Source organism: Lysobacter sp. ESA13C (assembly GCF_019970005.1).
Lineage (GTDB): Bacteria > Pseudomonadota > Gammaproteobacteria > Xanthomonadales > Xanthomonadaceae > Lysobacter > Lysobacter antibioticus_B.
This window is the reverse complement of sequence record NZ_JAHXYK010000007.1, coordinates 115,344-173,014: the sequence shown is the minus strand read 5'-3', so window position 1 is coordinate 173,014 and position 57,671 is coordinate 115,344. Positions and strand designations below refer to the sequence as shown.

Annotated in this window: 47 protein-coding genes (2 of these 47 cut by a window edge); 29 read left to right on the top strand and 18 right to left on the bottom strand. The window is 67.3% G+C overall.

Annotated elements, in window-relative coordinates; all coding sequences use genetic code 11:
* Both LC490_RS15685 and LC490_RS15680 read right to left on the bottom strand, forming a co-directional pair.
* Positions 1-105 carry the 5' portion of a methionine ABC transporter permease gene (locus tag LC490_RS15685; RefSeq protein WP_031370084.1) on the bottom strand. 579 nt of this gene lie to the left of the window's left edge, so only the first 105 of its 684 coding nucleotides appear in the window; the start codon lies at positions 103-105; its stop codon lies beyond the left edge, outside the window.
* Positions 102-1,109, bottom strand: a complete 1,008-nt coding sequence (locus tag LC490_RS15680) for a methionine ABC transporter ATP-binding protein (protein WP_223620773.1) — start codon at positions 1,107-1,109, stop codon at positions 102-104. Before LC490_RS15680 ends, LC490_RS15685 begins: the two co-directional genes overlap by 4 nt.
* A gap of 391 nt (positions 1,110-1,500) precedes the next feature.
* On the opposite strand from LC490_RS15680, the gene LC490_RS15675 reads away from it, so the two are divergent.
* The 3 genes from LC490_RS15675 (at position 1,501) to LC490_RS15665 (ending at position 2,767) form a co-directional block, all read left to right on the top strand.
* Positions 1,501-1,638: a hypothetical protein gene (locus LC490_RS15675; protein ID WP_161786051.1), complete on the top strand. Its 138-nt coding sequence runs from the start codon at positions 1,501-1,503 to the stop codon at positions 1,636-1,638.
* 80 nt (positions 1,639-1,718) lie between these two features.
* Positions 1,719-1,889: a hypothetical protein gene (locus LC490_RS15670; RefSeq protein WP_161786050.1), complete on the top strand. Its 171-nt coding sequence runs from the start codon at positions 1,719-1,721 to the stop codon at positions 1,887-1,889.
* 170 nt (positions 1,890-2,059) lie between these two features.
* Positions 2,060-2,767 (top strand): hydrolase, encoded by a 708-nt coding sequence (locus LC490_RS15665; protein ID WP_051884263.1) that lies wholly within the window; start codon positions 2,060-2,062, stop codon positions 2,765-2,767.
* A gap of 35 nt (positions 2,768-2,802) precedes the next feature.
* On the opposite strand, the gene LC490_RS15660 is transcribed toward LC490_RS15665, so the two are convergent.
* Positions 2,803-3,225, bottom strand: a complete 423-nt coding sequence (locus tag LC490_RS15660) for a GFA family protein (protein ID WP_036147740.1) — start codon at positions 3,223-3,225, stop codon at positions 2,803-2,805.
* A 129-nt stretch (positions 3,226-3,354) separates the two neighbouring features.
* On the opposite strand from LC490_RS15660, the gene LC490_RS15655 reads away from it, so the two are divergent.
* The 3 genes from LC490_RS15655 to LC490_RS15645 all read left to right on the top strand — a co-directional run bounded on the left by LC490_RS15655 (position 3,355) and on the right by LC490_RS15645 (position 5,807).
* Complete coding sequence (locus LC490_RS15655; RefSeq protein ID WP_223620772.1) at positions 3,355-4,593, top strand: GPI inositol-deacylase; 1,239 nt, start codon at positions 3,355-3,357, stop codon at positions 4,591-4,593.
* Positions 4,594-4,660: 67 nt separating this feature from the next.
* Positions 4,661-5,113 (top strand): DUF6196 family protein, encoded by a 453-nt coding sequence (locus LC490_RS15650; protein ID WP_031370079.1) that lies wholly within the window; start codon positions 4,661-4,663, stop codon positions 5,111-5,113.
* A gap of 130 nt (positions 5,114-5,243) precedes the next feature.
* Positions 5,244-5,807 carry a DUF2846 domain-containing protein gene (locus LC490_RS15645; protein WP_031370078.1) on the top strand — a complete coding sequence of 188 codons (564 nt, stop codon included), beginning with the start codon at positions 5,244-5,246 and terminating at the stop codon, positions 5,805-5,807.
* A 271-nt stretch (positions 5,808-6,078) separates the two neighbouring features.
* Here the strand turns inward: LC490_RS15645 and LC490_RS15640 are convergent, their stop codons facing one another.
* From LC490_RS15640 to LC490_RS15630, 3 genes are all read right to left on the bottom strand, one after another.
* Positions 6,079-7,083, bottom strand: coding sequence for an alpha/beta hydrolase (locus LC490_RS15640; RefSeq protein WP_223620771.1), 1,005 nt, complete (start codon positions 7,081-7,083; stop codon positions 6,079-6,081).
* Positions 7,084-7,167: 84 nt separating this feature from the next.
* The gene (locus LC490_RS15635) at positions 7,168-8,730 is read right to left on the bottom strand and encodes a pyridoxamine 5'-phosphate oxidase family protein (protein ID WP_223620770.1); all 1,563 of its coding nucleotides are present in this window, start codon (positions 8,728-8,730) and stop codon (positions 7,168-7,170) included.
* A gap of 82 nt (positions 8,731-8,812) precedes the next feature.
* Positions 8,813-9,352: a peroxidase-related enzyme gene (locus LC490_RS15630; RefSeq protein WP_031370075.1), complete on the bottom strand. Its 540-nt coding sequence runs from the start codon at positions 9,350-9,352 to the stop codon at positions 8,813-8,815.
* A gap of 160 nt (positions 9,353-9,512) precedes the next feature.
* On the opposite strand from LC490_RS15630, the gene LC490_RS15625 reads away from it, so the two are divergent.
* A complete protein-coding gene (locus LC490_RS15625; protein WP_031370074.1) occupies positions 9,513-10,412 on the top strand; it encodes a LysR family transcriptional regulator in 900 nt (299 codons plus the stop codon).
* Positions 10,413-10,613: 201 nt separating this feature from the next.
* Here LC490_RS15625 and LC490_RS15620 read toward each other — a convergent pair whose 3' ends face one another.
* From LC490_RS15620 to LC490_RS15610, 3 genes are all read right to left on the bottom strand, one after another.
* Positions 10,614-11,714, bottom strand: coding sequence for a ricin-type beta-trefoil lectin domain protein (locus tag LC490_RS15620; RefSeq protein ID WP_051884261.1), 1,101 nt, complete (start codon positions 11,712-11,714; stop codon positions 10,614-10,616).
* A 177-nt stretch (positions 11,715-11,891) separates the two neighbouring features.
* Positions 11,892-13,010 carry a ricin-type beta-trefoil lectin domain protein gene (locus LC490_RS15615; protein WP_223620769.1) on the bottom strand — a complete coding sequence of 373 codons (1,119 nt, stop codon included), beginning with the start codon at positions 13,008-13,010 and terminating at the stop codon, positions 11,892-11,894.
* A 1,032-nt stretch (positions 13,011-14,042) separates the two neighbouring features.
* Positions 14,043-14,753, bottom strand: a complete 711-nt coding sequence (locus LC490_RS15610; protein WP_223620768.1) for an rRNA pseudouridine synthase — start codon at positions 14,751-14,753, stop codon at positions 14,043-14,045.
* A 95-nt stretch (positions 14,754-14,848) separates the two neighbouring features.
* Between LC490_RS15610 and LC490_RS15605 the strand changes: the two genes are divergently transcribed.
* The 11 genes from LC490_RS15605 (at position 14,849) to LC490_RS15555 (ending at position 32,716) form a co-directional block, all read left to right on the top strand.
* Entirely contained in the window at positions 14,849-15,706 is an 858-nt protein-coding gene (locus tag LC490_RS15605; RefSeq protein ID WP_031370070.1) for a PA4780 family RIO1-like protein kinase, read from the top strand.
* A 394-nt stretch (positions 15,707-16,100) separates the two neighbouring features.
* Complete coding sequence (locus LC490_RS15600; RefSeq protein ID WP_031370069.1) at positions 16,101-17,720, top strand: methyl-accepting chemotaxis protein; 1,620 nt, start codon at positions 16,101-16,103, stop codon at positions 17,718-17,720.
* 45 nt (positions 17,721-17,765) lie between these two features.
* Complete coding sequence (locus LC490_RS15595) at positions 17,766-18,230, top strand: chemotaxis protein CheW (RefSeq protein ID WP_223620767.1); 465 nt, start codon at positions 17,766-17,768, stop codon at positions 18,228-18,230.
* Positions 18,227-19,498 carry a protein-glutamate O-methyltransferase CheR gene (locus tag LC490_RS15590; RefSeq protein WP_031370067.1) on the top strand — a complete coding sequence of 424 codons (1,272 nt, stop codon included), beginning with the start codon at positions 18,227-18,229 and terminating at the stop codon, positions 19,496-19,498. The genes LC490_RS15595 and LC490_RS15590 overlap by 4 nt, the downstream gene beginning before the upstream one ends.
* 25 nt (positions 19,499-19,523) lie before the next feature.
* Entirely contained in the window at positions 19,524-20,108 is a 585-nt protein-coding gene (locus tag LC490_RS15585) for a chemotaxis protein CheW (RefSeq protein ID WP_051884259.1), read from the top strand.
* Positions 20,105-22,363 (top strand): hybrid sensor histidine kinase/response regulator, encoded by a 2,259-nt coding sequence (locus LC490_RS15580; protein WP_223620766.1) that lies wholly within the window; start codon positions 20,105-20,107, stop codon positions 22,361-22,363. The genes LC490_RS15585 and LC490_RS15580 overlap by 4 nt, the downstream gene beginning before the upstream one ends.
* Positions 22,360-23,379 (top strand): chemotaxis response regulator protein-glutamate methylesterase, encoded by a 1,020-nt coding sequence (locus LC490_RS15575; protein WP_223620765.1) that lies wholly within the window; start codon positions 22,360-22,362, stop codon positions 23,377-23,379. The genes LC490_RS15580 and LC490_RS15575 overlap by 4 nt, the downstream gene beginning before the upstream one ends.
* Positions 23,376-24,389 (top strand): diguanylate cyclase, encoded by a 1,014-nt coding sequence (locus LC490_RS15570; protein ID WP_051884258.1) that lies wholly within the window; start codon positions 23,376-23,378, stop codon positions 24,387-24,389. Before LC490_RS15575 ends, LC490_RS15570 begins: the two co-directional genes overlap by 4 nt.
* Before the next feature lie 455 nt (positions 24,390-24,844).
* Positions 24,845-28,276 (top strand): hypothetical protein, encoded by a 3,432-nt coding sequence (locus tag LC490_RS15565; protein WP_223620764.1) that lies wholly within the window; start codon positions 24,845-24,847, stop codon positions 28,274-28,276.
* Positions 28,277-28,289: 13 nt separating this feature from the next.
* Positions 28,290-29,309, top strand: a complete 1,020-nt coding sequence (locus LC490_RS15560; RefSeq protein WP_223620763.1) for an OmpA family protein — start codon at positions 28,290-28,292, stop codon at positions 29,307-29,309.
* An 8-nt stretch (positions 29,310-29,317) separates the two neighbouring features.
* Positions 29,318-32,716 (top strand): DUF11 domain-containing protein, encoded by a 3,399-nt coding sequence (locus tag LC490_RS15555; RefSeq protein ID WP_223620762.1) that lies wholly within the window; start codon positions 29,318-29,320, stop codon positions 32,714-32,716.
* A gap of 323 nt (positions 32,717-33,039) precedes the next feature.
* On the opposite strand, the gene LC490_RS15550 is transcribed toward LC490_RS15555, so the two are convergent.
* The 4 genes from LC490_RS15550 to LC490_RS15535 form a co-directional block, all read right to left on the bottom strand.
* Positions 33,040-33,903 carry a plasmid replication/partition related protein gene (locus LC490_RS15550; protein WP_223620761.1) on the bottom strand — a complete coding sequence of 288 codons (864 nt, stop codon included), beginning with the start codon at positions 33,901-33,903 and terminating at the stop codon, positions 33,040-33,042.
* A 145-nt stretch (positions 33,904-34,048) separates the two neighbouring features.
* Positions 34,049-35,416, bottom strand: coding sequence for an XVIPCD domain-containing protein (locus tag LC490_RS15545; protein ID WP_051884255.1), 1,368 nt, complete (start codon positions 35,414-35,416; stop codon positions 34,049-34,051).
* A complete protein-coding gene (locus LC490_RS15540; RefSeq protein WP_223620760.1) occupies positions 35,413-36,033 on the bottom strand; it encodes a hypothetical protein in 621 nt (206 codons plus the stop codon). Before LC490_RS15540 ends, LC490_RS15545 begins: the two co-directional genes overlap by 4 nt.
* 100 nt (positions 36,034-36,133) lie before the next feature.
* Complete coding sequence (locus tag LC490_RS15535; RefSeq protein WP_223620887.1) at positions 36,134-36,730, bottom strand: response regulator transcription factor; 597 nt, start codon at positions 36,728-36,730, stop codon at positions 36,134-36,136.
* A gap of 787 nt (positions 36,731-37,517) precedes the next feature.
* Between LC490_RS15535 and LC490_RS15530 the strand changes: the two genes are divergently transcribed.
* Positions 37,518-38,645, top strand: a complete 1,128-nt coding sequence (locus tag LC490_RS15530) for a type IV secretion system protein (protein ID WP_223620759.1) — start codon at positions 37,518-37,520, stop codon at positions 38,643-38,645.
* Positions 38,645-39,166, top strand: a complete 522-nt coding sequence (locus LC490_RS15525; RefSeq protein ID WP_223620758.1) for a DUF4189 domain-containing protein — start codon at positions 38,645-38,647, stop codon at positions 39,164-39,166. Before LC490_RS15530 ends, LC490_RS15525 begins: the two co-directional genes overlap by 1 nt.
* 915 nt (positions 39,167-40,081) lie before the next feature.
* Here the strand turns inward: LC490_RS15525 and LC490_RS15520 are convergent.
* The gene (locus LC490_RS15520; RefSeq protein WP_223620757.1) at positions 40,082-40,321 is read right to left on the bottom strand and encodes a hypothetical protein; all 240 of its coding nucleotides are present in this window, start codon (positions 40,319-40,321) and stop codon (positions 40,082-40,084) included.
* Between the two features lie 368 nt (positions 40,322-40,689).
* Here LC490_RS15520 and LC490_RS15515 point away from each other — a divergent pair, with 368 nt between their 5' ends.
* A complete protein-coding gene (locus LC490_RS15515; RefSeq protein ID WP_031371969.1) occupies positions 40,690-41,004 on the top strand; it encodes a hypothetical protein in 315 nt (104 codons plus the stop codon).
* A gap of 285 nt (positions 41,005-41,289) precedes the next feature.
* On the top strand, positions 41,290-41,832 hold the full coding sequence (locus LC490_RS15510; RefSeq protein ID WP_223620756.1) for a nuclear transport factor 2 family protein: 543 nt from the start codon (positions 41,290-41,292) through the stop codon (positions 41,830-41,832).
* 291 nt (positions 41,833-42,123) lie between these two features.
* On the opposite strand, the gene LC490_RS15505 is transcribed toward LC490_RS15510, so the two are convergent.
* Both LC490_RS15505 and LC490_RS15500 read right to left on the bottom strand, forming a co-directional pair.
* Entirely contained in the window at positions 42,124-43,251 is a 1,128-nt protein-coding gene (locus LC490_RS15505; RefSeq protein WP_223620755.1) for an efflux RND transporter periplasmic adaptor subunit, read from the bottom strand.
* Positions 43,248-46,442, bottom strand: coding sequence for an efflux RND transporter permease subunit (locus LC490_RS15500; protein WP_223620754.1), 3,195 nt, complete (start codon positions 46,440-46,442; stop codon positions 43,248-43,250). The genes LC490_RS15505 and LC490_RS15500 overlap by 4 nt, the downstream gene beginning before the upstream one ends.
* Positions 46,443-46,905: 463 nt before the next feature.
* Here LC490_RS15500 and LC490_RS15495 point away from each other — a divergent pair, with 463 nt between their 5' ends.
* The 5 genes from LC490_RS15495 to LC490_RS15475 all read left to right on the top strand — a co-directional run bounded on the left by LC490_RS15495 (position 46,906) and on the right by LC490_RS15475 (position 55,031).
* Positions 46,906-47,859: an AraC family transcriptional regulator gene (locus LC490_RS15495; RefSeq protein ID WP_223620753.1), complete on the top strand. Its 954-nt coding sequence runs from the start codon at positions 46,906-46,908 to the stop codon at positions 47,857-47,859.
* A 431-nt stretch (positions 47,860-48,290) separates the two neighbouring features.
* A complete protein-coding gene (locus tag LC490_RS15490) occupies positions 48,291-49,628 on the top strand; it encodes a hypothetical protein (protein ID WP_223620752.1) in 1,338 nt (445 codons plus the stop codon).
* A gap of 11 nt (positions 49,629-49,639) precedes the next feature.
* A complete protein-coding gene (locus tag LC490_RS15485) occupies positions 49,640-50,131 on the top strand; it encodes a hypothetical protein (protein ID WP_031371963.1) in 492 nt (163 codons plus the stop codon).
* Complete coding sequence (locus tag LC490_RS15480) at positions 50,128-52,104, top strand: GMC family oxidoreductase (protein WP_223620751.1); 1,977 nt, start codon at positions 50,128-50,130, stop codon at positions 52,102-52,104. The genes LC490_RS15485 and LC490_RS15480 overlap by 4 nt, the downstream gene beginning before the upstream one ends.
* A 512-nt stretch (positions 52,105-52,616) precedes the next feature.
* Positions 52,617-55,031, top strand: a complete 2,415-nt coding sequence (locus LC490_RS15475) for a S8 family serine peptidase (RefSeq protein ID WP_223620750.1) — start codon at positions 52,617-52,619, stop codon at positions 55,029-55,031.
* A 211-nt stretch (positions 55,032-55,242) separates the two neighbouring features.
* Here LC490_RS15475 and LC490_RS15470 read toward each other — a convergent pair whose 3' ends face one another.
* Positions 55,243-56,190 carry a YafY family protein gene (locus LC490_RS15470; protein ID WP_223620749.1) on the bottom strand — a complete coding sequence of 316 codons (948 nt, stop codon included), beginning with the start codon at positions 56,188-56,190 and terminating at the stop codon, positions 55,243-55,245.
* A gap of 100 nt (positions 56,191-56,290) precedes the next feature.
* On the opposite strand from LC490_RS15470, the gene LC490_RS15465 reads away from it, so the two are divergent.
* Together LC490_RS15465 and LC490_RS15460 are read left to right on the top strand one after the other, a co-directional pair.
* On the top strand, positions 56,291-56,698 hold the full coding sequence (locus LC490_RS15465) for a GFA family protein (RefSeq protein WP_223620748.1): 408 nt from the start codon (positions 56,291-56,293) through the stop codon (positions 56,696-56,698).
* A gap of 70 nt (positions 56,699-56,768) precedes the next feature.
* Positions 56,769-57,233 (top strand): MmcQ/YjbR family DNA-binding protein, encoded by a 465-nt coding sequence (locus LC490_RS15460; RefSeq protein WP_081930861.1) that lies wholly within the window; start codon positions 56,769-56,771, stop codon positions 57,231-57,233.
* Here the strand turns inward: LC490_RS15460 and LC490_RS15455 are convergent.
* Positions 57,145-57,671: the end of a PLP-dependent aminotransferase family protein gene (locus LC490_RS15455; RefSeq protein ID WP_031371957.1), read on the bottom strand. 898 nt of this gene lie beyond the right edge of the window; 527 of the gene's 1,425 nt are visible here — the last part of the coding sequence; its start codon lies beyond the right edge, outside the window; it ends in the stop codon at positions 57,145-57,147. The genes LC490_RS15460 and LC490_RS15455 overlap by 89 nt on opposite strands.

The following is a 57,671-nucleotide window of genomic DNA, read 5'->3' as shown; positions in this document are numbered from 1 at the left end:
CGGCAGGGCGCCGGCGAGCATCAGCAAGGTGTCGAGCGTGGCCTGGCCGATCTCGGCCCACTTGCCGGCGTCGAGGTGTTGCAACCAACCGGGGTTCGGGCTCATCGCGCGATCTCCTCGACGTGCACACCGGCCGCGCCGAGCGCGGCGATGGCGGCATGGCTGTCGCCGCCGACCAGGGCGATGGTGAGCTGGCCGTACGGCGTGTCCTTGATGCGGTCGATGCGGCCGGCGAGGATGTTGTAGTCGACCCCGGTCTCGCGCGCGACCCGGCCGAGCAGGGGTTCGTAGGTGTGCTCGCCGATGAAGGTCAGGCGCAGCAAACGCCCGGACACGGCGGCGAAATCGCGATGCAGGCCGCCTTCGTCGACATGCTCGGCCTCGGAGACGAAGCGGCGCGTGGTCGGATGGCGCGGGTGCAGGAATACGTCGGCGACCGAGCCGCTTTCGACCAGACGGCCGGCGTCGAGCACGGCGACGCGGTCGCAGACGCGGCGGATCACTTCCATCTCGTGGGTGATCAGGACGATGGTCAGGCCGAGTTCGCGGTTGATCTCGGCCAGCAACGCCAGCACCGAGGCGGTGGTTTGCGGGTCGAGCGCGCTGGTGGCTTCGTCGCAGAGCAGGATGCGCGGGCGGCAGGCGAGGGCGCGGGCGATGCCGACGCGCTGTTTCTGCCCGCCCGACAGCTGCGCCGGGTACTTGTCGGCGTGCGCGCTCAGGCCGACGCGGGCGAGCAACTCGGCGACGCGGGCGGCGATCTCGGCGCGCGGGGTGCCGGCCAGTTCCAACGGAAAGGCGACGTTGGCCGCTACCGTGCGCGAGGACAGCAGGTTGAAGTGCTGGAAGATCATGCCGATGCGTTGGCGCAGGGCACGCAGGCCGGCGCCGTCGAGCGCGCTGGCGTCTTCGCCGTCGACCAGCACGCGGCCGCCGCTGGGGCGCTCGAGGCCGTTGATCAGCCGGATCAGGGTCGATTTGCCGGCGCCGGAGTGGCCGATGATGCCGAACACCTCGCCTTCGACGATGTCGAGATCGAGCGGCAGCAAGGCCGGCACCTCGTGACCGCCGACGCGGAACGATTTATGGACCTGCTGGAATTGGATCATGGACCGTCGTGGGCGTGGCTGTGCGGGAGAGGCGAGGCCGTGCGGCGCGGCACGGCGCCACTCCGAAGCCGGGCGTCGGACCGCCACACTATCACCCGGCAAACCGTGAGGCGGTCGGCATTGTAAGGCGGCCGCGAGGGCGCGACCCGCCGTTGCGGTTATGTGCTTATGCCACCGAGTCGAGAACCGACGGCGAATCCGGCTGTGACAGCGTCTGTGATTGCGGACGGCGCAGGTCAAAATGTGACGTGATAAGCGGTTTTGACGCCTCCGCCGACTAGTGTGCTTTGTGTCGCTGAGCACGCCGTTGGTGGCTCTCGCGCGTCTGCGCCGTTGGCACGATTCGTGTGCATTCCCTCATGCAGGTATCGGCATGGCAGGAGCCAACGGCATGAGTGGCAAATCGGACAAGCAAACTCCGCAAGACGATCACGGGCGTGCGCCGTCGGCCTCGCTGGTGGCCGCCTTGACGGTTGCGTCGATCTTGGCCGTGATCGCCGCCCTCATCGCCAGCCTCGCCCGGGCCTAGCGCAAGCCAGCCCAAAGCCAGCGAGAACCAGCGCAAAACTGGCGCGCACCTGCATCCGTCTTCCGTCATTGAGGTTCCCTATGCGTCTGACCCCGCCCAGCTTTCCCATCTTCTTCATTGCCCTGCTGGCCGGCGGCGCCGGCATCGCCGCGCGTCTGGGCTATCTGCCGTTCCTCGCGGGCTTCGCGTTCTGGCTGGCGGCGTTGGGCTTCGTCCTGCTGCTGATCGGGTCTTTGTTCCGCAGTCTTTGATCGACTCGAGGACAGGGGCGGCAAGCCGCTCCTGTCCTTGAATGCCTTCGCTGGCATCGCGCCACTGGCTCCAGCGAAATCGCGGGAACTGGCGCCGTCGTCATCGGCGCGCATGCGTACCGTATCCGGCACCGGCCAATTGGCCTCCAGTGCTGCGATGGGAATTCGTCATGTCTTTGTCCACGGCTTTCATGCGGCGGTCGATCGCCGCGAGCTTGCTCTTCGCCGCTGCGTTCCTGCCGGCCCATGCCGACATCCGCACCCCGCTGACCCCGGAAAACAGCGTCGTGCTGATGGTCGACTACCAGCCGCAGTTCGTGTTCTCGGTGCAGTCGATCGAGGTCGGCAAGCTGATCAACAACGCCGAGGGCTTGAGCAAGGCGGCCAAGGCCTTCGAGGTGCCGACCCTGTACGCGACGATCAGCGCCGAGAAATTCGGCGGCCCGTTCTTCAAACAACTGACCCAGGCGCGTCCGGAGCTGGTGCCCTACGACCGCACCGCGATCGACCCCTGGCAGGACCCGCGCATCCGCGAGGCGGTGCGCAAGACCGGCCGCAAGAAGCTGCTGGTCAGCGGTTTGTGGACCGACAGCTGCGTGACCTTGCCGGTGTTGTCGGCGCTGCGCGACGGCTACGAGGTCTACGTGGTCGTCGACGCCAGCGGCGATGTCTCGCACGAATCGCACGACATGGCGGTGCAGCGCATGATCCAGGCCGGCGCGGTGCCGGTGACCTGGCTGGCGGTGATGCTGGAATGGCAGGGCGACTGGAGCAAGGGCGCCACCGGCGCGCAGGTGCAGAAGATCGCCCAGCAACACGGCGGCGCCTGGGGTCAGGGGATCGATTATTTCCAGAGCATGATCGCGCCGAAGCCCTGAGCGGGTGATGCGGGCCTGGCGTCGCGCGACGGCGCCTAGGCCTTGGACGGTACCGCCGAACTGCTCTTGCTGAAACGGGGCAGTGAGTCGGCGGTATCGAACCAAGGCAACTGCGAACGGGTCCAGACGTGGTCGTCGACGCCTACCCGCTCCGGCTCGTCGAGGCTGCCGATGCAGACTTGCACGCGATCGGCCAACACGCTTTCGCGCATGCCGAGGGTGCTGCCGCAGTTCGCGCAGAAGCCGCGTTCGGCGTATTCGGAAGAGCGGTACCAGGTTGGCGGCGAAGCGAGCCAGGCGAAGGCCTCGGCCGGAAAATGCACGAAAGCGAGCGCCGGCGCGCCGGAATGGCGGCGGCACAGGCCGCAGTGGCAGATCACCCCGCGCAACGGCGCGGCGGTCGCGCGATAGCGGATCGCGCCGCACAGGCAGCCGCCTTCGAAGTGGGTGTCGTTCATCGTTTGTCGTCTCCTCGCGGGGCGGGCCGACGCAGGCCGGGTCGATTCGCGTCGTCACCGTACGCCAGAATGCGCCGTCGGCATCGACTGCGCTAGGCTGGCGGTCCCGTTGCCGCGCGTTGGATGCTCATGCCGAAACGCTCGTCCCCGGCCGACACCGGCAACGGCCCTGGTGCGGACCTGCGCGGTATCGGCCGCCTGACCATCGACGCGATCACCGGGGTGGTCGACCTGGTCGAATCCGTCCACGCCACCATCGTCGCTTTGCCGGGCCCGTTCGGCGCGCCGGTGCGCGATCCGACCCGTGGCATCAGCGGATTGGTTTATCGCAGCGTGCGCGGCATCGCCCGTTTCGTCGGCGACGGCCTCGACCTGGCACTCGCGCAGTTCGCGCCGTTGCTGGACCGGATCGACTCGCTACCGCAGCGCGACGGCGTGATCTCCGCGCTCAACGGCGTGCTCGGCGATCATCTGGCCGCGACCGCCAACCCGCTGGCGATCCGCATGCGTGTGCGCTGCGACGGCACGCCCTTGCGGCTGGGGCGCAAGGCCTTGGCCGCAGCCTGTCCGCAGGCCACCGGAAAACTGTTGGTGATGGTGCACGGCCTGTGCATGAACGACCTGCAATGGCGTTGGAACGGCCACGACCATGCCGCGGCATTGGCGCGCGATGCCGGTTGGACGCCGGTCTATCTGCATTACAACAGCGGCCGCCACATCTCCAGCAACGGCCGCGAGTTCGCTGCGCGCCTGGAGCGCCTGTTGCGCGAGTGGCCGGTGCCGGTGGAGCGCTTGTCCATCGTCGGCCACAGCATGGGCGGCCTGGTCGCGCGCAGCGCCTGCCATGCCGCCGCCGGCGCCGGGCTGCGCTGGCCGGAGCGGCTCGACAGCCTGATTTTTCTCGGCACGCCGCATCACGGTGCGCCGCTCGAACGCGCCGGCAGTTGGTTCGACATGCTGATCGGACGCAGCCCCTACACCGCGCCGTTCGCACGGCTCGGCAAGATCCGCAGCGCCGGCATCCAGGACCTGCGCCACGGCAACCTGCTCGACGCGGATTGGGGCAAGCCCAGGCACGAGGGCGACGGACGCCGCGATGCGCGCACGCCGGTGCCGCTACCCGCGCACGTGCGCAGTTACGCGGTGGCGGTTTCGACCGACAAGAACGCTGCGGCGAAGGACGCGGGCATCGACAGGCTCAGCGGCGACGGCCTGGTGCCGGTCGCCAGCGCGCTGGGGCATCATCCCGACCCGGCCTTCGACCTGCGCATTCCCAAGTCGCGGCAATGGGTCGGCCATGGCCTGCATCATCTCGACCTGCTCGGCGACCCGCAGGTCTACGAGCGCATCCGGCGCTGGCTGGAGTGAGGCGGTCGAGGCCGGAGCGGGGCAGACGAATCCATCATCGGGCCGGCAGCGGCCGCCGGAGGTTGCAGTGGTAGACATATCGCGGGAAACGATCGAACAGACCAACACGCGCTTGCTGGTCGTGACCAAGCAGGCGCGTCTGCAGGTCTACCCGGGCACCTACGCTTTTTTAGAGTTCCCATTGGCCGACTTCCCGGGCGCGGTGCGTGCCGATGCCTTGGCCCTGGTGCGCGACGATGAAGTCTGGAGTCAGCTGGTGCCCTGCACAGACCCCGCCGAGGATCTGTTCGCCTTGTTCCGCTTTCATTTTCCGAGCCGCGTCGACAACAGCGGTTTCGTCGGCTGGCTGGCTTCGCGGCTCAAGCGCAAATTCGGCACCGGCGTGTTCGTGACCTGCGGGCAGAACCGCCGCGACGGCGGCATCTTCGATTACTGGGGTGTGCCGGTGGCGGTCGCGGCGGAGATCGCGGCCGAACTCGATGCCCTGGTGTCGCCGGAGAAGATGGCCCTGGCGCCGTGACGGCGACGGCCGCGGACGTCATCGCCCGGGCCGCCCCGACATGCTGCCGACGGCAGCCGCCCGATCGCGTGCCTGTGGCCGCGGCGGCGGTTGGCTATGCTGTCGGCCCACATAACGCTTCAGGATCGTCATGGCACAAGGTCGTGCAAGTTTTCTCAAAATCCTTCCGCTGATCATCGTCGGCGCCATCGTCGGCCGGGTTATGGCTTCGATGGCGAGCGGCTCGAACTTCTTCAATTGGCTGATCGGCCTGCTGGTCCTCGGCTTCGTGGTCTATCTGATCTGGTTGTTCGCGTTCAAGAACCAGGCCACCCGCAAGGCGACGCCGGCGGAAACCGCGGCGGCACTGAATTTCCAGCCCGAGCCCGGCAAGGGCGTGATCTATCTCTACCGCAAGCAGTTCGTCGCGGTGTTGGTTGGCATGGACGTGGTGCTCGACGGCCAGCCGATCGGCCAGACCCGCGGTTACTGCTTCTATCGACTGGTGCTCGAGCCGGGCCAGCACGTGCTCAGCGGCGACGGCAAATGCAAGGAACCGCTGAGCTTCGAGGTAGCGGCCGGCGAGGTGGCCTACATCGAGAAGGAAATCCTCATGGGTGCGTTCAAGGGCGGCTATCACTACCGCCGCAACGCCGACGTGGCGGCGGCGCAGACCGCGATCCGCAGCTGCAAGCTGCTGTTGCCCAAGGGCTGATCTGTCGTCCGCGATCCGGCGATTCGCACGGATCGGACGGCGCAGCGATCAAGCCGGCGCCGCCGCGGACGCCGCAGCGGCGCCGGTTCCGAATCCGGTTCCGAATCCGGTTCCGTATCCGTATCCGTATCCGAATCCGGTTCCGTATCCGTATCCGAATCCGAATCCGAATCCGAATCCGAATCCGAATCCGAATCCGTATCCGTATCCGTATCCGTATCCGAATCCGTATCCGTATCCGTATCCGAATCCGAATCCGTATCCGTATCCGTCAGTCTTGGCTGGCCTGCGACTCGCCTAGGTGGCGGCCCAGGAAGCTGCGGATGCGCAGGGCGATCGGCTGCGCGTCTTCTTCGAGGGCGAAATGCCCGGTATCGAACAGATGCACCTCGGCCTTCGGCAAGTCGCGCTGGTAGGCGTGGGCGCCGGCGCTGAGGAAGATCGGATCGTTCTTGCCCCACAGCACCAGCATCGGCGGCTGACGCTCGCGGAAATAGGCCTGCCATTGCGGGTACTTGCCGGGATTGGAGCCGTAGTCGTAGAGCAGACGCAGCTGTATGTCCTGCACGCCCGGCCGGTCGAGCAAGGCCTGGTCGAGCAGCCAGTTCTCCGGTGCGATCGCCGACGGGTCGCGCACGCCTTCGAGGTAATGCCATTTCGTCGAGGCCAGGCTCAGCAGTTTTTCCGCGAGCAAGTTCGAGCGCTGTGGGGTGGGCTCCTTCCAATAAGCGCGCAACGGATCCCACAACGTACCCATGCCTTCGTCATAGGCATTGCCGTTCTGCACGATCAGCGTCTGGATACGTTCCGGATGCTCGACGGCTAGGCGAAAGCCGACCGGCGCGCCGTAGTCGAAGAGGTAGAGGCTGTAGCGCTGGATCTTGAGTGCCTGCAGCAAGCGGTCGACGCTCTGCGCCAGCCGATCGAAGCTGTAGTCGTACTCGGCCGGCGAGGGCGTGGCGCTGGCGCCGAAGCCGGGGTAGTCCGGCGCGATGACCCGATAGCGATCGGCGAGCAGCGGCATCAGCTCGCGGAACATGTGCGAGGAACTCGGCAGGCCGTGCAGCAGCACGATGACCGGTGCGTCCTTGGGGCCGGCCTCGCGATAGAACAGTTCGGTGCCGTCGACGGCGATATGGTGATGGGTGGTCATTGGACGCTCGGCGATGGGCGGCAGAGTCTCCGCAATGGCGGAAGCCTCGGCCGAGAGGGGGAGGAACGAAAGTGCGGCGCCCGCGAGGGCGGCGCTCAGCAGGGCGACGGACAATCGAAGCATGACGGTTCTCGGTAGAGTGGGGGAGATCGTTGCGATCGCAAGGACCGGCGGATCCAAACGAGGGTGGGGTGCCGCGGCGACGCGCTAGAGATCCAGCGCCAGATGTTCGGAATGCGCCCGCGAGACACAAATGCACATCAAGGAGGCACGCTCTTTTTCGGCGGCGCTGAGGGCGTTGTCGCGATGCTCGGGTACTCCGTCGAGCACCTTGATCGCGCAAGTGCCGCAATTGCCCACCCTGCAGTCCGATGGCGTGCTCACCCCGGCCTGCAACAGCGCATCGAGGATGGTTTGTGTGCCGGCGACGCGGATCCGCCGCTCGGAACGGCGTAACTCGACCTCGATGGCGCGGTCGTCGGGCCGGGCGGCCGCATCGAAACGTTCGATCCGCACCTGGTCGCTCATTCCGAGCGTAGCCGCGGTCGCGTTGAGCTCATCGATCAGGCGTGCGGGGCCGCAGGCATAGACGAGCGTATCCGCTGCCGCAGCCGACAACAGCCGGTGCAGGTCGAGACGCCGCCCTTGATCGGCCGGATACAAAGTGAGCCGTTCGCCGAACTCGGCCTGCAAGGCCTCCAGGAACGGCAGTTCGCGCAGGCCGCGGCCGGCATAGTGGATCTGAAACGGCTGTCCGCGCCGCGCCAGCGTGTGCGCCATGGCCTTGATCGGGGTGATGCCGATGCCGCCGGCGATCAGGACCACGGGGCGCGCGTCTTCGCTCAGCGCGAAATCGTTGCGCGCGGGCTCGCAACGCAGGCGCAGCCCCAGCTCGAATCCCGCGTGCAGGGCTTTCGACGCGCCGCGCCCGGCGTCTTCGCGCAGCACCGCGATCTCGTAGGCATCGCGCCGCGAAGGGTCGGAACTGATCGAGTAATGGCGCAGCTCGGTCTTGCCGTCCAACTGCACCGGCACGCGCAGATGCGCGCCGGCGGCGACCGCCGGCAAGGCATCGCCTTGCGGATGGCGCAGTTCGTAGGCCCGCACCCGTGCGGTGAGTTGCCTGACGCCGGCGACGACCAGTTCCAGCGGGCCCTCGCCCCAGACTGCGGCCTCGGCGGCGCGCGGTTTTTCCTCCGGCGGCGGCGCCGGCCGTGTCGGCGCGATGCGTTCGATCTCGGCCTCGGTGTAGCGCGGGGTGATGTGTTGCGGGCAATTCCAGTCGCAGGCTTCGACCTCGATGACGATGCCGCGTTCGACCCGGGCGCGGTATGCGGGCACTTCCAGCCGTGCGATCAGGGCGGCGTCGCTGCTTTCGTCGACGATGCGCGCGCGGCCCCAGATCTTGAGCCGGCGCCGATTCGGGTAGTCCATCAGGATCAGCGAAATGCGGCCGTCGGCGGCGAGGTTGCCGACGCTGAGGTATTGGCGGTTGCCGCGGAAATCGGCGAAGCCGATCGTCTTGGCATCGAGCACCTTGAGGAAGCCCGCCGGGCCGCCGCGATGCTGAACATAGGGCCAGCCGGTTTCGGACACGGTCGCCTGATAGAAGCTGTCGCGTTCGGCGATGAATTCGGCCTCGCGCTCGCCGATCGAGTCGCGCGCATCCTCGGCCAGCTCGAAGGCGCGATTGGCCTCGCGGCTGCCGTGGCGTTGCTGCGCTTCTTTGACGCTGGGGGTGAAGGTTATATCGGCGAATGCGCGGCTCATGGCGTGCTCCAGCCGGCGGCGACGCTGCGCCGCCGGCCCTGGTTCTGGTGATCGTGGTGGCGCGCGGCCTGGGGGCCGCCGCTCAGGCGGCCAAGGCTACCTTGGGGAAGTCGATTTCGACCCGGCTGGCCTTGCCGAGGATGTTGGTCAGCAGGTTCATGCCGACGTGGGTGATGATCTCGACGATGTCGGCATCGCTGAAGCCGGCCTCGCGCACTTCGACGATCTCGGCGCTGGTGACTTCGCCCTGGTGCTCCACCAGCGAGCGGGCGAACTTCACCGCGATCGCGGCCTTGGCGTCCTGGCTGCCGCCGGCGCGGTTGGCGGCGATCTCGTCGCCGTTCAAACCGGCGTTGCGGCCCAGGGCGGTGTGGGCGGACAGGCAGTACTCGCAGGCGTTCTGCTGGGCCAGGGCCAGGGCGATGCGTTCGCGGGTCTGGAGGTCGAGGCTGCCCTCCTTGGCGATGCCGTGCAGGCCGAGGAAGGCGCGCAGGGCGGCCGGCGAGTTGGCGAATACCTTGAGGAAATTCGGCACCGTGCCGAGTTCGCGTTGGATGGCGTCCAGCAACTGCTGTTGTTCGGTGTCGGCGGTGTTGCGGTCGATGACGGCGATGCGGCTCATGGGGGTGTCCAGTGTCGATAAGGAAGGGGAGTGATCCGGTCCGGCGAGGCCTGGTATCGGTTGCTGTGGGCTTCGGCGTGGCGACACTGTCCGCCATTTCGCTTGCCATAAGAATCACCGGGTCGCAAAATTCATTATTGCGATTACAGGAATAATCCAGATGGATCGACTGCACCTGATGACGGTGTTCGTCGCGGTCGCCGAAGAGGAAAGCTTCGCCCGCGCCGCCCGCAAGCTAGGCCTGTCGCCGCCGGCGGTGACGCGGGCGATCGCCGGCCTGGAAGAACGGCTTGCGGTGAAGTTGCTCGATCGCACCACCCGCTTCGTCCGCGCCACCGAAGCGGGGCAGCGCTATCTCGACGATGCGCGCCGGATCCTGGCCGAGGTCGACGAAGCCGATGAAGCCGCCGCCGGCATCAACGCCGAACCGCGCGGGCATCTGGCCGTTACCGCGCCGGTCCAATTCGGCAAGTTGTTCGTGCTGCCGATCGTGGTCGAGTACCTGCAGCGCTATCCCGCGACCCAGGTGTCGGCGCTGTTTCTCGATCGCGTGGCCAATCTGATCGAAGAGGGGCTGGACGTCGGCGTGCGCATCGGCGCGCTGCCCGATTCGAGCCTGCAGGCCATCCAGGTGGCGCAGGTGCGCAGGCTGTTGTGCGCATCGCCGGAGTATCTGCGCCGTCAAGGTTTGCCGAAGACTCCCGCCGACCTGGTTCGGCACGACATCATTTCCGCGCTCGGCATCAGCCCGTCCACCGAATGGAAGTTCGGCGACGGCCGCAAGGCTTTATCGGTGCGGATAAAGCCTCGCCTGATCGTTACCACCAACGATGCGGCGATCGAGGCGGCGGTGCGGGGTTTCGGCATCACCCGGCTGCTGTCCTACCAGGTGGCGCCGCACCTCGCTTCCGGGCAATTGAAGATCGTCTTGGGCGAGTACGGGCATTCGTCGCTGCCCGTGCACGTGCTGCATCGCGAAGGGCGTTACGCCTCGCCTAAGGTTCGCACCTTCGTCGACCTGGTGGTCGCGCAACTGCGCGGGAATAGCGCGTTGAATTGAGCTGCGGCTGCGGCGGCCGGCATGCGCAGAAACACCAGAACTTGCGGTTCGCCGGTATTTTGGGCCGGCAGGCCGGCAGGCCGGGAGGAGCCAGGAACTACTGCTCGCCTGATTCACGGTGTCGATGCAAACGACGGCGATCGCCCTCCCGTGTCATGCAGAGAATGGAGGCGGCCAGACCCGGTCGGGCCGCCTCTTCGGTCAAGGCGTCGCGAGCGGGATCTGCCAACCCTGTTCGCAGCGTTGCAGGGTCAGGTGATAGTCGGAACCGGCCCCCGCGGCGCGCAGGCACAGGCCCGACGGGACGCCGCGGAATTCGCTGCCGACCCGGTTCCACTGTTGATTGGCGCCGCCGTGGCAGGTGTAGACGTAGATCGGCGTGCCTGCCGTGGTGCCGCCGTTGTAGGCGTCGATGCATAGATTCGAGGCGGTGCGCAGTGTTTTGTCCGCGCCATAGACCCAGGCTTGGTTATCCAGGCCATGACAACTGGCGAGGATGGGCTGGACGCCGCTTTGGTAGGTGTAGGCATCGAGGCATTGATTGCCGGAATGCACGATCGGGCCGCGCGGCGAGTTGCCGATCGCGTGCTGATGCACGCTGCCCGTCGGGGTCTGGTCGATGCGGCCGCTACAGGCCGGGATACTCGTGGTCGTGATGCTGGCCATGGCCGTACCGCCGTTGCCGGACGGCAGCAGAAACTCGGCGCGGCTATAGGGTTGGTTGTAGCAACTCACCGACGGCGAGCTCCACTCGAAATATTCCACCCAGTTCACCATGCCTTTCGGGGAAATCTGGGTCGCATCGGTAAGCACGCTGCCGAGCTTGAACGAGGTGCCGTCGGTTAGGTCGTTGATGGTGACGCCGAACCAGCCGCCGCCTTCCTGTTCGATATGGAATTGAAAGGTATGGTCCTGCTTCCACGCGCGCTTGATGTAACAGCTGTAGCCGGCTCCGAACTCGTCGAAGGGACCGCAGACCGTGCCGGGGCTGCCCACTTTCGCGGCGGTCGCCGCCCAGATCGAGAACAGGAAGTAGCCGTCGGTGCCCGACAACCGCTGCATGCCCGTATAGCCGCCGGCACGGGAGCCGACGAGTCCGAACTGATTGCTCCAGAACACGTTGGAACGAGGGCCGGGGTCGGACTTCACCGTGATGGCGAAATCGACCGAATCCAGCCCAGTGACGATGGGGTCGAACTTGTAGTTCGTATAGCCGCCAGGTGCGGCGGCGGGGACCTGCAAGGGCAGCAATGCCAACAGCAGCAGCGCTCCCCAGCGTTGTAACGGCTTGACGATCTTCATTGCTCTTACTCCGATGCTGTAGCAGTACTCGCGCCGTGGCGTTCGCCGTCCATGCAGGCCGCTCAGGCTGGCGCGTAAGTCATGAGCGGGTCTTTGGTTTGCTTGCGTCGGCATTCGCTCCCGGCGCGGCCGGGCGCGTTCGTGCGATGCCCGGCCAGACAGCCAGGAGCCGGCCGCTCAGGGCGCGGGCTTGGGAATCTGCCAGTTCTGGTTCGTTTGCGCGGTGCAGGCCTGGATCGTGAGTTGCGCGGCGGCGCCCGCCGAGGTCAGGCACAGGCCGGACAGATCGTTGCGCAGTTGGTTGCCGACCCGATTCCACTGTTGGTTACGGCCGGCATGGCAACTGAAGACGATCACCGGCGAGCCATGCGCGGTCTGGCCGTTGGCCACATCCAGGCACAGGTTGGAGCGCAGCCGCAGCGTGCGATCGACGCCGTGTACCCAGGCCTGGTTGTCGCCGCCGTGGCAAGCGAAGCTTTGCGCAGGGACGTTGCTGGTCGTCGCGCCGCCTTTGGCATCCAGGCACAGGCCGCCGGTATCGGTCACCGCGCCGCGCGGCGAGTTGCCGATGGCGTGGTGGTGCACGGTGCCAATCGGCAGCGTGTCGATGCGGCCGTAACAGCCCGGAACATTTTTGCGCGAGATGCTGGCGACGCGAGGAGAAGCGGTGCCGGTGTTGCCGATCGGCAACAGGAATTCCGCGCGGCTATAGGGTTGGTTGTAGCAATTCGACTCCGGCCAGTTCCACTCCCAGTATTCGACCCAGTTGGTCATGTTCTTCGGTGAGATCTGGGTGGCCGCTGTGAGCACGCTGCCGATCTTCACCGAAGCGCCCGTGGTCAGGTCGGTGACGGTGACGCCGAACCAGCCGCCGCCTTCGTGTGCGAGGTGGAACTGGTAGGTGTGGTCGACCTTCCAGTCGTAAACCATGTGGCAGCTGTAGCCGGTGCCGAACTCGTCGAACGGGCCGCAACTGCTGCCCGGGCTGCCGACCCGGCCTGCGGTCGCGCCCCAGATCGAAAGCAGGAGATAGCCGCCGAGTTGGGAGTGGCGTTGCATGCCGGTATAGCCGCCGGGATAGCCGACGAGCCAGAACTGATTGGCCCAGAACACGTTGGCCCGAGGGCCGGGATCGGATTCCACCGTGATGCCGTAATTCATCGAATCGAACCCGGTGATGGCGGGGTCGAACTCGTAGTAGGTGTAGCCACCCGGTGCGGCGGCCATGACCTGGAGGGGTAGCAGTGCCAACAGCAGCAGCGCTCCCCAGCGTCGCAGCGACTTGACGATCTTCATGACTCTTACTCCGAGGCTGTAGCGGTGGCGCCACGATGTTCGCGATCCATGCAGGCCCGCCCAGGCTGGCGCGAAACTCAGGAGCGGGTTGTTCTTCATTGCGGCCGGACTCGCATGCGGGACGGTTGGGGCGCGCTCATGTCGCACCGAGTGCGCTGGCGCTGCGTATGCATTAGGCGAGTGAGGGGGCGGTGTCGGTCTTGATATCGGCGCACCCGATTCGTGCGCGATGCACGAGTCCTTGAGTTGCGTGAATGACTGCGCGCCGCCTACGGCGTCGGTAATGAAAGCGAGCATCGCCTGCTGCACTCCTGTCGCGGAGGGTGTGCTTGCTCGCTCTATGCTCGGAGGTTCGACGAGGGGCCGCAGGAGGGCCCGGTGCCGTATCGGTGGAGCTTGTGGCGATAGCACATGAATCGTTGCGGCGAATGTAGCTAACTTTCTTGAGATTTATTTAGAATTTATTGTTATGTGTTTTTCCGGATGCCCGAGTCATCAAGCTTAAACATGCCGCGGGCATCGCAGCGCCGGGGTGCGGCCGTTTTGAAAGCTGGAATCGCAAGTATTTCCCGGTGTTTTTTTCGATTTTCCGATGAGCGGCATGGCGTTTCCGATCGAATTCGGAAGCTGGTTATGTGCTGCGAAGTACACACTCTGAAGTGTGGGCGAAGAGCCAGGTGGCCGAATTCCGGCCGTGTAAATAAAAAACATGGCCCGGCGATGGGCGGCTTTGCATCGATGCGCTCGGCGCATCGGATTTGGCCCGGTCTCAGCCGGGCACTCGCCAGCGATGCAAGGCATCGACGAGTTCCTCGTGGCGCGAATGGCGGTAACGCCTCGCCTTGGGGATTTGCTTCCGCGCCGGCCACATAGCGGCGAGCTGCGGGTAAATCCCCTAGCGCAGTTGCAACGCTGCTCAGCCCAACGATGCAGGCGCCCGCCCCCCTTTGCAAAGGGAGCGGATTAAAAAGGAGAGGCTTACGAAAAGGCGGGTTGTGTAAGTCCGGTAGGCCGTCGACGGAAGCCCGCGCCTCAGAAGCGTTCGCCGACCGGCAGGTAACGCCATTCGCCGACCGGCATCTTGCTCAACGAGATGCGGCCGATGCGCAGGCGGCGGATCGAGACCACCTCGAACCCGACCTGGCGGCACATGTCGCGCAACTGCCCGGGCTGTACGTCCTTGATCGCGAAGCGCAGGCGGGTTTCGTTCTGCCAGCTGACCTTGCACGGCCGCAGCGCGCGGCCCTGGTAGCTCAGGCCGTGGGCGAGCTTCTGCATGCCGTAGGGCAGCAGGTCGCCGGCCACTTCGACGACGAACTCCTGTTCGATCTGGGCGTAGTCCTCGGTCAGGCGGCGCCAGACGCGGCCGTCCTGGGTCAACACGACCAGCCCGCTGGCGTCGCGGTCGAGCGGGACCAGCGGGGTCAGGCGATGGAAATGGCGCTTGAGCAGGCGCACCTCGGACAGGTCGCCGGGCGCATGGCTGGCCGGCGTGACCAGGCTGGCGGCGTCCTTGAGGTCCAGGCCGGCCGGTTTGTGCAACAGCATCGTCGCCGGCTCGATGGGGTCGAGGCGGGCGTCCGCGGCCAGCTCGACGGTCTGGGTCGAGACCAGGGTCTGCGGCTCCTCGACGATTTCGCCATCCACCGACACCCAGCCGCCCTCGATGTATTGCTGGGCGTCCGTGCGCGAACAGGGGACTTGTTCGGCGAGGCGTTTGTCGAGGCGGACGGGTTCGGACATGACGGAATTCGATACTGGGGGCGCCAAGTGTAAAGATATACGCCTGTTACGCCGGGATTCCCCCTCAGCCGGCGCCGTTTCCCCCACAGGACTACATGAAGACTCCACCCGGATTGCAGGCGCTGATCGACGACGGCGTGATCGACGAGGTCATGCGCCCGCTCAAGAGCGGCAAGGAGGCCGCGGTGTACGTGGTGCGTTCCGGCGACGACGTGCGCTGTGCCAAGGTCTACAAGGACATGGCGCAACGCAGCTTCCAGCAGCGCGTGCAGTACCAGGAAGGGCGCAAGGTGCGCGGCAGCCGCGAGGCGCGCGCGATCGGCAAGGCCACCAAGTACGGGCGCAAGCAGCAGGAAACCGCCTGGAAGAACACCGAAGTCGAGGCGCTGTACCAGTTGCGCGATGCCGGCGTGCGCGTGCCCGAACCGTACGGTTATTACCACGGCGTACTGGTGATGGAACTCGTCACCGACGCCGACGGCCATTCCGCGCCGCGTCTGGGCGAGGTCGAGCTGGCGCCGGAGCAGGCCCGCGGCTTCCACCGTTTCCTGGTGCGGCAAGTGGTCAAGATGCTCTGCGTCGGCCTGATCCACGGCGACTTGTCCGAGTACAACGTCTTGGTTGCCCCGGACGGTCCGGTCATCATCGATTTCCCGCAGGTGGTCAGCGCCGCCGGCAACAACGCCGCGCGCAAGATGCTGTTGCGCGACGTCAACAACCTCACCGCCAGCCTGGGCGCCTGGGCGCCGGAGCTGCTGGACACCTGGTACGCCGAGGAAATGTGGGCCCTGTTCGAAGCCGGCGACTTGCGTCCCGACAGCGAACTGACAGGCGTGTTCGTGCACGACGAGTCCGCGGTCGACCTCGACAGCGTCCGCCACGCCATCAACGATGCCCGCGACGAAGCGCTGATCCGCCAGCAGGGCCGCGAAGCCGCGGCCGAAATGGACTGAGCCGGCGGCGCCGACGGCCAGGGGATCGGCCGACCGGGCTGCGTTCGCTCCCGGTCCGGCGTCCGCCGCATCCGCCCATCTGTTCGCCGATCGCCTCGCCGGTCACCGGCGCGAAGGCCGCCGTTACCGACCGTGCGCGATCCGGAGCCGGGTGTAGATTAGGGCCGCGACACTGTCGGGTCGACGCATAGTGAGACGGCGTTGGCTTTTCACGGCGGTGCGGACCAGGCGAGGTCATAGTCCGAAGGCCGGTTCAAGTCGGTCCGTCCGTTCGCAGCCGTGATGGTGGGCAGGGGCGAAGCGCGTCTCTACACTGGGGCTTCCTCCGCGACAGGCGGTCCTCACAATCACTGCCCAGATAGGTAATGCTTCATGGCATACACGGGGATCGGTCATGAATAACATCACGATTCGGCAGCGAATCATCTTGAGCTTCGCCGTGATCATCGTGGCGATGGTGGTGATGGGCGGCATCGCCCTGCAGCGGTTGCTGCACGTGCAGGCCGAAGAAAGCCGGCTGCGCGCGGACTCCATTCCCGGGCTGTACGCCTCCGGGCAGATGGAAACCGAGTGGCACGCCTACTACACCGCGATCAACGGTTTGTCCTCGGCCGACGCGAGCCAGCGCGCCGAAGCGCAGGAGCTCTTGCGCACGCGTCGGACCGCCTTCGAGCAGGCGATCGGCCGTTATCGCGCCACCGTCACCCAGACCGAGGATCGCCGCAATCTCGACGCCCTGGCCGGTTCCAGTGCGTCGCTGTTCGCCCTGCAGCCGGATTTGATCCGGGCCGGCGAGGCCGGTTCGGCGGCCTTGCAGGAGGCGATGCGCACGCGCGCCGAGCCGATCTTCGCCAAGGCGGTCGACACCATCACCCGCATCATCCAGTACAACTACAACGAGTCGGTCGAATCCGGCAACCGCATCGACGCGGCGGTGAAATCGGCCGAGCTCGGCATCGGCCTGACCTTCGTCGGCGCGGTGTTGGCGGCGGTGCTGGCCGGCTTCTTCCTATTGAAGGCGATCACCCTGCCGCTGCACCGGCTGGCGCGCGCTGCCGACGTCATGGCCAAGGGCGATTTCAGCCAGCGCCTGGGGTTCTCGCGCAGCGACGAATTCGGCACCGTGGCGCAGGGCTACGACCGCATGAGCGGCGAGCTGGCGGAACTGGTCGGGCAGATCCAGACCTCCGGCATCCAGGTCAATTCCTCGATCAACGAGATCACCGCGACCTTGCGCGAACAGCAGGCCACCGCCGCGCAGATCGCCGCGACGACCACCGAGATCGGCGCGACCTCGCGCGAAATCGCCGCGACCTCGAAGGAACTGGCGCGGACCATGGGCACGGTGGCCGGCAGCGCCGAGCAGACCGCCTCGCTGGCCGGCGATGGCCAGCACGGCGTGGCGCAGATGGAGGAGACCATGGGCCGGATGATCGACGCGACCGCGGCGATCAGCGCCAAGCTCGCGGTGCTGGCCGAGAAGGCCAGCAACATCAGCCAGGTCGTCACCACCATCACCAAGGTCGCCGACCAGACCAACCTGCTCTCGCTCAACGCCGCCATCGAGGCGGAAAAAGCCGGCGAATACGGCCGCGGTTTCTCGGTGGTGGCGGTGGAAATCCGCCGCCTCGCCGACCAGACCGCGGTGGCGACGCTCGACATCGAACAGATGGTGCGCGAGATCCAGTCGGCGGTGTCGGCCGGCGTGATGGGCATGGACAAGTTCTCCGAAGAAGTCCGCCGCGGCACCAGCGACGTGCAGCAGGTCGGCGGCCAGTTGTCGCAGGTGATCGAACATGTGCAGGCGATGGTGCCGCGCTTCGAGGTGGTGAACGAAGGCGTGCAGGCGCAGGCGGCCGGCGCGGAGCAGATCAACCTGGCCCTGGGCCAGTTGAGCGAGGCCGCGCAACAGACCGTCGACGCCTTGAAGCAGTCCAACCAGGCGATCGACGAACTGCACCAGGTCAGCGCCGGGCTGCGCGACGGAGTTTCCAAGTTCAAGTTGCTGGCGTAAGCGCCGCCGCTTCGGACAGCCAGACGCAGCCGGGAGGACGATGCCGTGCTTTTCCTTGTCTTCCAACTCGACCAGGACCGTTACGCCATCGAAGCGGCGCAGGTCGTGTCGGTGCTGAACCTGGTCAACCCGAAAGCCATTCCGCAGGCGCCCGCGGCGGTGGCCGGCGCCTTCGACTACCGCGGCGAACCGGTGCCGCTGATCGACCTGTGCCAGTTGGCGTTGGGGCGTCCCGCGCGTGCGCTGTTGAGCACGCGGGTGATCGTGGTGAACTACCCGGCCGGCGACGGCGCTACCCGCAAGCTCGGCCTGATCGCCGAGCAAGTGCTGGAAACGGTGCGGCGCGAGGCCGCCGAGTTCGCTCCGGCCGGTGTCGATGCGGCGCAGGCGCCGTATCTGGGGCCGGTCGCCGCCGATGCGCAGGGCCTGATCCAGTGGGTGCGGATCGAGCAGTTGCTGCCCGATTCGGTGCGCGAGCTGTTGTTCCAGGCCTCGGTCGAAAGCGCATGAAGCCGGGCGGCTTCCAGCAATGGCTCAAGGACACCATGGGGCTGGACGCCAGCACCATCGGCCCGACCGTGGTCGAACGCGCGGTCGCCAGCCGCATGGCCGCCTGCGAATGCAAGCAGCTCGGCGAGTACTGGCAGACCTTGCGCGCCTCGCCGCTGGAGCAGCAGGAACTGATCGAAGCGGTGGTGGTGCCGGAGACCTGGTTCTTCCGCGATACCCAGGCCTTCAGCGCCTTGTCGGGCAGCTACGGCCTGGAATGGGCGGCGACCCACCCCGGCGAGCGTCTGCGCCTGCTCAGCCTGCCGTGTTCGACCGGCGAAGAGCCCTACACGATGGCGATGGCCCTGTACGACGCCGGCTTTCCGCTCGAGCGGCTCAGCATCGACGCGGTCGACATCAGCGAGCGCGCGTTGGCGAAGGCGCGGCGCGGGTTGTACGGCAGCAACTCCTTCCGCGGCCGCGAGCTGCAGTTCCGCGAGCGCCATTTCGCTGCCGTGGCGGGCGGCTGGCAGTTGCCGGAGACGGTGCGTTCGCGGGTCAACTTCATCCAGGGCAACGTGCTCGATGTCGCTTTCCTGCCGGGCGAGGCGGTGTACGACGCGATTTTCTGCCGCAACCTGCTGATCTATTTCGATGCCGATACCCAGGTGCGCACGGTCGGGATTCTCAAGCGGCTGTTGCGTCCGCAAGGCCTGCTGTTCGTCGGCCCGGCCGAGGCCGGGCTGATCCTGTCGCAGGGTTTCGCCTCGGCGCAGTTGCCGATGGCGTTCGCCTTCCGTCCGCCGCGCGCCGACAGCGGCGGCGGAGTGTCGGCGGCGATGCTGGCGACGACGGCGTCGGCGCTGGCGGGCGCCGCGGCCAAGGCCGCCACGGTGAAAGCCATCGCCAAGCCGCGGCCGCTGGCGCGGCCACGGCCGGCGCCGGCCGCCAACCCCGCGCCGCCTGCGGTCGAGGGCGCCGAGGCCTTGCTCGACGCCGCGCAGCGCCTGGCCGACAACGGCGACTTCGACCGGGCCGCGAGCTCCTGCCAGGCCTATCTGCAGGCGCAGGGGCCGTCGGCGCGCGCGCTGTACCTGCTCGGGCTGATCGAGGGAGCGAAGGGCCGCAACGAGCTCGCCGAAGACTATTTCCGCAAGGCCTTGTACTTGCAGCCGCAACACGAAGAGACCCTGATGCACCTGGCCTTGCTGTTAGAAACCCGCGGCGACGCCGCCGCTGGGCGGGTCCTGCGCCTGCGTGCGCAACGCTCGCGCAGGACGGCAGGTTGATGGGCACCGATAAGGACCTCGCAGGATGAGCGCCAAACACACGCCGGCCGGATCGAGCAGCGCCGTGGCGCGCTTGCTCGACCGCGCGCCCGAGCCGGAGGCGCTGCGCGAGGCGACCCGGCACGTCGCGGCCAAGGCCGAAGACCTGAGGTCGCTGACTGGGTCGCTGTTCGTGTTCCGCCTCGGTGCGGAATGGTTGGGCCTGACCGCCTCGGTGGTCGACGAAGTCATCGAGCCGCGCCCGGTCCACACCCTGCCGCACCGTCGCGAAGGCGTGGTGCGCGGGCTGGTCAACGTGCGCGGCCAGCTCACCGTCTGCGTCGCGCTCGAATCGCTGTTCCATCTCGAACCGGGCCAGGCCGACGCCGCGCGCAGCGTATTGAACCGGCGCCTGGTGGTGCTGGCCTGGCAGGAGCAGCGTCTGGCTTTCGAGGCCGACGAAGTGCACGGTTCGCATCGTTACGACCCGGCCACGATCGGCAACGTGCCGGCGACGGTCGCGCATTCGGTGTCGCCGTTCAGTACCGGCATCCTGGCCATGGGCCAGCGCAACGTCGGCGTGCTCGACGACGCGCTGGTGCTCAGCGCACTCAATCGGCGGCTCGGATGAGCACAGGCAACCTCCAGGACTATTCGCTACACGACCTGTTCCGCATGGAAGTGGAGGGGCAGGCGCAGGTGCTGACCGAGGGGCTGCTGATCCTCGAAAGCCATCCGGCCTCGGCGCCGGAACTCGAAGCCTGCATGCGCGCGGCGCATTCGGTGAAAGGCGCCGCGCGCATCCTCGGCCTGTCGGCCGCGGTGGCGGTCGCGCATTCGATGGAAGATTGCCTGGTCGAGGCGCAACAGGGGCGGCTGGTCCTCGGCAACGTCGTCATCGATGCTTTGCTCGGCGGCGTCGACCTGCTCGCCCGCATCGCCGCGACCCCGGCTACGGAGACCGCGCCGTGGATGCAGGACGATGCGCCGGACGCCGAGCGTTTCCGCGCCGCTCTGGCCGCGGCCCTGGCCGCCGATCCCGCTCCGGCCGCGTCGTCGGCGTCGGCGCTGGCCGTGACGATCGAGCCGGAGCCGGCGTCGAGTGCGGACGCGGCCCATGCCGACGCCGAAAGCGAAGAGCGGGTGCTGCGCATCACCGCGCGCAGCCTCAACCGCCTGCTCGGCCTGGCCGGCGAATCGCTGGTGGTGTCGCGCTGGCTCGATCCCTACATCCGCTCGTTGAGCCGCCTGAAGCGTCTGCAGCACGACAGCGCGGTCGCGCTGGACCGGCTGGCCGACGTCTCGCCGGGCATGTCGCGCGATCAACATGCGAACGCGTTGCTGATGGAGGCGCGCTCGGCGATCGCCGAGTCGCAGCGGCAACTGGCCGATCGCATCGCCCAGTTGGACTTGTTCGAGCGCCGCATCGCCAGCGTCGCCCATCGCCTCTACGACGAGGCGTTGTCGAGCCATATGCGGCCGTTCGCCGACGGCACCCGCGGTTTCAAGCGCATGGTCCGCGATCTGGCGCGCGAACTCGGCAAGGAGGCGCGCCTGGAGATCGTCGGCGCCAAGACCCAGGTCGACCGCGACGTCCTCGCCAAGCTCGAAGCGCCGTTGGGCCACCTGCTGCGCAATGCGGTCGATCACGGCATCGAGTCGGCCGAGCAGCGCCGCGCCGGCGGCAAGCCCGCCGGTGGCCTGGTGCGGCTGGAAGCGCATCACGTGTCCGGCCTGCTCGAAATCACCATCGAGGACGACGGTCGCGGCATCGATCTGGAGCAGGTGCGCAGGATAGTCGTTGCCCGGCGCCTGGCCGACGAGGACACCGCCTCGCGCCTGAGCGAGGCGGAACTGCTCGAATTCCTGTTCCTGCCCGGATTCACTCTGCGCGAGGTGGTCACCGAGATCTCCGGGCGCGGGGTCGGGCTCGACGCCGTGCAAAACATGGTCAAGCAGTTGCGCGGCACGGTCCGGCTGTCGTCGCAGGCGGGCGGCGGTACCCGCTTCCAGTTGTTGCTGCCGCTGACGACCTCGGTGTTGCGCGCGCTGGTGGTCGAGATCGGCGCGGAAGCCTATGCGTTTCCGCTGACCCAGATCGTCTGCACGGCGATGCTCGCGCGCGAGGACGTGCACTGGCTGGAAGGGCGCCAGCATTTCGAGTTGAACGGCCGCCGCATCGGCCTGGTGTCGGCGCAGCAGGTGCTCGGCGGCGCCGAGGCCAAGGCCGCGCCCGAGCAATTGCACGTGATCGTGCTCGGCGCGCCCGGCGGCGGTCACGAGTACGGCCTGGCGGTGGAGCGTTTCCGCGGCGTCAGCGAGTTGGTGGTGCAGTCGCTGCCGAGCCAGCTCGGCAAGGTCAAGGACATCAGCGCCGGCGCCCTGCTCGACGACGGCACGCCGGTGCTGATCGTCGACGTGGAGGACCTGCTGCGTTCGGTCGAGCGCCTGGTGTCGACCGGACGCCTGACCCAGCTGCGTTACGACGACAGCGCGCAGACCGCGACCCGCAAGCGCGTGCTGGTGGTCGACGATTCACTCACCGTACGCGAGCTCGAACGCAAACTGATCGAAAGCGGAGGCTACGTGGTCGAGGTGGCGGTGGACGGGATGGACGGCTGGAACGCGGTGCGGGCGGGTCATTTCGATCTGGTCGTGACCGACATCGACATGCCGCGCATGGACGGCATCGAGCTGGTCGGCCTGATCAAGAAGGATGCGCGTCTGCGCAGCGTGCCGGTCATGATCGTGTCGTATAAGGATCGCGAGGAAGATCGCCGGCGCGGCCTCGATGCCGGCGCCGATTTCTATCTGACCAAGGGCGGCTTCCATGAGGAAGCGTTGTTGCAGGCGGTGGTCGACTTGATCGGCGAGGCCGCCGCATGAGGATCGGCATCGTCAACGACCTGGCGCTGGCGGTCGAAGCGCTGCGCCGCGCGATCGGCCGGCGCAGCGAGCACCGCATCGCCTGGACCGCGGCGAGCGGCGAGGAAGCGGTCGCGCGCTGCGCCGAGGACACGCCCGACCTGGTGCTGATGGACTTGTTGATGCCGGGCATGGGCGGGGTCGAAGCGACGCGCCAGATCATGGCGCGCAGCCCCTGTGCGATCCTGGTGGTGACCGCCAGCGTCGGCGGCAACGCCTCGCTGGTGTTCGAGGCCATGGGCCACGGCGCCATCGACGCCGCCGACGTGCCGACCCTCGGCATCGACGACTACGCCGGCGCGCAGGAACTGCTGGCCAAGATCGACCTGATCGGCCGCCTGGTCGGCGATGCGCCGTCGCGGCAGGCCAAGAAGCCGCCGGTGCGCCGCTCCGGCGCCAAGCGCCTGGTCGCGATCGGCGCTTCCGCCGGCGGCCCGGCGGCGCTGGCCGAGTTGCTCGGCGGATTGCCGGCCGGTTTTCCGGCGGCGATCGTCGTCGTCCAGCACATCGACGAAAAGTTCGCCAGCAGCATGGCCGACTGGCTCAATCGCTTTTCCGCCAACCCGGTGCGGCTGGCGCGGCCGGGCGATCGGCCGGCCACCGGCAGCGTTCTGCTGGCCGGCACCAACGAGCATCTCGTGCTCGAGCCCGACGGCGCGCTGGCGTACACGCCCGAGCCGGTGGAGCAGCCGTACCGGCCTTCGGTCGACGTGTTCTTCGAGAGCATCAATAAGGACTGGCCCGGCGAGATCGTCGGCGTGCTGCTGACCGGCATGGGCCGCGACGGCGCCAGCGGTCTGCACTCGCTGCGGATGCGCGGCCACCACACCATCGCCCAGGACCAGGCCAGCAGCGCCGTCTACGGCATGCCCAAGGCGGCCGCCGATCGCGGCGCCGCCGTCGAGATTCTTCCCCTGGATCGAATCGCATCGAAGTTGCGGTTGCTCTTCGGTGACATCAGGAACGTAGCCCCATGACTGAGCATTCCTCGAGCTTTACGCCGGCCACGCCCCGCAGGCGCCGGTTCGTCGTGTTGCTGGTCGACGATCAACCGATCATCGGCGAGGCCGTGCGCCGCGCGATCGCCAGCGAGCAGGACGTCGAGTTCCACTACTGCAGCTCGGCCAGCGACGCGGTCGCGACCGCCGAGGCGCTGCAGCCGACGGTGATCATGCAGGACCTGGTCATGCCCGGCGTCGACGGCATGACCCTGGTGCACCTGTACCGGGTGCACGCGAGCTTGCGCAACGTGCCGATCGTGGTCCTGTCGAGCAAGGAGGACGCGGCGGTGAAAAGCCAGGCCTTCGCGACTGGCGCCGCGGACTATCTGGTCAAGCTGCCGGACCCGATCGAGCTGATCGCGCGCATCCGCCACCACTCGCAGGCCTATCTCAACCAGATCGAACGCGACGCGGCCTATCGCGCGCTGAGCGAGAACCAGCAGAAGCTGTTGGAAATGAACGAAGTGCTGCGCCGGCTCAGCGATGTCGACGGCCTCACCGGGCTGAACAACCGCCGCTACCTCGACAGCTACCTCGACACCGAATGGCGCCGCGCGGTGCGCGAGCAGGGCGACTTCTCGATCCTCATGGTCGATGTCGACAACTTCAAGGTCTACAACGACGCCTACGGCCATTTGATCGGCGACGAGGCGCTCAAGGCGGTGGCCGGCGCGGTGCAGCGTTGCGCGCAGCGTCCGGCCGACGTCGCCGCGCGTTTCGGCGGCGAAGAGTTCGCGTTGGTGTTGCCGTCGACGCCGAGCGAAGGCGCGCGCCAGGTTGCCGAGCAGATTTGCGCCAGCGTCTACGAACTGGCGATTCCGAACACCGGCGCCGAGGTCGGCCGCGTCACCGTCAGCGTCGGCGGCGCGACCTATTCGCCGTGCAGCGGCGATTCCTACGAGCCCTTGCTCGAAGCGGCCGACTTCGCCCTCTACGAAGCCAAGCGCGCCGGCAAGAACCAGGCGGTTCACCGCGAACTGCCCTGAGCCGCCGTGGCCCAGCCGCGGCGGATTCACGGGGCCGATGAGCGCGGTCCGGCGCCGTTGCGTGCGCAGCGGCGCCTGAGTTCGCGCCATCGAGCGTAGGCGCCTGTCGCGTGCCGGCAAGTCGATTAGCGACGAGGAAAGCGGCTTCGCGTGCGACTCGGCGCAAGGCTCGCGTGCCTGCGCGACGACTAATGTGCTTTGTGCGATCGAGCGCAATGAACTGACACAAATGAGTGACGCATGACGTCACTATGTGTCATTAATGTTGATTAACGTCACAAATTTTCCCTGCCGAGTCGTTGCTGCCGAGCTTGGCACGTGGCTTGCGTCTCTAAGTCGAAATTGTGATTCACGTCACAAAAATAATAGAGACATAAGGCACGCCTCTCCGGTCGTGGCTGCTCTCTGCCTTACCGGACAGCCCGCCTCGGGTTGTAAACGAGGGAAGCAAGGATATGCGTCAAACGGAACGACTTCTGCGCCGGAGTGCGCTCAGCACATTAGCCTGTGCCATCGCCGCGACCTGCGGCACGGCGCAGGCGCAATTCAAGACCGATCGCCCCCTGCCGGCGCCGCTGCTGGCGCAACGCCTGGCACCGCAACCGGCCGCGACGATCCGCGTCGCGGTCGATCGCGACAGCCTGCCGGCCGACGGCCAGACCCCGGCGAAACTCGATATCCAGGTGCTCGACCGCGACGGTCGGCCGCTGCCGGGCGAGACGGTCCTGACCCTGGAGTCTTCGGCCGGCCGCTTGCAACTGCCGGGTGCGAGCAGCGACCAGTTCGGCCTGGCGCCGCGCGACCTCGATGCGGCGATGCCGGGTTTCCAGCTCATGGCGAAAGACGGTGCCGCGCAGGTCTGGCTGTTGGCGCCGATCGAACCGCAGCGCGTGCAGGTGCAAGTGTCCGCGGGTGCGGCGGTAGCCAAGGGCGAGATCGGCTTCGTGCCGGCGCTGCGCGAGATGATCGCGGTGGGCCTGGTCGAAGGCATCGTCAGCTTCGACCGCAAGAACCCTTTGAGCCTCAGTCAGGCGCGGCCCGAGGACGGCTTCGAGGACGAGATACGCAACTGGTCGCGGCGTTCCGGCGACGGCAAGCGCAGTGCCGCCTTGCGCACGGCGTTCTTCCTCAAGGGCAAGGTCCGCGGCGATGCCTTGCTGACCATGGCCTACGACAGCGACAAGCCCGATCGCGACCGCCTGTTCCGCGATCTCGACCCGGAGCGTTGGTACCCGGTCTACGGCGACGCCTCCATCGTCGGCTTCGAGGCGCGCAGCAACAGTCGCCTGTATCTGCGCCTGGACAAAGACCGCAATTATCTGTTGTACGGCGACATCGTCACCGGCGACGGTTTCAGCCAGCGCAACGGGCAGGGCAGTGTCGCCCCGGTCGCGACGCGCGAGCTCGGCCAGTACCACCGCGCCATGACCGGTCTGCGCGCGCATGCCGAAGGCGCGCGCGGCGCGCTCGACGTGTTCGCCGCCTACGACAACCTGCGCCAGGTGATCGAGGAATTCCCCGGGCGCGGCCTGTCAGGCCCGTACACCGTCAGCAACAGCGCCGGCGCGGTGCTCGGCAGCGAACGCGTGGAGATGATCGTGCGCGACCGCCACGCGCCCTCGCGCATCGTCGAGGTCAAGCCGATGCAGCGCTTCGTCGACTACAACTTCGAACCCTTCAGCGGCCGCATCCTGTTCGCGCAATCGGTGCCTTCGGTCGATGCCGCGCTCAACCCGGTGTCGGTGCGCATCAGCTACGAAGTCGACCAGGGCGGCGAGCGCTACTGGGTTTACGGAGCCAACGGCCAATACCGCGTCAACGAGCGCTTCGAACTCGGCGGCAGCTACGTCAAGGACGAAAACCCCCTTTCGCCTTATGAGCTGGCCAGCGCCAACGCCAGCGTGCATTTCGGCGAGCGGACCTGGCTCAGCGGCGAAGTGGCGCGCAGCCGCAGCGCCTACAACACCTTGCCGGGGCTGCTGTACACCGCGTTGCCTGGCGCAGGGGTCGATGGCGGCCCGATCGATCCGCTGCGCAGCGATCAGGTCGAAGGCGATGCCTGGCGCCTGGCCTTCGGCCATCGCGGCGAACACAGCGACATCGGTGCCTATTACGGCGAAAGCGACGCGGGCTTCAATAACCCCGCTTCGTCGTTCATCGGCGGGCGCAAGCAGGGCGGCTTGGATGCGCAACTGCGCCTCGACGAAACCTGGGGCTTGTACGCACAGGGCACGCATGTCGAAGACACGGTCAGCGATGCGCGCCGCGACCAGTTGCAGGCCGGCGTGCGTTACACGCCGAACGAAGCCTTCACCTTGGAAGTCGGCGCCAACCGGGTCGACGAACGCGCCGGCCGCTACGGTTACGGCAACGGCCTGTCGGTACCGGCGCCGATCACCGCGCCGTTCGGCGTCGGCGTGGTCTCGCCGGGCTTCGGCGGCGGCTTTTACGGCGGCTCGCCGAACGCGATCAATCCCGGCACCGGCCAGACGCTGTACAACACTGGCTACGGCTGGAGCGGCCAATACGGCAGTTGGGTCGGTAACGGCCTGGCCGGCGTGCCGGTCGAATACACCGCGTTGCGCGTGGCCGCGCAGTGGCGCGTCGACGAACGCTTCGACCTCAGCGCCGAAGCCGAGCAGGACCTCGACCACAGCGAGCATCGCCGCGCCGCGCTCGGCGCGGGCCTGCGCGTGCACGACAAGACGCGTTTGTACGGCCGCTATGAGTGGAACACCGGCCTGGCGTCGGTCGCGACCGCCGAGGGCGCGGTCGATGCCGCCGGCCGTCGCCATGCCAGCCCCTACGAAAGCAATGCCTTCGTCTACGGCCTCGACACCGAGTACATGGACGGCGGCACCGTGTTCAGCGAATACCGCATGTACGACGCCTACGGCGCGCGCCAATTGCAATGGGCCAACGGCCTGCGCAATCGCTGGCGGGTGACGCCGGCGCTGAGCCTGCAGACCGGCCTGGAGAAATTGCAGGTGCTCGACGGCCGCGGCCAGCAAGCCACCGCCGCGAGCCTCGCCGCGGAGTGGCGTCCGGACGAGTTGTGGCTGATCAGCGGGCGCCTGGAGTGGCGGCGCAGCGACAACGTCGGCGACAACGTCCTGCCGAACGACCCGGTCACCGGCCTGCCGACCACGGTGCCATGGCTGAGCCAGGGCTACGACACCTGGCTGTCGACTTTCACCCTCGCGCGCAAGCTCAATCGCGACTGGACCGGCTTGCTGCGCAACTACCATCTGCGAAACCGTTACGACGGCGATGCCCAGGACAGTTACGAAGACCGTTTCCAGCTTGGCTTCGCCTATCGCGACACCGACCGCAACCGCCTCAACGTGCTCGGCAAATACGAGTTCTGGACGCGCCGCGACAGCAGTCTGGCCAACAGCGGTCTCGGCAGCGGCGGCTTTCCCGTCGACGGCGACGACCGCTTCGTGCTGGGCAACGAAGGTTTCGACAAACACGTCCTGTCGGTGCACGCCGACTGGCACCCGTCGCGGCCGTGGTGGCTCAGCGGCCGTCTTGCCGGCAAGCGCCAGCGCGACTACTTCGACGGGCGCAGCGATCGCTACACCGCTTATCTGGCCTCGGGCCGGCTGACCTACGACGTGTCCGAACGTTGGGACGTCAGCGCCCTCGCGGCGCAGATGTGGAGTCCCGGCGGCGCGCGCCAGTACGCCTTCGGCGCCGAACTGGGCTATCTGGTCAAGGACAACCTGTGGCTGTCGGCCGGCTACAACCTGCGCGGCTTCCGCGACGACGACCTGACCCAGGGCGAATACACCAACCAGGGCGCGTATCTGCGCCTGCGCTTCAAGTTCGACGAAACCCTGTTCCGCGGCAACGACCCCGCGACCAACCCCGCCTTGCCGCGCTGAGGAGTATCGAGTGATGAAACACCACCCAACGAAGGATCGTCGGCACCTGTCGGTGTTGCTCGCGCTGATCGGCCTGACCGCATCGCCGGCGCAAAGCCAGACCGCGCAGGAGAGCTTGACGCCGGCGCCGCAGCGCATCGCTAACGCGGCCATTCGCGCCGACCACCAAACTTATGAAGCGACGCAGGCACGGATCAAGGCGCTCAACGATCGCGGCATCGAAGTCGACGACTACGCGCTTTCGAAAGCGCAGTGCTGGCTCGACACCAGCTTCCACGAGTACAGCCGCAACGACCGCGGTGGCTACCCGCAGGCGGCGTTGGCCGAATCGGCCAGGTTGATCGCCGCGCTCGAAGCCGGCACCGATCCGGGCAGCGAAACCCCGCTGGTCAACGGCGCCGAAAAATTGCGCCCCGACCTGTGGGCGCGTTACGACGCCTTGCGCCGCCACGCCGGCTTCCGTTGCGCGCGCCAGGCCACCGCCTGCGCCGAAGTCGAGCTGGTGCACGCCGGCAACGAGATCCACGACGGCGGCTGGCGCCATGCCAAGCCCTACATCCAGATCGCCGAAGACTTGTCGGCGCGCGCGGAAGCCGCCGCCGAGGCCTGCCCACCGCCGCCGTCGCCGCAAGCGCCGCCGTCGCAGCAGGCGAACTACGAGCTGTCGGCCGATGCATTGTTCGCGTTCGATCGCGGCGACCTCGCCGGCCTGTTGCCGCGCGGCAAGGGACGGCTCGATGCGCTCGCCGCCGAGTTGCGCGCGCGCACCGAGGTGACCGGCTTCAACGTCGTCGGTCACAGCGACCGGCTGGGCAGCGAGGCCTATAACCAACGCTTGTCGCAGCAGCGCGCCGACACCGTGCGCGCCTATCTGCAAGGGCAGGGCGTGCGTAAGCCGATCAGCGCCGAAGGGCGCGGCGAACGCGAACCGGTCAGCCAGGGCTGTGTCGGCGAGCGTGCGACCGCGGCATTGAAGCGATGCCTGCAGCCGGATCGTCGCGTGCAGATCGAAGCCCGGGCCGCGGCGAAGTGAGGACCGGCATGGCCATCGCACCCCTTTCCCGCCTGCGCGGCTGGTTGCCGCGCGCGGCGGCGTTGTTGCTCGCCGCGGCGCTGCCGATCGCGCCCGTCGCGGCGCAGACCTGCGCGCCGCTGTTCAACGAAAGCTTCGGTTTCGGTTCCGGCACCAGCCGCATCGGTCCGCCGCTGTCGCCGGCGCAGACCACCTACCGTTACGAAGACACCGCACCGCCGTGCATCGGCCCGGATTGCCGGGTCAACGACGGCGAGTACTCCCTGGTGCAATCGCCGCGCAGCGACGGCGGCAACATCGCCTGGCGCGACGGCACCGACCACACCGGCGATCCGAACGGCTACATGATGCTGGTCAACGCCGACTTCGATCCCGGCGTGTTCTATTCGCGCGACTTCACCGGCCTGGCGGTCGGCGTGCGCCACGACTTCACCGCCTGGCTGACCAACGTGCAGGAATACCTGCCCGGCGACGGCGATATCGACCCCAACGTCACCTTCCGCATCGTCGACCCGAGCACCGGCGCGGTGCTCGGCAGCGTCAGCAGCGGCGACATTCCGGAACTGCCCGGCACCGTGCTGACCTGGAACGAGTACGGCGTGAGCTTCGTCCCGACCCAATCGAGCCTGCGCCTGGAAGTCGTCAACAACAGCCCCGGCGGCGCCGGCAACGACCTCGCCCTCGACGACATCTCGTTGACCGCGCTGGACAGCTGCGCCAGCGACGTGACCCTGGTCAAGAGCGTGACCGACGCCAACGGCAACGGCATCGCCGAACCCGGCGAGGCGCTCAACTACACCATCACCCTGCGCAACATCGGCAACCTGACCGCGATCAACTACGATGTCCTGGACAACCTCGATGCCAACACCGTCTACGTGTCGTCCGACAACGGTGGCATTCACGACGGCGCAGCGAGCGGCGGCACGGTGGCCTGGCGCAACCTCAGCATCGCGCCCGGTGCAAGCCTGAGCCTTACCGTCGCGGTGACCGTGGTCGACCCGATACCGGCCGGCGTCGCGCGCATCCTCAACCGCGCCTACAACCCGGATAAGGGCCCGCCGGATTGCAACAGCGACCCGAGCCTGCCCGGTTGCGCGCAGATCCCGACCGGCCCGCGCGTGACGGTCGCGAAGACGCTGTCGGCCGAGTCCGGCAACGTCGCCGGCCGCGCCGAGGCCGGCGAAACACTGACCTACACCTTGACCCTCAGCAACACCGGCGGCTCGGCCGCGAGCGCTCACAGTTTCTACGAGTTGCTGCCGGCGCATACCAGCCTGGTGTCGGTGAGCGGGGCCAGCATCGCCGGTTGCGCGGTCGGCGATGCCGGCGCGCGTGCCTGCACCCTGACCGTGGCCGGCCCGATCGCCGGCAACGGCGGCAGCGCCGCAGTGAGCTTCGTCGTGCGCGTGGTCGATCCGATTCCGAATGCCGTCACCGCGATCTACAACCTCGTCACCGATAACACCGGCAATCCTCCGCCGGTGGGCTGCGATCCGGCCACCGACCCGAACGGCTGCACCGCGCCGCCGCCTGGCTGCGATGCTGCGACCGATCCGAACCATTGCGTGCAAACGCCGGTGATCCAGCCGACCGTGACCGTCGCCAAGCGCCTGAGCGGCGAGAGCGGCAACCTGCCCGGTCAGGCCGAGCCCGGCGAAACCCTGAGCTACACCCTGACCCTGACCAACGGCAGCGCGGTCGCGGCGAGCAACCATAGCTTCTACGAGTTGTTGCCGGCGCATACCACCTTGGTGTCGGTGAGCGGCGCGAGCGTCGCCGGTTGCGCGATCGGCGATGCCGGCGCGCGTCCTTGCACCCTGACCGTGGCCGGGCCGATCGCCGGCAACGGCGGCACCGCCGAAGCGAGCGTCGTGGTGCGCGTGGTCGACCCGATTCCCGCCGGCGTGAGCGGCATCTACAACCTGATCACCGACAACACCGGCACGCCGCCGCCGGTCGCGTGCGATCCGTCCACCGACCCGAACGGCTGCGCCACGCCGCCGCCTGGGTGCGATGTCGCCGCCGACCCCGCGCATTGCGTCGGTACGCCGGTGGCGACGGTGTTGAGCGTGAGCAAGGACGCGCCAGGCCCGCCGCAGGCGGTGCCCGGAACGGCCGACGAATTCCTGGTGCGTTACGCGATCGTGGTGCGCAATCAGGGCGCCGCGGTCGGCCGTTACGAGCTCAGCGACACGCCGCAGTTCGGCGCCGGCGTCAGCGTGCTATCGGCCACCGCGACCCGCAACGGAGCCAGTGTTGTGGTCAGCGGCGTCGGCCCGTGGGCGCTCGCCACTGCCCGCGATCTCGCCGCCGGCGCCAGCGATACCTATGCGCTGGAGCTGCGGGTGCGGGTAGCGGCGTCGGTGATCGCCGACCCGTCCAATAACGGCTGCGTCGCCGGCGGTAGCGGGCGCGGTCTGTTCAACGAAGCCGTGCTGAGCGTAGCCGGCCGCACGCTGCGCGACGATGCCTGCGTCGATACGCCGTTGCCGTCGACCGATGCGGTGCTCAGCGTCGAGAAGATCGGCTCGGTGCGCGAAGCCGAGGTCGGCGACCTTGTTTCTTACAGCGTGCGCATCCGCAACAACGGCGCCGGCCTGGCCTTGGCGCCGGTGCTGGTCGATCGCCTGCCGGCCGGTTTCCGTCTCGTCGCCGACACCGCGCAAGTGCGCGGCGCCGGCCTGGTGTCGCTGAGCGGCGCGCCCGGACCGGTGCTGCGCATCGCCCTCGATCGCCTCGCCCCCGGCGCCGAAGCGGTGGTGCGTTACCGCGTGCGTATCGGCGTCGGCGCGCAGCAGGGCGACGGCATCAACCGCGCCCAGGCCGAATGCACGGCCGGCACCGGCCTGCGCCCGTGCTCGAACGTGTCGCAATGGAAGGTCGAGATCCGTGGCGGCGTGTTTTCCGATGAGGGCTGCGTGGTCGGACAGATCTTCGTCGACTGCAACCTCGACTCGGTGAAGGACCGCGAGGAACTCGGTATCCCCGGCGTGCGCCTGTATTTCGAGGACGGCACCTATCTGATCAGCGACGTCGAAGGCAAGTACAGTTATTGCGGGCTGCGTCCGGTGACCCATGTGTTGAAGGTCGATTCGACCACCTTGCCGCGCGACAGCCGATTGACCACGTCGAGCAACCGCAATGCCGGCGACGCCCACAGCCTGTTCGTCGATCTCAAGAACGGCGAACTGCAGCGCGCCGACTTCATCGAAGGCTCGTGCAGCAACCCGGTGCTGGAGCAGGTCAAGGCGCGCCGCGCCAACGGCGAGGTGCGCTCGGTGGAAACCGAGAGCGGCCAGCCGGCGCTGCGCTTCGAAGGCAAGGCGCCGGATGCGCCGCAGCAGGCGACCGAATCGGCGAATCAGCCGATCGAACGGGCGCGTCACGACGGCGGCGAGCGCTGACGGCGGCCCGATGGCCTCGGCCCGTCGCGACGGTGACGGGCCGACGTCAGTCGGCAAAACTCCAGGCAAGTCGCCCTGTGGGCGAGCCTGTTCGTGGCCGGCTGCGGGCGTTCGCGGCGGACACGGCGTTGGAGGAACAGGCTTCTAGCGTCGCCGAGTGCGCGGCTGTCGTTCGCTTGGAAACGCGGAGCGAAGCAAGGCGAGCCAAAGCAAATCCCCCACGTCCGCTGCGCGGCCGTTCGCCCCCTTTATCAAAAGGGGCAGGGTGGATTTGCTCTGCATGTGCTGATGGCCCGCACCGCATCGCAGCGCGCGGCCTTCGATCAGGCGGTTTCGGCCTGCAACAGCGCGAGTTGTTCGCGCAAGGCATCGTTCTCGGCGGTCAGCTCGGCCACGCGCTGGCGCAGCGCCACGATCTGATCGGCGAGCGCGGCGTCCAGCGCCGAGGTTTCGCCCTCATCGCCTTCGCGCGGCTCGCGCGGTTTGCGCCGCGATTCGCGCACGCGCTTGGCCGCTTCCTTGAGTTCGCTTTTGCCGGCCAGGGCCGCGGCGCGCTGTTCGTCTTCCGGCAAGGTCGCGACCGCGGCGGCGGCATTGAGCGACAACGTGCCCGATTTCACCGCCGCCACCACTTCCGGCGCCGCCTGCTTGTGGATGGTTTCGATCAGGCCGACCTGGGCGGTGCTCAGGCGCGCTTCGCGGGCGATCTCGCCGCGTTGCTTGCGCGCGCCCGGTGCCGGCTTCGCCGCGGCTGCCGCGGCGGGCTGCGGCGTGTCGGCGCCCGGTTCGGCCGCCGAGGTGTCCCAGGGGGCGTCGTCGCTGCCAGCGTTGATCGTTGCCGCCGCCGGTGTGCCGGCGGCAGCGCGCTCGGCCAGGATCTCGCGCTTGCGCAGAGCCAGCACGCCGCGCTGGAAATCGGAGACGCTGCGCCGGCCGAGGTGCTGGTCGATCATCCACAGGTAGACGTCGTCGATCGACTGGAAGCGCGGGTTCTGCACGGTCTGGAACGGCAGGCCGTGCTTGCGGCAGATGCCGTAGCGGTTGTGGCCGTCGACCAGGACGTCGCCCCACAGCACCAGCGCGTCGCGGCAACCCTCGGCGAGGATGCTGCGCTCCAGCGCTTCGTGCTCTTCCTCCGTCAGCGGGTCGATATAGGCTTTGAGCTCTTGGTTGACGAGAATTTCCATGACGGGCACTGCAACTTCGGGCGCGGCATTGTAGGCAGATGCGGCCCATCGGTCAGCCCTGTGCCCATCCTGGCCTGCGGCCTTGCCGGTTGCGCCGGTGTTGGCGCGGTGCGGCGGATGAGCCGGATCGCCCCCTGCGGCAGGCTCAGTGGGGGCGCATCGGCGCTGGGCGGGTCCGGTCCTGAGCGTCGGGCGCCAGGACTGGCGCGGGCGCCTGGGTGTTCAGGGCAGCGAGTGCGCGCAACGATTCGGCGACCGGCGTCTTCGCCGCGTCGGCGGCCGCCATCTGCGCGCGGATATGGGCTGGGTCGCGCGGATCGCCCTGGACCACAAACAACTGCTCGGGCTGGCCCGGAGCGTGGCCGGCGACGACCTGATCGACGCGGCTCAAGCCGCTGCGCTTGGCCAGCACCAGCAGGCTTGCGGCGGTGCGTTCGCCGTCTTCGCCGTACCCCAGGCCCTGGCCTTGATGGATCGCGGCGACGCCGGCGCGGACCTGCCCGTACAAGCGGTGGTCCGGATGCTCGGCCAAGCGTGGGTCGCTGGAGGCCGCGGCCGGCATCGGCGGCAGGCGCCGCGCCGTTTCGTCGAACGGATTCTGCGGCCGATCGGGCAGGTGGCGCAGCAGTTCTCCGGCCACGCCGCGCGCGCCTTGCGCGAGCGCCGCCGCGATCGATGCGCCTTCGCGGGTCAACAGCATGTCGCTGCGGTACTTGTCGAACATCGGCCGATGTTGCTGCGCCAGTCGTTGCGCCTGCGGGTCGTCGAGCACCGAGCGGTCGCGCCGCCCCGCACCGTCGACCGGGAGAAAGTGGTGCATGCGGTGCGACTCCCAACCGGCCGCTGCCGCAGGCAGGGCGTAGCGGATGTCGAGGCGGTCGCCGTTGTCGGCATAGCGGCCGACCCGGGTCAGCGTATCGACCTCTTGTTCGACCGCGTACATGCGGACCCGGCCGAAATGCCGGCCGGCGGCGCTGACCATGTCGCCGGCCATGACGTGATTGAGCACCTGGATGCCGCCCTCGGGGATGCGATCGCGCAGGCTTGCGGCGCCATAGGGGTTGAAGGTCTCGCCGCCCAGACCGAAACGGTAGGCGCTGATCTGCGCCAGGCAACCGCCGAGCGAATGACCGGTGACCGACACCGGCACGTCGCGGCCGAGTTCGTGCTTCAAGCCCTGCGCATATTCCACGGCGCGGCGGGTCAGGCCGATGGCGTCGTCGGCCTGGCGGTTGACGCGCGCGGCGATCATGCCGCCGTCGGCGAGCAGACCGTCCTTGACGAACTCGCGGCCGAATTCGGTGCCGCGGTGCGCGACCACGATGGCGCCGGTGTCGAGGCGTTGGTAGATCGTGCCCTGGTAACCGGACGGGCGGTCGACGTGCTCGACGACTTTGTAGGTCACCTCGTCGATGCGCACTTTCTCTTCCAGGCCCCTGGCGCGGCGACCCGGTTGGTAGGGGCTGTAGGCGTCGCTGGCGAGGTTCGCGTACTGCTGGCTGTTCGTGCTCACGGCGTGCTCGCCCTCGGAATGAAGGTGACGGAGAAGACGTCCGCGCGGATCTCCTCGCGGTAAGTGCGCGGACCTTGGTAATCCAGGGCGACCGCATCCTGCGGATTGACCCGCGGACGCCCGTCGCGCCAGAAATGCAGGGTGCTGCCGCGCCCGGACAGCAGCGCCTCGCCCGGCAGCGTCGGGTCGATGGCGATGTCGCGATGCTCGCGGTCGGCGAGGTGCAGGCTGACGTGCAGCGCGGCGAGCTTCCAACGGCAGACGCCGAGGCCGTGGTAATCCTCGTCGCGCATCGCATCGGCGTGCACGGCGATGACATAGCGGTTGGCCGCCGTGCGGATATAGGTTGCCGGCAAGCTGTGTCGGGGCATCGGCCGTACCCCGGTGCCCGCCAGCTCGGGCACGCAGGACAGGTCCGTCACCTCGTACTGGGCCGCGCCCTGCAGCGTCAACACCGGCCCGGGCGCATCGTCGAGGCGCAGGGTGATCTCGTAACGTTGCTGCGGGTGCGGATTGCGTCGGTAGTGCGGCATGGTCGGCTCGGAGACATTGGAGCAAGCGCCGAGGGCCAGGGCGAAGACGAGGACCAGGCCGGGCGTGGCGGGGGTAGGGCGCATGCAAGCTGGTGGCGGAGGCGGACGAACGGCGCTGCGGCAACGACTCGGCAGCGCCGCTGTCGTCGCAGCGGTCGATGGCGCCGTGCGCGGTGTCGCGCGGTCAGGCCAGGCCATGCTCGACCGCGAGATAGACCAGGGACGCATCGCCCCTGACGTCGAGCTTGTCGAACACGCGCGAGCGGATCGTGCGCACGGTCGACTCGGTGACGCGCAACGAATCGGCGATGCGACGGATGCTTTCGCCCTTGACCATCAGCATCGCGACCTCGAGCTCGCGCGGGCTGAGTTGGTCGAACGGCGAAGAGTCGAACAACACCTGGCAGGCCAGGGCGTTGTCGAGGAAGCGCCGGCCGCTGGCCACTTCGCGCACGGCACGCAAGACCACCAGCGGATCGCTGGTCTTGCTGACGTAGCCCAGCGCGCCCGCGGCGAGCAAGCGCCGCGGAATCGGGCTGCGTTCGAGCATCGAGACGATCAGTACCTTGCGCTCGGGGTCCTGGCGCAGCAGGCGGCGGGTCAGGTCGAGGCCGTCGGTATCGGGCAGGTCGAAATCGCACACCACCAGGTCGATGGCGAACGTCGGGATCAAGGCCAGCGCATCGCGACCGTTGGCGGCTTCGCCGACCACTTCGATGTCGCCCGCTTCTTCCAGTACCCAGCGCATTCCGGTGCGCATGAGGGGGTGATCGTCGATCATGAAGACGCGGATCATTACGAACTCTCTTGCCAAGTCAGATCCATCTGGATGACATCTAATCTCAATAAAACCCCAGAGTTGGCAAGCATCGCTTCTCGAATTTGCTTTGTGTCCACAAGAACGTAGACATTTGTCTACAAGGCGTGGCCAAACGCGCACAACGAATCAGAGTTTTCCTACAACGCATTCCGGAATTCCGGTGCTAGCCTCACTCACGGATTCGATGTCGTTGCGATGCATCTACAACGACGACGCAGCCCGCGACCTCATTCGCAGACGGAGGCGTGCGAACGGCGACGAAACGCTCGCACCGCGGTCCCGTCGCGGCGGATATCCACTCTGGAGCGCGGGCCTGCCGTCCTGCGATTCGGGCGGCGCGACCCGGGCAACGCGACTTGCATGGCGCGACCCGGGCCGCTCGATTCGTAAAGCACCATGCGGAAGCACGATTCGTAAAGCACGGCTCGTAAAGCACGAACCGGAAAGCACGGTACGTACAGCACGACCTGGGAAGCACGGCCCGAACCACGCGATCCGAACCGTCGCCGTAAACAATAGCCTTCGAGGCGCACGCATCACATTGCCGCACGACGCAATGGCCGCGCCATCGGGCAGTGGGGCCATCGCGGGTCCGTGTGCGTGGCTGCGATTCGTAAGGTTTTTCCAGGCCGGAGTAGCGCCTTCCGGATGGCTGCGCAGCGTGCGCAGACCCAAGGCAGCGCGGTAATCAGGCCCCGGTCAGCGGGCCGTCCCGTCGGCAAGCCCGACCGCAACGAAGGGGAACGCAATGGCAGGGATGGATCGGGTGTCGAATGGGCTGCATGAGGCGTATCTCGCCGGCATCCAATCGGGGCTGGGCGACTTCGCCTTCTACAAGCTGATCGACGGCTACTTCAGCCACGAGATCGATGCCTTCGGCCTGCAGCTGATGGGGCGAATGATGGCCTGGGCCAGCAGCATCGTCCTGACGCTGGTGACCTTGTGGGTGCTGCTGGCGGGTTACCGCATCGTCACCGGGCAATCGCGCGAGCCGATGATGGCCTTGGTCGTCAATGCGATGCGGGTCGCCGTCATCGTGTCGGCCGCCACCGGCATGTCGATGTTCGGCGGCAGCCTGCACGGCTTGTTCACCGACAGCCTGGACCGCGAGATCCATCAGGTGTTCACCGGCGTCGAAGGGCGCACCGCCGCCGACAGCATCGACGAGAACCTGGCCTATACCCAGGTCGCCCTGGCGGCGATCGATGCGGTGCAGGTCGTCGACGGCGACGATGCGATGCGTGAGGAGAAGGCGCGGGCCTTGCTGTTCGCCGGCTTCGGTTCGGCCAGTCCGGCGATGACGGCCGGCGCGATGTTGCTGTTGTACAAATTCGGCATCGCCGTGTTCATCGGCCTCGGCCCCTTGTTCATCCTGTGCCTGCTCTTCGAGCAGACCAAGGAACTGTTCCGCAAGTGGTTGCTCTATGGCCTGGGTACGTTGTTCTCGATGGCGACGCTGAGCGTGGTCACGGCGATGGCGATGAAACTGCTGGCGAAAGTGGCGGTCGCGTTCTGGGTGTCGAAGGCCTTCAACGGCATCGTCGGTCTCGACGCCGAGGGCATGACCAGCCTGGCGATGCAGCAGGGCGGCATCGGCCTGATCCTGACCACCTTCATCGTCGTCGCACCACCGGTGGCAGCGGTGTTCTTCAACGGCACCATGGGCAACTTCGTGCATTACTCGGCGTTCGGCGGCGGTGCCGGCGCCGCATCCGCGCAGTCGGGCCAGGCCTCGGCCGGGTCGCATTTATCGCCGCGGTCGGGCAGCGAGCAGCGCGCCGCCACGCCGGCCTTGATGACCGGGGCGACGCACGAACTCGGCCGGCCGCCGTCGGGGCGCGAGTCGCGCGGCGAAGATTCGGTGCGGAGGGTCTGATGGCGATGCGCGAGCGTCCATTCCGGCACTGCAAACGCGCGATCTGCATCGCCGTGTTGGCGTTGTCTGCCGTATCGGCGGGGGCCGCCTGGGCGGAAGGCGGATGCCCGCCTGGCACGGTTCCCTACACCGCGGCCTCGCCGAACGCCTGCGCGCCGATGCCCAATAGCCCCGCCCCGCGCGGGGCGGCGGGACCGCGTTGGGCCAGCCAATGGGGCGCGCTCGCCTTCGATGCGGCCGCCGGCATCATGGGGGCGGCCAGCGACACGCGCAGCAAGCGCGAGGCCAAACGCATCGCCCTGGAGGATTGCCGCGCGCGCGGCGGCCAGGCCTGCAAGGTCGAGATGAGCTATCGCGACAGCTGCGTGGTGGTGGTCGCCGGAGACCGCCAATCGGACACGACGACCGCAAGCAGCGCCGAACGCGCCGCGGAAATCGGCTTGGGCGCTTGCGAGGCGCGCAAGGATCGGCGTTGTCAGTTGTATTACGCGGAGTGCAGTTTTCCGGTGCGGGAACGTTAGCGGTGTGGCCTCGTATCGCTGAGGTTGGCGATGCGATTGCATCGTTTCGATTCTTGCCTCTTGCGCGGGGGATGAGCCGCAAGGCCCTACGGCGCGGCCGCGGCTTGTGACCGCAGGAAATTCCTGTGGGGCGCGGCTTCTGCCCCGGAGCAGCGTTGCCTTCTTTGCCTTTGCCGTTGCCGTTGCCGTTGCTGTTGCTGTTGCTGTTGCTGTTGCTGTTGCTGTGCGTCGCAGCGCCCTCGCGAGGGCGGCGGAAGACCCGGAGGGCGGCCCGCATGGATGCGGGCCGTTTTTCATCGGGACAGGGATGTCCCGTATGAAAAATCCCCGCGTCGGCGTCGCTCGTGCGGGCCTGTGATTCAAAACAAAAGCATTTTTCTTTGGTTACTTTCTTTTGTTGCTTTAGACAAAAGAAAGTTACCCGCCGCTTTAGTGGCGGAAGCTCTTATCGTTTGATCTTGATATCGCTCGATTGTTCGAGGCGCCGCAAGACCTTCGCAGCGCGGTCGCGACTTGCGTCGCTCCTACAGGGGAAGGATTCGCGACGTGCCCTTCTACAAGCAAGTGCAGAGCTTCCGTCCGCTAACGCGGCCGGGTTACTTTCTTTTGCTAAGCCCAAAAGAAAAGTAACCAAAGAAAAGGGCTCTCCTTGCAAGGGCACAGGCCACGAGTGCGTAGCTCGCGCCGGGATTTTCCGATAGGACATCCTTGTCCTATCGAAAAACGGCGCACGTCCTGTGCGCCGCCCTCCGGGTCTCCACTTGACCGGCAAAGCAGCAAAGCAGATCAAAATCTCTGCAACTGCAACTGCAACTGCAACTGCAACTGCAACTGCTCGCCAGAGCTTCAAACCGACAGCAGGGTTCGGGTGGCCCGCCATTCCAGGGTAGGCTTGAAGCCAAACAGCGCATCCAATTATTTGCGCCGCAGCGCATGACCCTCGCGCTGCATCTGCCGATGATGCCGCTCCGCGCAGGCGGGGCCGCAGTACAGTCGCTGCGGGTCGTCGTCGAACGGCTCCAGGCAGGTGTGGTTCAAGCAATAGCCGGCGGCCGGCGGCCGGGTCGCCGCTTCGGCGGCCAATTGATGGGCCTGCAGCGATTGGGCGAGATTGATCTCCTCGAATTGCTGCGCTTGATCGATGATGTCGCTCATGGATGGATCGAATCCTTGGGAAAGGCGCCGACGCGAAGTCGTCGCGGGGAGGCAGGTCGAACGCGGCAGGGCCGGTCCGATATGGCGGACCAGGCGGCCGTGTTCGTGTCCGCATCAGCCTTCCATCGCCGCGTCCCACCGGCTGACACGCGGGCGCGGATGGCCGGGGCGAAATCGCATGGCCTGCGCGATTTGCGCCGTGGTTCACGCTGCGATGCGGATGGGCTGAACCGAATCCCTACGGCATGAGGTCATGACATGACGTGCGCATGAACGAAGTCCATAAATGCGGCGCGCGTATCTCGAGGTGAGACGTCGGCTCGCTAAGGTGTCGTCATCGGCCATCGCGCGGCCGAGTGGAGTGCGCCATGACGTTCGAGACCCGTCCCGATCGCGGCCCGGAACCCAGCCGCGCCATGCAGGCCCTGTACGACGCGACCTGGTTCGCGTTGTGCGAAGGCGACCGTTATTCGGCGATGGGTCGGCGCGCTGTCGCCAACTCGTTCTACAAGCTGCTGCCGCTCCTGGCCGAAGCGCGCAAGGCCATGGCGCTCGAGACCGCCGCCGTCCAGGTTGCGGGCGATAGCGCGGCGATGGCGGGCGAGCGTGCGCTGTGCATGCTGCCCTTGGCCGGCATCGGGACCATCGACGCGGCCTCGTCGTCGCTGGCGCAGGACGAATGAATCGGTGCGGACCGGTCTAGCCGACGGGGCGATGCCGGTTCGATCGTCGTTGTCGGCATCGCGCCGGCCGCGGGCCACGGATGCGATCGGTCCGCGGCACTGCTTGGGCCGGCCAGCCCCATTCGATCCGGCTTGCTCCGATCCGATCCGATCCGGGCCGGGCCGGCCCAAGGCCCTGGTTTTCCTGCGTTTCAGGGCCGTCGCCGCGGGCGCGCGAGGCCCGACAGGCGACGAAGCAGCCGGCTCCGGCTATGATCCCCGGACCGACACAAGGGAAGTGGATCGATGATCAAGTTGGCTTGGGTACTCGGCTTCACCGCAATGCTCGCTTTACCCGCCGGGATCGCTTCCGCCGCCGAACCCAATGCGCCCGCCGCACCGGCTGCCCCGCCTGCCGCTGCGACCGCCGACACCAGTGCCGCCGACAAGGCCTTGCACGACACCATCGCCGGGCTCGATACGCAGGTGTTCGACGCGTTCAACCGCTGCACCGATCCGAAGCAGCTCAAGCGCTATTCGGATTATTTCTCGTCCGACGTCGAGTTCTATCACGACATCGGCGGCGTCTCCTGGACGCGCGAATCGATGATCGCCCAGACCCGTGCCGGCGCCTGCGGCAAGATCCGTCGCGAGCTGATCCCGGGCACGGTCAAGGTGCGTGCGATCAAGAACTACGGTGCGTTGGAAACCGGGCAGCATCGTTTTTGCCAGGTCAAGACCGGACAGTGCGACGGCATCAGCGACTTCTTGTTGATCTGGCGCCAGCAGGCCGATCATTGGGAAGTCGGCCGCGTGATCAGCTACGGCCACGTCGACAGCAAGCCTTGATCGGCTTCGCGGCCCTGAGCGGGACCGCGCGGGCCTGAGGCCCGCATCGGCGCGACCCGCGTCGTGTTTGCGGTCGCGTCCCACTGAGTCTGTTCGAAAGCAAACCCTTCCCCGCGCTCGGCAGCCCGTGCCCAGCAGGGGAAGGCTTCGGCGTGTCCGCTAGACCGGTTGTCCGGTGAGCGCCAGGGCGAGTCGGCCTTCGCGACGGGTGTTGCAGCGTCTGCCCAGCAAACGCCGGGCAGCGCAACCCACGCACTAACCTCTGCCCAGCAAACGCCGGGCAACGGATGATCAGGACTTCTTCGGCGGCGGCAGCGCCTTGGCGTGAACCTTGTTGCCTTCGGCGAGCAGTGCGTTCGGCGCCAGCACGATGGTCTCGCCCGGGCGGACGCCGCTGAGGATCTCGATCTCGTTGCCGAGGTTGCGGCCCAGGGTGACGTCGCGATAGGCGATGGTCGAGTCGCTCTTGAGGGCGACGATCTGGGCGCCGCTGGCGCGCTGGACCACGGTCGACACCGGCAGCACCACCGCCGCGGCCGCGCGCGGCAGGTGCAGGCGCACCGTGCCGACCATGCCCGCCGGGATGCGGCTGTCAGGGTTGGGCAGGCGCAGCTCGGTGCGCATCGCCCCGGCCTCGCGCGAGAGGTTGCGCGCGCTGCGTGCGACCTGGGCCTTGAAGACCTGCCCGGGCAATTCCGGGAAGCTGACTTCCGCTTCCAGGCCCGGTTCGATCTGCAGGGCGGCGTTCTGCGGCACGTCGACGACCACGCGCAGCGGGTCGAGCACGTTGACCTCGAACATCGGCGCGCTGGCCGAGGCCGAATCGCCGACCACGCGATCGCCGCGCTCGATGTTGCGCGCCACCACCACGCCGGCGAACGGCGCGCGCACCGCCTGGAACGACTGCCGTTCCAGGGCCGCGGTCAGGCGCGCCTGGGCGGCGTTGCGCGCCGCGACCGCGACATCAAAGCCGCCCTTGCGGTCGCTGAAGTATTCCTTGGAGATCGCGCCCGAACCGATCAGCGCCTGGGCGCGGTCGTAGTTGACCTTGGCCAGTTCCTGGTCGGCCGCGGTCTGGGCGAGCACGGCGCGCGCTTCGCGCACCGATTGGTCGATCTCCGGCGCGGAGATCGTCGCCAGCACCTGGCCGGCGGCGACGCGGTCGCCGAGTTCGACCTTGCGTTCGCTGACGAAGCCGGTCGCGCGGGCGTACAACTGCGCCGACTCGCCGGCCTGCGCGCGTGCGGGCAGGGACAACTCGGTGATCGGGTCGGCGGCCTTGGCCTGCACGGTGAGCACTTCGGGCAGGGCGGCGGCCGGTGCGGTCTCGGCGTCGCTGCGGCCGCAGCCCGACAGCGCGGCCAGCAGGGCCGCGGCCAAGGCGGTGCGCAACAGCGGGCCGTTGAGGACGATGTTCATGGAGCGACTCCTGCGGCGATGGCGGCGGCGCCGACCGGGTCGGTCTGCGCCTGCGGTTTCCGGCGGCGGCCGATCACGGCCAGGATGGAAGGAACCAGGATCAGGGTGGCCGGCGTGCCGAACAGCAGGCCGCCGATCACCGCGCGGCCGAGCGGCGCGTTCTGTTCGCCGCCGTCGCCCAGGCCGATCGCCATCGGGATGATGCCGAGCACCATCGCGCAGGCGGTCATCAACACCGGGCGCAAACGCACCGCGGCGGATTCGTAGGCGGCCAGTTCCGGGTCGTGGCCGTCGGCGATCAGGCCGCGCGCAAAGCTGGTGACCAGCACGCTGTTGGCGGTGGACACCCCGATCACCATCATCACGCCCATCAGCGCCGGCACGCTCAGCGGCGTGCCGGTGACGAACAGGCCGATCGCCGCGCCGGCGATCGCCACCGGCAGGCCCGACATCGCGACCAGCGGCTGGATCCACGACTGGAAGTTCACCACCAGCACCAGGAACACCAGGATCGCCGACATCAACAAGCCGGCGGCGAGCTCGCCGTAGGCGCTCTGCATCTCGCCGGCCTGGCCGACGATCTCGATGCGGTTGCCGGGCTTGAGCTGGGCGCCGAGCTCGCCGGTGATCGCGGTCAGCCGGTCGTAGACCGAGCCCAGGTCGGTGCCTTGCACGTTGGCGACCACGCTGATGGTCGGCGCCAGAGTGGTGCGGGCGATACTGGCGGGGACGTTGCGCGGCGTGACCGTGGCGATGTTGCGCAACAACACCGCCTGGCCGTCGGCGCCGATGCGCAGCGGCGCGTTGAGCAGGGCGTCGATGTTCTGCAGGCGGTCGATCGGCGCCTGCACCTGCACGGTGTAGGCGATGGCGTTGACGGTGTCGGTCCAGTACACCGGCGAGACCGTGCCGGCCGAACCGAGCACCGCGAGCACGGCGCGGCTGGCCTGCTGCGCGTCGAGGCCGAGTTGGGCGGCGCGGGTGCGATCGATCTTGACCTGGTACTCGGGCTGGTCGAGCACCTGGCGCAGGGCGATATCGACCGCGCCCGGCACCTGGTGCAGGCGTTGCTCGATCTGGCGCGCGGCGGCGAGGTTGCCGGGCACGTCGCGGCCGATCAGGCGCACCTCGAAGGCGGCCGCGGCGGAACCGGCGAGGGTGCGGCTGGTCGCGTCGGGCGGACGCTCGAACAGCTTCACGTCGGGGAAGCGCTCGGCGATGCGCTGGCGGATCTTGACCAGGTAATCGTGGCTGTTGGCGTGCGGCGAACGCAGCTGCAGCATGATCTCGGCCTCGAACGAACCGACCACGGTGCTGTCGACCAGCGACAGGTTGATCGCGTCGGGCACGCCGATCTGTTCGTACACCGTCTGCAGTTCGGCCGGCGGGATGATGCTGCGGATCTCGCGCTGGATGTCGCTGACCCGCGCCGCGGTCTCTTCCAGGCGTGTGCCGGTCGGCAGGCGCACTTGCAGGCGCAGTTGGCCGGCGTCGACCTGGGGGAAATACTCGCGGCCCAGCGACATCGCCGCGAGCGCGCCGGCGCCGAACACCAGCACCGCGACCAGTCCCAGCACGGCGCCGTGATGGCCGAGCCGGATCAGCAGCGCATGGTGCTTGTCGCGCAGCCGGTCGAGCACGTGTTCGACTTTATGGCTGACCTTGAGCAACAGCTTTTCCGGCGCCCAGCGCGGGTTGGCGCGGCTGGCGATGTCGGCCGGCAGCAGCAGGTAGCACAGCACCGGGATCAGGGTGCGCGAGAGCAGGAACGAGGCCAGCATGGCGAAGATCACCGCCAATGCGAGCGGGGTGAACACCCACGCCGACAACCCGGTCATCAGCAGGATCGGCGTCAGCACGATGCAGATCGCGATGGTCGAGACCATCTCCGGGAACACCACTTCCTTGGCGCTGTCGAGGATCGCGGTGCGCACGTCCTTGCCCAGGGCGATGTTGCGGTTGGTGTTTTCGACGTCGACCACCGCGTTGTCGACCAGGATGCCGATCGCCAGCGCCAGGCCGCCCAGGGTCATGACGTTGAAGGTGTAGCCGAGCAGATGGAGCATCGCCACCGAGGCGAGCAGGGCCAGCGGAATCGCCGACAGCACGATCATGCTCGAGCGCCAGGAACCGATGAACACCAATACCACCAGGGCCACCAGCAGGCCGACCAGCACCGCTTCGTGTTCGATCGAACCGATCGCGTTGTCGACGAACACCGACTGGTCGAAGATCGGCTGGATGCGCGTGCCCGGCGGCGCCGAGGCTTCGATTTCCGGCAGGCGTTCGCGGATCGCGCGCACGATCTCCACCGCGGATGCGCCGCCGAGCTTGATCAGCGCCACCGACACTGCGCTGGAGCCGTCCATGCGCGCGATGTTGGTCTGCAGCGCGCCGCCGTCGCGCACCGAGGCTACGTCGCGCACGTAGATCACCACGCCGTTGCGCGCAGTCACCGGAATTTCCAGGAACTCGGCCGCGGTGGCCGGGCTGGTGTCGATCGAGATCTGCATCTCGCGGCGGCCTTCGCGGATCGAACCCGAGGGCAGGGTCGGGCTGCCGCGTTCGAGCGCGCCGGTGACGTCGGCCGGGGTCAGGCCGTAGGTCTGCAGCTTGGCCGGGTCCAGGTCGACCATGATCTGCCGCGGCGCGCCGCCGTAGGGCAGGGTCATGCGGATGCCGGGGATGGTCTGGATCTGCGAACGCAGTTGCAGGCGGGCGTAGTCGTAGAGCTGGGCCTCGGTCAACGAGTCCGAGGACAGCACCAGTTGCAGCACCGGCGTGCTCGACACGTTGTTGCGCACCACCAGCGGCGGCGAGGTGCCCGGCGGCATGCGCCGCAGGATCGTCTGCGAGACCGCGGTGATCTGCACCAGGGCGCGGTCGAGGCTGACGGTGGGCTGGAAATCGATGCGCACGATGCTGGCGCCGTTGAGCGTTTCCGAACGCACTTCCTTGAGATCGTCGACGGTGTTGAGAATCGCCGCCTCCGAGAACGAGGTCATCTTCGCGGCGACGTCGGCCGCGGGCAGGCCGGTGTAGGTCCAGACCAGGTTGACCGAGGGGATGCCGACCTCGGGCAGGATGTCGGTCGGCATCTTGCGCGCCGACAACACGCCGAACAGCAGGATCAGGATCGCCAGGACGCCGATGGTGTAGCGGCGGCTCAGGGCGTATTGGACTATCCACATCGCGAGGGGTTTCCGACGGCTGGATGAGTGGAGCGGTGGTCCGCGCTGCGCGGCCGGGTCGTCGGTCGCATGACGTGGCAATGGCTGTGCGTTTGCCGCAAGCGGCGGCGGGCGTTCGACGGCGTGTCGGCGTCCGCGGCGTTGGCGGTCGGGTTCCGGCCCGGTGGGACGAATCGGGCTGGCGCCTGCCGCGCCGGTCCGCACGGCCCGCTCCGGAGCCGATGCCCGCGGTCGGCGGGCGTCGCCCCATTCAGGACGGCGTCGTCGCGCGCAGGCTCGTCGCCCGCCGGACCCTTGCCGTGGCATCCGACGGGAGATTGGGCATAACTTAGTCCCTGGGTCGCCGGCGCGTTAGTACATTACTGTTGCATCATTGCCTATTCCTGCAATTCGGCCGAAGCGGCACAGTCTTAGGCCAGATTCGTGCCGATAATCGTCGCAACCCGATAGTCGACGGGAAGCCATGAACGCCAATACTTCCGCAGAATCGATCGCCCAACGGGGAAGCTGCGCGGCGCTGGCCGAGTTGGTCGACCGGATTGCCCGATTGACGCACGGCGACGGAGTGCACCCGACCGGGGTCGGCGCCCTGCAGCTGATCCGCATGAGCGCGCCGACCGAGTGCTCGCCCTCGGTGTACGAACCGCGCCTGTGCATCGTCGCCCAGGGCCGCAAGATCGTGACTCTGTCCGACCGCACTTATCACTACGACCCGCTCAATTACCTGGTGGTGTCGGTGACCCTGCCGATGATCGGCCAGGTCGTCGAGGCCACGCCCGACAAGCCCTATCTGTGCCTGCGCATCGACATCGACCCGGCCGACATCGCCCGCTTGCTGGTCGACGCCGGGCAGTCGCTGGCCGAGCGCGGCTACGGCAGCAGCCACCATTCGGCCGATCTCGGCCTGTACGCGGCCCGCGTCAACAAGACCCTGATGGATGCGGTGCTGCGCCTGATGCGGCTGCTCGATACGCCGCAGGACCTGCCGGTGCTGGCGCCGCTGGCCCTGCGCGAGATCTTCTACCGCGTGCTGATGGGCGACCTCGGCCATCGTCTGCGCGCGCTGACCGTCAGCGACAGCCGTTCCAACCGTATCGCCAAGGCGGTGGCGGTGCTGCGCCAGTGCTATCTGCAACCGCTGAGCATCGAAGCCCTGGCCGAGCAGGTGCACATGAGCACTTCGTCGCTGCACCATCAGTTCAAGGCGGTGACCACGATGTCGCCGTTGCAGTTCCAGAAGCAGTTGCGCCTGCACGAGGCGCGCCGGCTGATGATGGTCAACGGCGTCGAGGCGGTGGTCGCCGCGCATCGCGTGGGCTACGAGAGCCCCTCGCAGTTCAGTCGCGAGTACAAGCGTTTGTTCGGCGCGCCGCCGCGCGCGGAAGTGGTGCAGGCGCGCCGCGCGCCGCAGAGCTGACCGGCCGAGTCGAGGCGCCTGCATCGAGGCGCCGCAGATTCGCGTGCTTGGATAGGCCGATCGGTTCGCGCTGCCACGCGCGCATCCATCGCGCACTCACCTTCGCTCACCCACGCTTGCGCTCGCTAACGATGCGCAGGCGCAACGCGTGCGCTGTAAGCAGTAACGCAAACGAAGTGCGTTGCAGGACAGCGTAGGCGGCGCGAACGCAAATAAACCCCGGATATTTTTCTTTTGCCGCGCGCGTCGCATTTTTGCCCGCGACGCATCGGTAGCTTCTGCGCTCGATGCGAGTGGAGCCAGCGATTGCGATCGCCAGCCAAGCCGGATTCGTCGGCGTGGAATCGCAATACACCAGCACAGGGACGCTGCCTGCACCGCGACGAAGCGAAAGCCTTCGCTTCGTTAGACCAAGGAGCAGGGGTCCCGCCATGACATACCGATATCGCCGCAGTCTGATGCTGTCGGCGTCCGCAGCCTTGATCGCCTTGGGCGGTTGCGTCGACAGCGGCGTGAAGCCCGAGCCGCACGACAAACTGACGCGCGCCGATATCCGCTCGCAGGCCACCTTGCCGCCGCTGAGCTGGCAGATTCCGCTCGACGTCGACGTGACTCAGGGCAATCCAAGCCTGCAGGACCTGCAGGACGATTTCGATCTGCTGTCGTGGCAGACCTTCGTTGCGGTGAATTGGCCCGCCAGCACCAACGGCAATCCGAATACCGGCACCACCATCGGCGCCAACCTTCCGACGGTGTGGGAAAACTGGAAGGAAAGTCGCGAGGTCTTCCTGCCCGGCGGCGCCACGCCGCCGGCGTGGGGCACCGACTCGCCGCCGCCCGAAGTGTGCAAGGGCATGGGCGACGGCACTCTCAACCTGACCCAGGTCGGCAAGACCCCGAACGTACTCGACGAAAGCGCCGAGCCGTTCGAGACCGGCCCGCTGATCGACCAGAACGGCCAGTACGTGCGCTTCGCGATCATGATGAACCAGGACATGTTCGACCGCATCGTCAGCGACCAGCTGTACAGCAAGGCCGGCCAGGCCGCCTTCAACAAGCCGGCCGACTTCGCCCAGAAACAGACGCCGAGCAACGTCGGCGCGATCATGATCAAGTCCTCGTGGAAGGTGATGAGCGGCAACGACGACCCGAGCCGCTTCCACACCATCAAGGCCCTGGTCTACACCAACCCGGGCGAGCACGAAGGCGTGTCGGCGTCGTGCAAGTTGCAGACGATGGGACTGGTCGGCCTGCACATCGTGCACAAGACCAAGCGCGCACCGCAGTGGGTGTGGTCGACCTTCGAGCACGTCGACAACGCGCCGAGCCTGGGCGAGCCGCAGTCGAAGCCGAGCTATAACTTCTTCAAAAAGAACTGCACTGCCTGCCTGGCCAACGAGCCGCCGCCGCGGCCGTGGAACCCGAACGCGAGCTACACCCAGCCGACCCAGGTGGTGCGCGAGATTCCGCTGACCGATGCGACGCAAAAGCTCAACGCCCAATACCAGGCCTTGCTGCGCAGCGCCAATGCGAGTTCGGTCTGGGCCAACTACGAGCTGATCAGCACGCAGTGGCCGACCAAGGCGAACAACCCGATCGACCCCAGCGGCACGCCCGCGCCGGTCTTCCTCGCCAACGCGACCCTGGAGACCTACATCCAGGGCAAGACGCAGCAAGGCTCGTCGAGCTGCATGGGCTGCCACAACAACGCCACCATGACCAACGGCATGACCTCGGATTTCACCTACCTGCTGCAGCGCGCGCAATAAGGAGCCTTTCGATGACCCCCATGGACACTTTCATCAGCCTCAGCATCGGCCTGACCGGGTTCAAGCGCGGAGCGCTGGCGCCTGATGACGATACCCACGACATCAAGTCCCTGTATCTGAAGACCTTCGCCGAGCGTGTGACTCAGGCGACGGTCGACGACATCCTGCTCTGGTACAGACTCATCGACAAGCGGGTGTTGGGCAATACGCCCGATCGCGAGGAGCGCGTGGTAGCGGTGCTGTTCGCGGACAAGCCCGAGTACGAACTCCCGTGCCGGAAACTGTTGTTCCTGTGGTATGCCGGCGCCTGGCCGACGGTCGTCGACACCCCCGCGTCCACTCACGGCCAAACCTTCAGCGAAGTGATCTCGGCCGAGAGCTACACCCAGGGCCTGGTCTGGCGGGTGATGCAATCGCATCCGATGGGCAGCACCACCTACAACTACGGTTACTGGGCCAACCCGCCGCCGCCGCTGAGCGCCTACCTGGAGAACCCGGTATGAGCATCGTCACGCCTACCGGCGGCTTCGACGTGGTGATCGTCGGCTCCGGCATCGCCGGTTCGATCGTCGCCTACCAGATCGGCAAGACCGGCAAGAAGGTGCTGATCCTCGAAGGCGGGCCGCCGGTACCCAAGAGCCGCGAGGAATACCTGCAGACCTTCTTTACGTCCAACGCGAAGACTCCCGAGTCGCCGTACCCGCCGACCATTCAGGGCGCCGTCCCGACCACCGCCGACAATCCGCTCGGCCAGCCCAACCCGTCCAGCCTCAACACGCCGCGCTACACGGTGTTGCAGATCAATGCCTGGCAGAACCCGAACATCAGTTATTTCGTCTACAACGCCCCGAAGCAGGGCATAGCGCCCGACAGCCCGGAACTGACCTTCGCCTTCGGCAGTTCCTACGAGCGCGTCGCCGGCGGCACCACCTGGCATTGGCTCGGTACTTCGCTCAACAATCTGCCCAACGATTTCCAGCTCAAGACCAAGTACGGCCAAGGCGTCGACTGGCCCGGCGGGGTGCAGTTCTACCAGAACCTGGTGCCGTACTACCGCAAGGCCACCGAGGTGATCGGCGTGTCCGCCGACAAGCAGGCGATGGTCGATCTGTACAAGACCTTCGACGTAGAACCCAGCGGCGTTTACGGCGACAACTACGGCTTCCCGATGCCGGGCATCGTGGAGTCGATGAACGACGTGCTGTATGCGCAGAAAGTCACCACGCTCAAGATCGACAACATCCCGCTGTTCGTCACGCCGACGCCGCAGGGCCGCAATTCGCGGCCCGGCAACCGCCGCCAGTGCGCCGGCAACACCAACTGCATCCCGATCTGCCCGATCCAGGCCAAGTACGACGGATCGGTGACCCTGGCCCAGGCCCTGCAGACCGGCAACGTGCAGATCCAATACAAGACCGTGGCGAGCAACATCCGCCTCAGCGGCGACCGGGTCAGCGGCATCGACTACATCACCTACGACAGCCAGACCGGGCCGCCCACCGGCACGGGCACGGTGTCGGCGAAGCTCTATGTGCTGGCCGCGCACGCGATCGAGACGCCGAAGCTGTTGCTGATGTCGAAAAACAATCCGGGCTGGAAGAATGGCGTCGCCAACAGCTCCGGCCAGGTCGGCCGCAACCTCATGGACCATGTCATGTACCTGGCCTGGGGCCTGGCCAAGGATCCGATCTATGCCTTCCGCGGGCCCTTGTCGACGTCGGGCATCGAGGCGGCGCGCGACGGCGCCTTCCGCAGCCAGCGTGCGGCCTATCGCATCGAGATCGGTAACGAGGGTTGGAACTGGGCCACCAACGACCCCAATACCACCCTGTCCGATTTCATCTTCGGCCAAAACAACACGCAATTGAACGGCGACTCGCTCAACCAGCAGAACCAACCCCTGCGTTTCGACCCGAGTTTGTCGGCCTTCAGCAAGTTGTTCGGCACCCGTCTGGTGAACACGCTCAACGCGATCTACGTGCGCCAGTTGCGCCTGGGCTATCTGATCGAGCAGTTGCCCGATCCCGACAACCGGGTGCAGTTGTCGTCGCTGCGCGATCACCTCGGCCTGCCGCGCCCGGCGGTGACCTACCGCATCCGCGAAGACTATGTGCGCAACGCCTTCGTCTCGGCCAAGCAAGTGTCGACGCAGATCTTCAACGCACTTGGCGCCAAGGAATACACGCAGCTGCCGGGGCCGGTGCAAACCAGCGGCGATACGGCGACGGCGAGCCTGTTCGAATACAAGGGCGACCGTTTCGCCTTCTACGGCGCGGGTCACATCATCGGCACCTACCGCATGGGCAGCAACCCGCGCGATTCGGTGCTCAATGCGCGGCAACAGTCCTGGGATCATTCCAATCTGTACATGGTCGGCAGCGGCGTGTTCCCGAGCACCGCCACCGCCAATCCGACCTTGACCATCGCCGCCCTGGCCCTGCAGGCGGCGGACAATATCCTGCACGACCTCGTTTAACCCCACGGGGCGTGCGGATGCTGCAGGGAGGGCAGAGGAGGCCGCGTCCGGGAGGGACGCGGCCTCATTGCATTGGGCGCCGGTATCGTCGTTGCGATGGCGGAGCCGTTAAAGCATCCACTCCGCCCACGCGCGAATTCGGATGCGCGCCGCGAGTCGTCGCGCGTTTCGGTTTCAATGGAAACGGAATGCCGGGCAACGCTGTCACAGGTCTCCGATCGAATCCGGTCGCCTGTTCGAATGGCCTGCTCGAACCTAACGCAAGTTCGCTGGATCACCCCACGCGAGACGTCATTGCGATTCGTTCTATGAAAAATTCGACGCCGCGGTAGGGGAATTAAACGCGCGTCACGTTTGATCTAGTGAGCCGGTTCGAAGCGCCTTGCGCACGAACGGCTCTCATCGAGGTTTCCATTCGCCGGAACAAGGTCTTCGCCTTGGCCTGCCATGGGCGTGCGCCCATCGGCGACGGTGTTCCGTGCTTGCAATCACACGAATAGGAAAGGCAAAGAATGAAGAAGATCCCTTCGAACAAGACATTCGCCGTGCTCGGTCTCGCCGCGGCTTGCGCGACCGTGTTGATGTGGTCGCGCCAGGATGCGCAGCAACGGTCGCTCGGTGCGCCCGGCGATGCGTTCGCCGCAAGCTCCCGCGCCGCGGGCTCCTTTACCGGCGCCAGCATGCGCAACGTCGCCTACCTCGCGCCCACGCCGCGCAACGATGCGCAGGCCAAGCTCGGCAGCGGCCAATTGCTGGATGCGGTGCAGTGGCTCGCGCAGACTCAGGCGGCCAACGCGGCGTCGTCGACCGCGGCAACGACGGGTGCTGCGGCGTCCGGGGGCCTAGTCAGCGCTCAGGGCGCTGCGAAGCAGACGGTCAGCGCCGCGGCGCAGATCGCCGCGCTCGATCGCGCCGGCATTCCGCTGCGCTTCCGCGACGGCGAGAAGGTCAAGGTCAACCTAGGCTTGGCGCTGAGCTTCGAGGAAGTGCAGAACCCCAGCCTGCTCGACCGCGCAACGTCGACCTTGCGCGAGACGCTGCTGGCCGCCGGTCTGCAGGCGATCCAGGTCAAGGGCTCGCCGACCTTGGAAGCGGAGGTGCCGCTGGCCCGCCTGGAATGGGTGGCCAGCCTGCAATCGGTGGCCCGGGTCTCGTTGATGAATCTGTCGCAGGCCGCTGCCTTCACCGATGGCGCTGCGGCCAGCAACCTCGATCATCTGCGCACGCTCGGCAATTATCAGCAGATCGCAGAGAACTTGCGCAGGGATCTGCGCGGCGAGGGCCTGAACATCGCGATCGTCGACCATTTCGGTAACGCCGAAGGCCAGATTGCGGCGCTGCAAGCCGAGGGCGAATGGCCGAGCAACACTGTCGCCGAGCCCGACAAGATCACCATGACGCCGTCGAGCGAGGGCGAATTCGGTTATCGCGTACGCGCAAACCACGGCAACGCGGTGGCCGAAATCGTTCACGACATCGCGCCGGCGGCCAAACTGCGCCTCTACGACAACTACGGTGCTGCCGACTGGGTCAGCGCGATCCAGGATGCGGCCAATCTCAGCGACCAGAACGTCATCCTGGGCGAGCCGCGCTCGCAGGTCATCACCGCGTCGCTGGGTTTCAACCTGTACGCACCCGGCGACGGCACCGGCACCGGTAGCGACCTCAAGGGTCTGTACGACGCCATCGAGGCGGCCGCGCGCAACGGTGTGCTGATCCTCAATGCCGCCGGCAACGAAGCGCAGAAGCATTGGGACGGCAACAGCACCGCCGGCCTGGGCAACGCCGTGCAGCAGGATTTCGATGTGTCCGCAGCGGGCATCGACACCGTCAACCGGCTGATCCTGAGCGCGAACTTCAACGGCTGCATCCCGGTCGGCGCCTTCAGCCTGGCGGATCAGAACGACTACGACATCAGCGCGACCCTGGGCTGGAACGATTGGGCCAATGCCAACAACACTGCCGACACCGACTACCGGCTGGAGCTGGTGCGCTGGGCCGATGCGGTTCGCCGCAACGGCCGCATCATCACCCCGGCCGGCTGGGTCGTAGCGACGCAGTCGGACGAGGCCCAGGACGGCCGCGCCGGCCAGGCGCCGCTGGAAGGCGTGTCCTTCGTTCCGCCGGCCGCCACCCGCACCGCCGAATGCAACGGCGTATTCAACGCCAACCGCTTCGCCGGCGGCGGCAAGTTCGGTCTGCGCGTCGTGCGCAAGACCGCCGGTGCGAACAACTTCCTGCGTCTGATGATCGGCGGCTACTACACACCGCAGTACGCGCAGGCCGAACGTTCGCTGATCCACCCGGCCGACTCGGCCAGCGTGATCACGGTGGCGGCGCTGGACGCGGCGACCTCGAACCTGGAGGGCTACAGCTCGCGCGGCCCGGTGCTGGCGGCCGGCGGCGCGCGCCCGAACGGACAGGCGGCGGGCAACGCCAAGCCCGACATGGCCAACTTCGCCAACGTCGACACGATGTCTTACGGTGCCAACGGCTTCAACGGCACCTCCTCGGCGACACCGCACGTGGCCGCTCTGGCTTTGCTCGGTCTGCAGCATCAGCGTCAGCTGACCAACGCGACCGTGCCGGTGTTGCCCGCCAACCCGACTGCGCAGCAACGTGCCGACCACGCCGTGGCGCTGCGTCAGCGCAACGTGACCCTGACCGGATCGGTGTACGACTCGCTGGCGTATGTGGCGGGGACCGGCGGCAACGACCTTGGCGTCGCCGGTTTCGACAGCAGCTACGGCACCGGCCGCGTGAAGTTCCATGCGCAGTCGCAGGCCTGCTTCCTGTCGGCGCTGTACGACCCGGCTTACCGCAGCCTGCTGCCGGCACAGGCCAACCCGTTGCCGGCAGGTCAGAAGAGCTACGACGTGTTGCACGGCGAGAACGACACTGCCTGCTCCAACGCCGTCGCGCAGTAAGGCGACAGCGCGGTAAACAGGTCATGGACCCGCGTCGCGTGCGCGCGGCGCGGGTCCGTCACCGGGCAGGCCTCGGCGTCGGCTTCGCATGGTTCATGGCCACGGTGCCCGCCGATACGGCGGGCACCGCCTTGTCTCGCTCATGCCGCCGCCGTTCGACTCGCCATTGCCTCAGCGTGGATGCCGGGCGCTCAGCCTCGGCGCCACGGCTTCATTGCATGGCCCGCTGCAGGCGGGCGACGACTTCGCGCAACTGCGGCAGCCATTCCGGCGCATCGAGAATCTCGAACTCCACGCCGGTCATGGCCAGCAGTGCGACCGCCTGGTCGACCGAGTCGGCGCCGACGTGCAGCAGGCAGTAATGGTCGTCGACGGCCTCGAGCACCCCGCACCAGCTCGGGATGCGGGTAGCGAGCGCTTCGGCCGAGCCTTGCAGGCGCGCGCGCAGGCGATGCGACTGCGAGGGTTGCCGGATGGAGCGCTCGACATAGGTGGCGACGTCCTCGGGCAGGGTGCGCGGCACGAAGCTCGGCCCCGGCGTCTGCACCTGGGCGATGCGGTCGATGCGGAAGGTGCGCCAGTCCTCGCGCTGGCGATCCCAGGCGACCAGGTACCAACGCTGGCCGGTATGCGCCATGCGCAGCGGCTCGACGTTGCGGGTGCTCGGCTTGCCGGTGCGGTCGCGATAGCCGAGCTTGAGCAGCAGATGATCGCGGCAGGCGGTGGCCAGGTGGGTCAGGGTATCGACGTCGGGCGTGGCGTTGTTGTGGCTGAGCGACACGGTCACCGAATACAGCGCGCTGACCCGGCGCCGCAGGCGCGCCGGCATCAGCTGGTCGAGTTTGCTGAGCAGGCCGAGTGCGGTGTCCTCCATCCGCGACACGCTGCCGGTGGCGCTGCGTAGGGCCACGGCGACGGCGACCGCCTCGTCGTCGTCGAGCAACAGCGGCGGCAGCGAGGTGCCGGCGGACAATTGGTAGCCGCCCCCGACCCCGACCGAGGCCTGGATGGGGTAGCCCAACTCGCGCAGGCGTTCGACGTCGCGGCGGACCGTGCGCGCCTCCACTTCCAGGCGTTCGCACAGTTCCGCGCCGGTCCAGTGGCGCCGCTGTTGCAACAACGACAGCAGGCGCAGCAATCGGGTAGAGGTCTTGAGCATGGGCCCAGTCTAGCGACTATTTAGGACATATCCTGTCCGCTATTAGTCGTATCCTAAGCCTGTCCCGCGGTACGCCCGCCCTTCGACCAGGAATGCCCTTATGACCGTCCAGACCTATCAGTTGAGCTGCCACTGCGGCGCCGTGCGCTGCGAAGCCGAGGTCGACCTGGCCGAAGGCAGCGGACGCTGCAATTGTTCGATCTGCGCCAAGTTGCGCAAGTGGGGCGCGGTGATCCGGCCGAGCGCGTTCCGCCTGCTGTCGGGCGAGGACGCCCTCAACAATTATCAGTTCGGCGGTTTCGTCGCCCATCATCAATTCTGCAAGCACTGCGGCGTGCACGTGTTCGGCAAGGGCTACGTCGAGGAGATCGGCGGCGACTATTACTCGGTCAACCTGGCCTGCATCGACAACATCGAACACGCCGAGCTCGCCGAGGTGCCGGTGACCTATTTCGACGGCCTCCACAACAACTGGTTCGAAGTGCCGGCGGTGACCAGCCATCTTTGAACCGGCGGCTGCGAACGCTGCGGCGCGGCTGTGCGAGGATGCACGGCCCGACCGCAGCGAAGCCGACGCGATGGATACCGAGCGACTCAAGCAGTGGTGCCGTGCCTACCCGGGCGCGGACGAGGTCTTGCATCCGGCGCCGTCGAACATCCTGGTCTACAGCGTGGGCAAGAAGTTCTTCGCCTACTTCAAGACCAGCGAGCCCGAGCGCTGGCGTTTCAGCCTCAAGGTCACGCCGGACCGCTTCGTCGAACTGACCGACATGCCCGGCGCCAAGCCGGCGCGTTTCATGGGCCGTTATCACTGGGTCACTATCGTCGACGTGCGCCGTCTGCCCGACGACTACTTGCGCGAACTGGTCGATTGGTCGTACCGCAAGGCGCTCGGCGGGCTCAGCCGCAAGCGCCAGGCCGAGATGCTGGCCGATGCCGACGAAGCGCAACGCCTCAGGCTGGCGCCGATCGCGCCGACGAAAGCTGGCCCAAGACTCGTAACGCTGCCGCGACGCGGGCATCGAGCGGATGGCCGTAGTTGAGCCGCAGGCAGTGGGCGTGGCCGCGATGCGCCGAGAAGATCGGCCCCGGCGCGATGCTGATGCCGCGGCGCGCCGCCTCGCGATGCACGCGTAAGGCATCGCGGTCCTCGGGCAGTTCGATCCAGAGGAAATAGCCGCCGTCGGGACGGGTCACGCGCGTGCCCGGCGGGAAATGCTCGGCGACCGCGGCCAGGTAGGCGCTCTGCTGCGCGGCGAGGGTCGTGCGCAGCCGCCGCAGGTGGCGCTCGTAGCTGCCGCGCTGCAGATAGCGCGCGATCGCCAACTGCGCCGGCACGCAGGTCGCCAGGGTGTTGGTGAGCTTGAGCCGCGCCACCTGCTGCGTGTAACGACCGGCCGCGGCCCAACCGATGCGGTAACCCGGCGCCAGCGTTTTCGAGAACGACGAGCAATGCAGCACCAGCCCGCGCCGGTCGTAAG

Bases quoted from the DNA above. Each gene is read 5' to 3' on its own strand.
- LC490_RS15680 (WP_223620773.1), bottom strand. From the start codon at position 1,109: ATGATCCAATTCCAGCAGGTCCATAAATCGTTCCGCGTCGGCGGTCAC.
- LC490_RS15675 (WP_161786051.1), top strand. From the start codon at position 1,501: ATGAGTGGCAAATCGGACAAGCAAACTCCGCAAGACGATCACGGGCGT.
- LC490_RS15670 (WP_161786050.1), top strand. From the start codon at position 1,719: ATGCGTCTGACCCCGCCCAGCTTTCCCATCTTCTTCATTGCCCTGCTG.
- LC490_RS15665 (WP_051884263.1), top strand. From the start codon at position 2,060: ATGTCTTTGTCCACGGCTTTCATGCGGCGGTCGATCGCCGCGAGCTTG.
- LC490_RS15660 (WP_036147740.1), bottom strand. From the start codon at position 3,225: ATGAACGACACCCACTTCGAAGGCGGCTGCCTGTGCGGCGCGATCCGC.
- LC490_RS15655 (WP_223620772.1), top strand. From the start codon at position 3,355: ATGCCGAAACGCTCGTCCCCGGCCGACACCGGCAACGGCCCTGGTGCG.
- LC490_RS15645 (WP_031370078.1), top strand. From the start codon at position 5,244: ATGGCACAAGGTCGTGCAAGTTTTCTCAAAATCCTTCCGCTGATCATC.
- LC490_RS15640 (WP_223620771.1), bottom strand. From the start codon at position 7,083: ATGCTTCGATTGTCCGTCGCCCTGCTGAGCGCCGCCCTCGCGGGCGCC.
- LC490_RS15635 (WP_223620770.1), bottom strand. From the start codon at position 8,730: ATGAGCCGCGCATTCGCCGATATAACCTTCACCCCCAGCGTCAAAGAA.
- LC490_RS15630 (WP_031370075.1), bottom strand. From the start codon at position 9,352: ATGAGCCGCATCGCCGTCATCGACCGCAACACCGCCGACACCGAACAA.
- LC490_RS15625 (WP_031370074.1), top strand. From the start codon at position 9,513: ATGGATCGACTGCACCTGATGACGGTGTTCGTCGCGGTCGCCGAAGAG.
- LC490_RS15620 (WP_051884261.1), bottom strand. From the start codon at position 11,714: ATGAAGATCGTCAAGCCGTTACAACGCTGGGGAGCGCTGCTGCTGTTG.
- LC490_RS15615 (WP_223620769.1), bottom strand. From the start codon at position 13,010: ATGAAGATCGTCAAGTCGCTGCGACGCTGGGGAGCGCTGCTGCTGTTG.
- LC490_RS15610 (WP_223620768.1), bottom strand. From the start codon at position 14,753: ATGTCCGAACCCGTCCGCCTCGACAAACGCCTCGCCGAACAAGTCCCC.
- LC490_RS15605 (WP_031370070.1), top strand. From the start codon at position 14,849: ATGAAGACTCCACCCGGATTGCAGGCGCTGATCGACGACGGCGTGATC.
- LC490_RS15600 (WP_031370069.1), top strand. From the start codon at position 16,101: ATGAATAACATCACGATTCGGCAGCGAATCATCTTGAGCTTCGCCGTG.
- LC490_RS15590 (WP_031370067.1), top strand. From the start codon at position 18,227: ATGAAGCCGGGCGGCTTCCAGCAATGGCTCAAGGACACCATGGGGCTG.
- LC490_RS15585 (WP_051884259.1), top strand. From the start codon at position 19,524: ATGAGCGCCAAACACACGCCGGCCGGATCGAGCAGCGCCGTGGCGCGC.
- LC490_RS15580 (WP_223620766.1), top strand. From the start codon at position 20,105: ATGAGCACAGGCAACCTCCAGGACTATTCGCTACACGACCTGTTCCGC.
- LC490_RS15575 (WP_223620765.1), top strand. From the start codon at position 22,360: ATGAGGATCGGCATCGTCAACGACCTGGCGCTGGCGGTCGAAGCGCTG.
- LC490_RS15570 (WP_051884258.1), top strand. From the start codon at position 23,376: ATGACTGAGCATTCCTCGAGCTTTACGCCGGCCACGCCCCGCAGGCGC.
- LC490_RS15565 (WP_223620764.1), top strand. From the start codon at position 24,845: ATGCGTCAAACGGAACGACTTCTGCGCCGGAGTGCGCTCAGCACATTA.
- LC490_RS15560 (WP_223620763.1), top strand. From the start codon at position 28,290: ATGAAACACCACCCAACGAAGGATCGTCGGCACCTGTCGGTGTTGCTC.
- LC490_RS15555 (WP_223620762.1), top strand. From the start codon at position 29,318: ATGGCCATCGCACCCCTTTCCCGCCTGCGCGGCTGGTTGCCGCGCGCG.
- LC490_RS15550 (WP_223620761.1), bottom strand. From the start codon at position 33,903: ATGGAAATTCTCGTCAACCAAGAGCTCAAAGCCTATATCGACCCGCTG.
- LC490_RS15540 (WP_223620760.1), bottom strand. From the start codon at position 36,033: ATGCGCCCTACCCCCGCCACGCCCGGCCTGGTCCTCGTCTTCGCCCTG.
- LC490_RS15535 (WP_223620887.1), bottom strand. From the start codon at position 36,730: ATGATCGACGATCACCCCCTCATGCGCACCGGAATGCGCTGGGTACTG.
- LC490_RS15530 (WP_223620759.1), top strand. From the start codon at position 37,518: ATGGCAGGGATGGATCGGGTGTCGAATGGGCTGCATGAGGCGTATCTC.
- LC490_RS15525 (WP_223620758.1), top strand. From the start codon at position 38,645: ATGGCGATGCGCGAGCGTCCATTCCGGCACTGCAAACGCGCGATCTGC.
- LC490_RS15520 (WP_223620757.1), bottom strand. From the start codon at position 40,321: ATGAGCGACATCATCGATCAAGCGCAGCAATTCGAGGAGATCAATCTC.
- LC490_RS15515 (WP_031371969.1), top strand. From the start codon at position 40,690: ATGACGTTCGAGACCCGTCCCGATCGCGGCCCGGAACCCAGCCGCGCC.
- LC490_RS15510 (WP_223620756.1), top strand. From the start codon at position 41,290: ATGATCAAGTTGGCTTGGGTACTCGGCTTCACCGCAATGCTCGCTTTA.
- LC490_RS15505 (WP_223620755.1), bottom strand. From the start codon at position 43,251: ATGAACATCGTCCTCAACGGCCCGCTGTTGCGCACCGCCTTGGCCGCG.
- LC490_RS15500 (WP_223620754.1), bottom strand. From the start codon at position 46,442: ATGTGGATAGTCCAATACGCCCTGAGCCGCCGCTACACCATCGGCGTC.
- LC490_RS15495 (WP_223620753.1), top strand. From the start codon at position 46,906: ATGAACGCCAATACTTCCGCAGAATCGATCGCCCAACGGGGAAGCTGC.
- LC490_RS15490 (WP_223620752.1), top strand. From the start codon at position 48,291: ATGACATACCGATATCGCCGCAGTCTGATGCTGTCGGCGTCCGCAGCC.
- LC490_RS15485 (WP_031371963.1), top strand. From the start codon at position 49,640: ATGACCCCCATGGACACTTTCATCAGCCTCAGCATCGGCCTGACCGGG.
- LC490_RS15480 (WP_223620751.1), top strand. From the start codon at position 50,128: ATGAGCATCGTCACGCCTACCGGCGGCTTCGACGTGGTGATCGTCGGC.
- LC490_RS15475 (WP_223620750.1), top strand. From the start codon at position 52,617: ATGAAGAAGATCCCTTCGAACAAGACATTCGCCGTGCTCGGTCTCGCC.
- LC490_RS15470 (WP_223620749.1), bottom strand. From the start codon at position 56,190: ATGCTCAAGACCTCTACCCGATTGCTGCGCCTGCTGTCGTTGTTGCAA.
- LC490_RS15465 (WP_223620748.1), top strand. From the start codon at position 56,291: ATGACCGTCCAGACCTATCAGTTGAGCTGCCACTGCGGCGCCGTGCGC.
- LC490_RS15460 (WP_081930861.1), top strand. From the start codon at position 56,769: ATGGATACCGAGCGACTCAAGCAGTGGTGCCGTGCCTACCCGGGCGCG.